Source organism: Micromonospora parastrephiae (assembly GCF_016802865.1).
In the GTDB taxonomy this organism is placed as follows: Bacteria; Actinomycetota; Actinomycetes; order Mycobacteriales; family Micromonosporaceae; genus Micromonospora; species Micromonospora parastrephiae.
In genome coordinates, this window is the sequence record NZ_JAEVHM010000013.1 from 1 (window position 1) to 57,671 (window position 57,671).

At 69.6% G+C, this 57,671-nt stretch carries 47 protein-coding genes and 2 pseudogenes (1 of these 49 running past the window's edge); 17 read left to right on the forward strand and 32 right to left on the reverse strand.

Annotation, left to right across the window (positions count from 1 at the left end):
• The coding region (locus tag JNW91_RS05060) for an ABC transporter substrate-binding protein (protein WP_238424392.1) at window positions 1–1,345 on the reverse strand (1,345 nt) is incomplete at its 3' end.
• A gap of 368 nt (window positions 1,346–1,713) precedes the next feature.
• On the opposite strand from JNW91_RS05060, the gene JNW91_RS05065 reads away from it, so the two are divergent.
• On the forward strand, window positions 1,714–2,739 hold the full coding sequence (locus JNW91_RS05065) for a LacI family DNA-binding transcriptional regulator (protein WP_203173767.1): 1,026 nt from the start codon (window positions 1,714–1,716) through the stop codon (window positions 2,737–2,739).
• 71 nt (window positions 2,740–2,810) lie between these two features.
• Entirely contained in the window at window positions 2,811–3,773 is a 963-nt protein-coding gene (locus JNW91_RS05070) for a family 43 glycosylhydrolase (RefSeq protein WP_203173768.1), read from the forward strand.
• A 55-nt stretch (window positions 3,774–3,828) separates the two neighbouring features.
• Here JNW91_RS05070 and JNW91_RS33830 read toward each other — a convergent pair.
• The 7 genes and pseudogenes from JNW91_RS33830 to JNW91_RS05100 all read right to left on the reverse strand — a co-directional run bounded on the left by JNW91_RS33830 (window position 3,829) and on the right by JNW91_RS05100 (window position 11,932).
• Window positions 3,829–6,002 (reverse strand): annotated as a pseudogene (locus JNW91_RS33830) (RICIN domain-containing protein).
• Window positions 6,003–6,295: 293 nt separating this feature from the next.
• The gene (locus JNW91_RS05080; RefSeq protein ID WP_203173769.1) at window positions 6,296–7,147 is read right to left on the reverse strand and encodes a sugar phosphate isomerase/epimerase family protein; all 852 of its coding nucleotides are present in this window, start codon (window positions 7,145–7,147) and stop codon (window positions 6,296–6,298) included.
• A 6-nt stretch (window positions 7,148–7,153) separates the two neighbouring features.
• Complete coding sequence (locus JNW91_RS05085) at window positions 7,154–8,335, reverse strand: substrate-binding domain-containing protein (RefSeq protein ID WP_309244241.1); 1,182 nt, start codon at window positions 8,333–8,335, stop codon at window positions 7,154–7,156.
• 11 nt (window positions 8,336–8,346) lie between these two features.
• Window positions 8,347–9,024, reverse strand: a complete 678-nt coding sequence (locus JNW91_RS05090) for an ABC transporter permease (RefSeq protein ID WP_309244242.1) — start codon at window positions 9,022–9,024, stop codon at window positions 8,347–8,349.
• Window positions 9,025–9,053: 29 nt separating this feature from the next.
• Window positions 9,054–9,329, reverse strand: coding sequence for a hypothetical protein (locus JNW91_RS31870; RefSeq protein WP_238424387.1), 276 nt, complete (start codon window positions 9,327–9,329; stop codon window positions 9,054–9,056).
• A 2-nt stretch (window positions 9,330–9,331) separates the two neighbouring features.
• On the reverse strand, window positions 9,332–10,306 hold the full coding sequence (locus JNW91_RS05095; protein WP_203173770.1) for an ABC transporter permease: 975 nt from the start codon (window positions 10,304–10,306) through the stop codon (window positions 9,332–9,334).
• A 114-nt stretch (window positions 10,307–10,420) separates the two neighbouring features.
• On the reverse strand, window positions 10,421–11,932 hold the full coding sequence (locus tag JNW91_RS05100; RefSeq protein ID WP_203173771.1) for a sugar ABC transporter ATP-binding protein: 1,512 nt from the start codon (window positions 11,930–11,932) through the stop codon (window positions 10,421–10,423).
• Window positions 11,933–12,456: 524 nt separating this feature from the next.
• On the opposite strand from JNW91_RS05100, the gene JNW91_RS05105 reads away from it, so the two are divergent.
• On the forward strand, window positions 12,457–16,005 hold the full coding sequence (locus JNW91_RS05105) for a ThuA domain-containing protein (RefSeq protein ID WP_203173772.1): 3,549 nt from the start codon (window positions 12,457–12,459) through the stop codon (window positions 16,003–16,005).
• 156 nt (window positions 16,006–16,161) lie between these two features.
• On the opposite strand, the gene kduD is transcribed toward JNW91_RS05105, so the two are convergent.
• The 6 genes from kduD to JNW91_RS05135 form a co-directional block, all read right to left on the reverse strand.
• Entirely contained in the window at window positions 16,162–16,923 is a 762-nt protein-coding gene (gene kduD, locus JNW91_RS05110) for a 2-dehydro-3-deoxy-D-gluconate 5-dehydrogenase KduD (protein WP_203173773.1), read from the reverse strand.
• Complete coding sequence (locus JNW91_RS05115; RefSeq protein WP_203173774.1) at window positions 16,920–17,945, reverse strand: zinc-dependent alcohol dehydrogenase; 1,026 nt, start codon at window positions 17,943–17,945, stop codon at window positions 16,920–16,922. Before JNW91_RS05115 ends, kduD begins: the two co-directional genes overlap by 4 nt.
• 115 nt (window positions 17,946–18,060) lie before the next feature.
• On the reverse strand, window positions 18,061–19,281 hold the full coding sequence (locus tag JNW91_RS05120) for a mandelate racemase/muconate lactonizing enzyme family protein (protein ID WP_203173775.1): 1,221 nt from the start codon (window positions 19,279–19,281) through the stop codon (window positions 18,061–18,063).
• Between the two features lies 1 nt (window position 19,282).
• Entirely contained in the window at window positions 19,283–20,110 is an 828-nt protein-coding gene (locus tag JNW91_RS05125; protein ID WP_203173776.1) for a carbohydrate ABC transporter permease, read from the reverse strand.
• The gene (locus JNW91_RS05130) at window positions 20,110–21,087 is read right to left on the reverse strand and encodes a carbohydrate ABC transporter permease (RefSeq protein ID WP_203173777.1); all 978 of its coding nucleotides are present in this window, start codon (window positions 21,085–21,087) and stop codon (window positions 20,110–20,112) included. The genes JNW91_RS05125 and JNW91_RS05130 overlap by 1 nt, the downstream gene beginning before the upstream one ends.
• 4 nt (window positions 21,088–21,091) lie before the next feature.
• A complete protein-coding gene (locus tag JNW91_RS05135; protein WP_203173778.1) occupies window positions 21,092–22,357 on the reverse strand; it encodes an ABC transporter substrate-binding protein in 1,266 nt (421 codons plus the stop codon).
• A gap of 146 nt (window positions 22,358–22,503) precedes the next feature.
• Between JNW91_RS05135 and JNW91_RS05140 the strand changes: the two genes are divergently transcribed.
• Window positions 22,504–23,274 carry a FadR/GntR family transcriptional regulator gene (locus JNW91_RS05140; RefSeq protein WP_203173779.1) on the forward strand — a complete coding sequence of 257 codons (771 nt, stop codon included), beginning with the start codon at window positions 22,504–22,506 and terminating at the stop codon, window positions 23,272–23,274.
• A 73-nt stretch (window positions 23,275–23,347) separates the two neighbouring features.
• On the opposite strand, the gene JNW91_RS05145 is transcribed toward JNW91_RS05140, so the two are convergent.
• Window positions 23,348–24,733 (reverse strand): RICIN domain-containing protein, encoded by a 1,386-nt coding sequence (locus tag JNW91_RS05145; protein ID WP_203173780.1) that lies wholly within the window; start codon window positions 24,731–24,733, stop codon window positions 23,348–23,350.
• A 337-nt stretch (window positions 24,734–25,070) separates the two neighbouring features.
• Here JNW91_RS05145 and JNW91_RS05150 point away from each other — a divergent pair, with 337 nt between their 5' ends.
• The gene (locus JNW91_RS05150) at window positions 25,071–25,403 is read left to right on the forward strand and encodes an L-rhamnose mutarotase (RefSeq protein WP_203173781.1); all 333 of its coding nucleotides are present in this window, start codon (window positions 25,071–25,073) and stop codon (window positions 25,401–25,403) included.
• A gap of 20 nt (window positions 25,404–25,423) precedes the next feature.
• Here the strand turns inward: JNW91_RS05150 and JNW91_RS05155 are convergent, their stop codons facing one another.
• The 3 genes from JNW91_RS05155 to JNW91_RS05165 all read right to left on the reverse strand — a co-directional run bounded on the left by JNW91_RS05155 (window position 25,424) and on the right by JNW91_RS05165 (window position 27,922).
• On the reverse strand, window positions 25,424–26,053 hold the full coding sequence (locus JNW91_RS05155) for a VOC family protein (RefSeq protein ID WP_238424388.1): 630 nt from the start codon (window positions 26,051–26,053) through the stop codon (window positions 25,424–25,426).
• Between the two features lie 87 nt (window positions 26,054–26,140).
• Window positions 26,141–27,331: an MFS transporter gene (locus JNW91_RS05160; protein WP_203173782.1), complete on the reverse strand. Its 1,191-nt coding sequence runs from the start codon at window positions 27,329–27,331 to the stop codon at window positions 26,141–26,143.
• A gap of 99 nt (window positions 27,332–27,430) precedes the next feature.
• A complete protein-coding gene (locus JNW91_RS05165) occupies window positions 27,431–27,922 on the reverse strand; it encodes a MarR family winged helix-turn-helix transcriptional regulator (protein ID WP_203173783.1) in 492 nt (163 codons plus the stop codon).
• A gap of 108 nt (window positions 27,923–28,030) precedes the next feature.
• On the opposite strand from JNW91_RS05165, the pseudogene JNW91_RS31875 reads away from it, so the two are divergent.
• The 3 genes and pseudogenes from JNW91_RS31875 to JNW91_RS05175 all read left to right on the forward strand — a co-directional run.
• A pseudogene (locus JNW91_RS31875) lies at window positions 28,031–28,873 on the forward strand (LLM class flavin-dependent oxidoreductase); the annotation flags it as partial.
• Between the two features lie 198 nt (window positions 28,874–29,071).
• Entirely contained in the window at window positions 29,072–30,103 is a 1,032-nt protein-coding gene (locus JNW91_RS31880) for an LLM class flavin-dependent oxidoreductase (RefSeq protein WP_238424397.1), read from the forward strand.
• Window positions 30,104–30,143: 40 nt separating this feature from the next.
• Window positions 30,144–30,854, forward strand: coding sequence for an NADPH-dependent F420 reductase (locus tag JNW91_RS05175; protein WP_203173785.1), 711 nt, complete (start codon window positions 30,144–30,146; stop codon window positions 30,852–30,854).
• Window positions 30,855–30,912: 58 nt separating this feature from the next.
• Here the strand turns inward: JNW91_RS05175 and JNW91_RS05180 are convergent, their stop codons facing one another.
• The 3 genes from JNW91_RS05180 to JNW91_RS05190 all read right to left on the reverse strand — a co-directional run bounded on the left by JNW91_RS05180 (window position 30,913) and on the right by JNW91_RS05190 (window position 33,593).
• Window positions 30,913–31,572, reverse strand: a complete 660-nt coding sequence (locus JNW91_RS05180; RefSeq protein WP_203173786.1) for a hypothetical protein — start codon at window positions 31,570–31,572, stop codon at window positions 30,913–30,915.
• Between the two features lie 121 nt (window positions 31,573–31,693).
• Window positions 31,694–32,512 carry an SAM-dependent methyltransferase gene (locus JNW91_RS05185; RefSeq protein ID WP_203173787.1) on the reverse strand — a complete coding sequence of 273 codons (819 nt, stop codon included), beginning with the start codon at window positions 32,510–32,512 and terminating at the stop codon, window positions 31,694–31,696.
• A gap of 82 nt (window positions 32,513–32,594) precedes the next feature.
• Window positions 32,595–33,593 (reverse strand): PaaX family transcriptional regulator, encoded by a 999-nt coding sequence (locus tag JNW91_RS05190; protein WP_203173788.1) that lies wholly within the window; start codon window positions 33,591–33,593, stop codon window positions 32,595–32,597.
• Between the two features lie 282 nt (window positions 33,594–33,875).
• Between JNW91_RS05190 and JNW91_RS05195 the strand changes: the two genes are divergently transcribed.
• On the forward strand, window positions 33,876–35,201 hold the full coding sequence (locus JNW91_RS05195) for an extracellular catalytic domain type 1 short-chain-length polyhydroxyalkanoate depolymerase (RefSeq protein ID WP_203173789.1): 1,326 nt from the start codon (window positions 33,876–33,878) through the stop codon (window positions 35,199–35,201).
• A 91-nt stretch (window positions 35,202–35,292) separates the two neighbouring features.
• Here JNW91_RS05195 and JNW91_RS05200 read toward each other — a convergent pair whose 3' ends face one another.
• Complete coding sequence (locus JNW91_RS05200) at window positions 35,293–35,907, reverse strand: dihydrofolate reductase family protein (RefSeq protein WP_203173790.1); 615 nt, start codon at window positions 35,905–35,907, stop codon at window positions 35,293–35,295.
• Window positions 35,908–36,034: 127 nt separating this feature from the next.
• Here JNW91_RS05200 and JNW91_RS05205 point away from each other — a divergent pair, with 127 nt between their 5' ends.
• Both JNW91_RS05205 and JNW91_RS05210 read left to right on the forward strand, forming a co-directional pair.
• On the forward strand, window positions 36,035–37,402 hold the full coding sequence (locus JNW91_RS05205; protein WP_203173791.1) for a pyridoxal phosphate-dependent decarboxylase family protein: 1,368 nt from the start codon (window positions 36,035–36,037) through the stop codon (window positions 37,400–37,402).
• A 100-nt stretch (window positions 37,403–37,502) separates the two neighbouring features.
• The gene (locus tag JNW91_RS05210) at window positions 37,503–39,083 is read left to right on the forward strand and encodes a gluconokinase (protein ID WP_203173792.1); all 1,581 of its coding nucleotides are present in this window, start codon (window positions 37,503–37,505) and stop codon (window positions 39,081–39,083) included.
• Here JNW91_RS05210 and JNW91_RS05215 read toward each other — a convergent pair.
• Genes JNW91_RS05215 through JNW91_RS05230 form a run of 4 tightly spaced genes read right to left on the reverse strand, consistent with a single transcriptional unit; the run spans window position 39,034 to window position 43,146 of the window.
• On the reverse strand, window positions 39,034–39,921 hold the full coding sequence (locus JNW91_RS05215; protein WP_203173793.1) for an ABC transporter permease: 888 nt from the start codon (window positions 39,919–39,921) through the stop codon (window positions 39,034–39,036). The genes JNW91_RS05210 and JNW91_RS05215 overlap by 50 nt on opposite strands.
• Window positions 39,921–40,808: an ABC transporter permease gene (locus JNW91_RS05220; protein WP_309244243.1), complete on the reverse strand. Its 888-nt coding sequence runs from the start codon at window positions 40,806–40,808 to the stop codon at window positions 39,921–39,923. Before JNW91_RS05220 ends, JNW91_RS05215 begins: the two co-directional genes overlap by 1 nt.
• Window positions 40,805–41,929, reverse strand: coding sequence for an ABC transporter ATP-binding protein (locus JNW91_RS05225; RefSeq protein WP_238424390.1), 1,125 nt, complete (start codon window positions 41,927–41,929; stop codon window positions 40,805–40,807). The genes JNW91_RS05220 and JNW91_RS05225 overlap by 4 nt, the downstream gene beginning before the upstream one ends.
• A complete protein-coding gene (locus tag JNW91_RS05230; RefSeq protein WP_203173794.1) occupies window positions 41,926–43,146 on the reverse strand; it encodes an extracellular solute-binding protein in 1,221 nt (406 codons plus the stop codon). Before JNW91_RS05230 ends, JNW91_RS05225 begins: the two co-directional genes overlap by 4 nt.
• A 252-nt stretch (window positions 43,147–43,398) precedes the next feature.
• Between JNW91_RS05230 and JNW91_RS05235 the strand changes: the two genes are divergently transcribed.
• The 5 genes from JNW91_RS05235 to JNW91_RS05255 all read left to right on the forward strand — a co-directional run bounded on the left by JNW91_RS05235 (window position 43,399) and on the right by JNW91_RS05255 (window position 50,171).
• Complete coding sequence (locus JNW91_RS05235) at window positions 43,399–44,481, forward strand: LacI family DNA-binding transcriptional regulator (protein WP_203173795.1); 1,083 nt, start codon at window positions 43,399–43,401, stop codon at window positions 44,479–44,481.
• Window positions 44,482–44,637: 156 nt separating this feature from the next.
• Window positions 44,638–46,929: an alpha-glucuronidase family glycosyl hydrolase gene (locus JNW91_RS05240; RefSeq protein ID WP_203173796.1), complete on the forward strand. Its 2,292-nt coding sequence runs from the start codon at window positions 44,638–44,640 to the stop codon at window positions 46,927–46,929.
• Window positions 46,926–48,095, forward strand: a complete 1,170-nt coding sequence (locus JNW91_RS33450; protein WP_203173797.1) for a beta-xylosidase family glycoside hydrolase — start codon at window positions 46,926–46,928, stop codon at window positions 48,093–48,095. The genes JNW91_RS05240 and JNW91_RS33450 overlap by 4 nt, the downstream gene beginning before the upstream one ends.
• Window positions 48,096–48,394: 299 nt before the next feature.
• Complete coding sequence (gene sodN, locus JNW91_RS05250) at window positions 48,395–48,799, forward strand: superoxide dismutase, Ni (protein ID WP_203173798.1); 405 nt, start codon at window positions 48,395–48,397, stop codon at window positions 48,797–48,799.
• A 61-nt stretch (window positions 48,800–48,860) separates the two neighbouring features.
• Window positions 48,861–50,171: a radical SAM protein gene (locus JNW91_RS05255; protein WP_203173799.1), complete on the forward strand. Its 1,311-nt coding sequence runs from the start codon at window positions 48,861–48,863 to the stop codon at window positions 50,169–50,171.
• 117 nt (window positions 50,172–50,288) lie between these two features.
• Here the strand turns inward: JNW91_RS05255 and JNW91_RS05260 are convergent, their stop codons facing one another.
• Window positions 50,289–51,182 carry an SGNH/GDSL hydrolase family protein gene (locus JNW91_RS05260; RefSeq protein ID WP_203173800.1) on the reverse strand — a complete coding sequence of 298 codons (894 nt, stop codon included), beginning with the start codon at window positions 51,180–51,182 and terminating at the stop codon, window positions 50,289–50,291.
• Between the two features lie 314 nt (window positions 51,183–51,496).
• Complete coding sequence (locus tag JNW91_RS05265; RefSeq protein WP_309244244.1) at window positions 51,497–51,796, reverse strand: cupin domain-containing protein; 300 nt, start codon at window positions 51,794–51,796, stop codon at window positions 51,497–51,499.
• On the opposite strand from JNW91_RS05265, the gene JNW91_RS05270 reads away from it, so the two are divergent.
• The gene (locus tag JNW91_RS05270; protein WP_203173802.1) at window positions 51,689–51,967 is read left to right on the forward strand and encodes a transcriptional regulator; all 279 of its coding nucleotides are present in this window, start codon (window positions 51,689–51,691) and stop codon (window positions 51,965–51,967) included. The two genes, JNW91_RS05265 and JNW91_RS05270, sit on opposite strands and share 108 nt — an antisense overlap.
• A 136-nt stretch (window positions 51,968–52,103) precedes the next feature.
• Here JNW91_RS05270 and JNW91_RS05275 read toward each other — a convergent pair whose 3' ends face one another.
• From JNW91_RS05275 to JNW91_RS05285, 4 genes are all read right to left on the reverse strand, one after another.
• Window positions 52,104–53,315 (reverse strand): glycoside hydrolase family 30 beta sandwich domain-containing protein, encoded by a 1,212-nt coding sequence (locus JNW91_RS05275; protein ID WP_407664259.1) that lies wholly within the window; start codon window positions 53,313–53,315, stop codon window positions 52,104–52,106.
• The gene (locus JNW91_RS33835) at window positions 53,312–53,809 is read right to left on the reverse strand and encodes a cellulose-binding domain-containing protein (RefSeq protein ID WP_407664260.1); all 498 of its coding nucleotides are present in this window, start codon (window positions 53,807–53,809) and stop codon (window positions 53,312–53,314) included. Before JNW91_RS33835 ends, JNW91_RS05275 begins: the two co-directional genes overlap by 4 nt.
• Window positions 53,810–54,287: 478 nt before the next feature.
• Window positions 54,288–57,290 (reverse strand): glycoside hydrolase family 95 protein, encoded by a 3,003-nt coding sequence (locus tag JNW91_RS05280; RefSeq protein WP_203173803.1) that lies wholly within the window; start codon window positions 57,288–57,290, stop codon window positions 54,288–54,290.
• A gap of 340 nt (window positions 57,291–57,630) precedes the next feature.
• Window positions 57,631–57,671, reverse strand: partial view of a Na+/H+ antiporter gene (locus JNW91_RS05285; RefSeq protein ID WP_238424391.1) — the 3' portion only. The gene runs 1,546 nt beyond the window's last position; 41 of the gene's 1,587 nt are visible here — the last part of the coding sequence; its start codon lies beyond the right edge, outside the window; it ends in the stop codon at window positions 57,631–57,633.

Below are 57,671 nucleotides of genomic sequence, written 5' to 3' on the forward strand. Positions count from 1 at the left end.
CCCGGGCGCCGAAACTGTCGAAGTCGGCGGAGGACATCATCGACGCCTGGCTGTGGGCGCCCGGCAACGAGTGCGCCCAGCTCGCGCACCGGTGGCTCGCCGCGGCGAAGATGCCGCCGGTGGCGTTCGCGGTGAAGTCCACCGCGCCGTTCTCCGCGCCGAGTTGCTGCGACGCCTTCAGCGTCTCGGCCAGCACGCTGTTCGGGGCGGCGGCCGGCACCGGGAGGTCGCTCGGCCCGCCCGGGCTGGACCCGCCGACGGTGACCGCGATCTCGCGCGCCTTGGCGTTGGTGTGGGCCCAGTTCAGAAAGTAGGCGGCGGCGTCCGGGTGCTTGGCCTTCGCGGAGACGCCGAAGGTGTTCGGGGCGGACATGGCGACGTGCTTTCCACCGGCGGTTTCGGCGGGGAACAGGAAGAAGCCCACGTTGCCGGGCATCGACTTGTCGAGGTTGGCCGACTCCCAGTCGCCGTTGAACATGAACAGGCCGTTGCCCTTCTGGAACTCCCCCACCATGCCGGCGTAGTCCAGAGCGTTGGCGTCCTTCGGAAAGTAGCCGGCCTGGGCCCACTTCTGGATGGTCCGGGTGGCCTTCAACGCGGCCGGGGTGTCGAACGTGGCCCCCGGCTTCTGGAAGATCCAGTCGGCGACCTGGGTCGGATCGCCGAACTGGTTCTGCAACGCCTGGTGCGGGAAGTTGATGCCGGCGGTGTTCTTGTTGAACTGCACGATGGGCTGGACTCCGCTGGTCTTCGCCTTCGCCAGGAGCTGCTCGAACTCGGCGACGGTGGCCGGCGGCCGGGTCATGCCGACCTGGCTGGCCAGCTTCTTGTTGTAGAAGACGCCGGTCACGCTGTAGCCGAGCCCCATGCCGTACAGAGCGCCGGTGCCCCGGGTGTTCTCGCCGACCCGCAACTGCATGAGCTGGGAGGCGGGGAACTTGTCCCAGCCGTACGCGGTGAAGTACGGGTCGAGGTTTTTGAGCAGGTCGTCCTTGACCAGGTCGACCATGGTGGGGAGCCGGATGATGTCGGGCGAGTTGTCCGAGGCCATCACCCGCGGCGCGTTCTCCACGATCACCGTGAACTGGTCCTCGCGGATGTTGAACTTGACGTTCGAGTGCTGCTTGGAGAACTCGTCGGCCAGCGCCTTGGCGAGCGGGAAGCCGGTCTCGGCGTACATCTCCAGGGTGATCGGCGCCGTCCCGAGTTCCGTCTTGACGACCGCGTCGGACGTCGCGGTCGACGACCTGTCCGCGCCTGGCGCGCTGCAGGCCGTCGCGGCCATCCCGACGGCGAGCAGCGGGGCGAGGATCGCCATCCGACGTCGCGGGAACCTGGTCAACATTTCTGCCACTTCACGACTCCTTGACTCCTCCACGCGTCGCGCGGCCCCTGGCCGCGCGACGGTTTCACCGGGATCACCGCGGCCGGGCGAGCAGCCACGATGTGAATGTCGCGACCGGTCGCGCTGCCGCAGCACACGTGCCGTCCGCCTTGACCGAACGCGGCGACCGATGGCACCTCTCGGCGCGCCAAAAGTGGTCGCTAAACTGATTTAGCAGAGCATGCGCGTGGCACCGGAAGCTGTCAAGGACAAGTTGGCAACGGTCCGGAAACACCCGGTTCACACCCCGCCGGACGTGTCGCCGGGCGCCGACGCATCATGATGGGCAGGAGCGGCGCCCGTGGCACCGCGCCCGATTCGGAGGACTGATGGGCCGCAACAGAGCAACCCTGGCCGACGTCGCACGGCGAGCGGGGCTGTCCAAGACCGCCGCGTCGATGGTGCTCAACGGCAGGGAGGGCACCCGCCTCTCGGCCGACGCGCACCAGCGTGTGTTCGCCGCGGCGGAGGAGCTCGGCTACCGGCCCAACGTCGCCGCGCGCAGCCTGCGTACCCGCAAGACCGCGACCATCGCGTTCGTCTCCGACATCGTCGCCACCACCCGGTTCGCCGGTGACCTGATCCGGGGCGCACTCGACGCCGCTCGGGAACGGGACCACGTGCTGCTCATCACCGAGACCCAGGGCGATGCGACGTTCGAGCAGTACGCCATCGAGGCGATGCTCGACCGGCAGGTTGACGGCGTGATCTACGCCGCGATGGCGACCCGCCGGCTGACGGTGCCCCCGGCCATCCTGGGCGGTCCGGTGGTGCTGCTCAACGCCACCAGCGCCGACGACCTGCCGTGCGTGCTCCCCGACGACGACCGGGCCGGTCGTTCGGTCGCCGCCGCCCTGCTCGAGCACGGCCACCGCGACGGGATCGCCCTCATCGGTCGCAACCGCCTCAAGGAGGGCGATCCGGAGGTGTCGCTCGCCGCCGAGGCCCGCCTGCGCGGTATCCGGCAGGCGCTGGGCGAAGCCGGCGTCACCCTGCTGGCGGAGAGCTTCTGCACGGAGTGGCTACCCGAACACGGCTACGCCGCGATGCGCGGGCTCCTCAACCGGTCGCCCCGACCCAGCGCGGTCATCTGCATGAACGACCGCCTGGCCTTCGGCGCCTACCAGGCGCTCGGCGAGGCCGGGCTGACCGTCCCGGACGACATCTCGGTGATCTCGTTCGACGACGATCCGATCGCCGCGTGGCTGCGTCCGAGCCTGGCCACCACCGCGCTGCCGCACGAACAGATGGGACGGCGCGCGGTCGAGTTGCTCCTGGACGGCGCCGCGGCTGGCCCCGTGCTGGTGCCGATGCCACTGCGCCGACGCAGGTCCCTCGCGCCTCCGGCCGGATAGAACCCACCCACGGGCGTCGGGGCCTTCCGCCGCTCTCGCTGGCTAAAACGATTTAGTGTTAGGTTCCCGCCATGCTTCGTCTAGCCGACCACTGGGTGTGGGACAGCTGGTACGCGCGGGACGACGACGGCCTCTGGCACGTCTTCTTCCTCCGCGCGTCGCGCGCCCTGCACGATCCGCACCGCCGCCACCGCCGTGCCACGATCGGCCACGCCGTCTCCACCGACCTGCGCTCCTGGCGCCTGGTCGCCGACGCGGTGGTCCCCGCCGACGCTCCCGGCTGGGACGACCTGGCGACCTGGACCGGTTGCACGGTCCGCGGCCCGGACGGACGGTGGTACCTGTTCTACACCGGCGTCGGTCACGCCGAGGGCGGACTCGTCCAGCGCATCGGCGTGGCCGTCTCCGACGACCTGACCACCTGGCACCGCCACGGCACCGAGCCGATCGTGCAGGCCGACCCGACCTGGTACGAGCTCCTCGACACGGACCTGTGGTACGAGCAGGCATGGCGCGACCCGTGGGTCTTCCCCGACCCCGACGGCGAGGGCTGGCACATGCTCATCACCGCCCGCGCCAACACCGGTCCGACGAACACCCGGGGCGTGGTCGGCCATGCCACATCCCCCGACCTGCTGAACTGGACCGTGCGGCCACCGCTGTCGACACCGGCCGGATTCGGTCACCTCGAGGTGCCCCAGGTCGCGGTCGTCGATGGTCAGCCACTGCTGCTGTTCTCCACCGACGCCACCGCCAGCGCTCGGCGCGACGACCACCGGATCTGGGTGGCGACCGGCGAGACCGTGCGCGGCCCGTGGGACGTCGCGTCCGCCCGACCGTTCACCCACCCGCACCTGTACGCGCCCCGGCTGGTCGCCGGTCCCGCCGACGGCTGGTCCCTGCTCGGCTTCCTCGACCATGTCGACGGGGCGTTCGTCGGCGAACTCACCGACCCCATCCCCGTGCGGTACCGGGCCGACACCGGTTTGTCCGTGGCCACGGCGAGCGCCGGCGTGACAGCGCTGGGCGGATAGGCCGCAGGTGGGACGGGACGCCCACCCGGCGCGAGCCGGGCGGGCGTCCCCCGGCTCAGCTACGCAGCTGCCACTGCTGGTTCGTGCCTCCGTTGCACGACCAGAGGATGAGCTTCGTGCCGTTCGCCGTCCCGGCGCCGTTCGCGTCGAGGCAGAGACCCGAATGCACACCCGTGATCGTGCCGTTGGCGTTGATGGCCCACTGCTGGTTGGCCTGGCCGTTGCAGTCCCAGATCACCACCGTGGTGCCGTTGCTGGTGCCCTGCCCGGAGGCGTCCAGGCACTTGGTGCCGTAGACCATGAGCTGCCGGCTGGCGGTCGAGGTCCACCGCTGGTTGGTGCGCCGAGGCAGTCCCACAGCTGGGCCTGGGTGCCGTTGGTGGTACTGGACCCGCCGATCTCGGCACAGCGGCCCGACTGGACCCCCACGATCTGCACGTTCTGCGGGTTGGTGCTGCCGCCGCTCTGGACGCCGGCGGCGTTGATCACCGTCTGCGCGCCCGACGGCCAACTGCCGTTGGCGACCGTGACGTTTCCGTTGACGACGTTGCCGCGGTCGCCGTTGGTCACGTTCGTGCTGCCGTTGGTCGACCAGTTGTTGGTGACGGTGAAGTTGCCCATGTTCTCCGCGAACCAGTAGTTGGCGGTGGCCCAGGTGCCGGTGGAGGAGAACACGTTGTTGCGGGCGGTGTAGTAGCGCGAGCCCTCGTCGAAGTAGAGCCCGAACCAGCCGTTGGTCCGCAGGCAGTAGTTCTCGTTGATGGTTCCGCCCGGGTTCGCCGACAGCGTGTAGATGCATCCGCCGTCGGTCATCTGCTGCATGACGTCGTGCACGTAGTTGCCGATGACCTGGTTGTTGGCCGCGGTCGTGGCCGTCGAGTACCGCGGCTGGTAGTTGTACAGGCCCCGGTCGGCGTAGTGCTGGCTGCCGCCGGCGTCGTTGGCGCCCCAGCCGTAGCCGACCGACAGGCCGGTGTACGGCATGTTGTAGACCTCGTTGTGCGAGACCAGCGAGGTGTTGACGTAGGTCGTCAGGATCGAGACGACGCCCCGGTACTCCAGGCCGAGATCGTGCACCCGGTTGTTGCTGACGGTGATGTTGCGGTTGACCATCCGCTGGTCACCGGGGTGGTGGGCATCGGCGCGCACACCGCCGACCACGATGCCACCCGCGGAGTTGCGGGCGATCTCGGAGCGGGTGACGGTGATGTTGCTGGCTCCCAGGCCGACGCCGCTGGCGTGGGCGTTGGCGTCGTTGCCGATGCCGATGGCCGTCTGCCCGAGGTTGACGAACTGGGAGTCGCTGAAGGTGATGGTGTTGGCGGCGGAGACCTGCACGGCGGCGGGCATCTGGTTCCACTGCGGCCGGGTGGCCTCGAACAGGGGGCAACCCTCCTGGCAGGAGGTCAGCGCGTCGGACGGGCGGGCCCAGGTGCCGGTGATGTGCGCGCCGGTCTGCTGGTCGGCGAAGCCGTTGCTGCTGCTGGGGCCGAGCCAGCTGGTGCCGGTGAAGGTGATCCCGCTGAACGAGATGTGGTGCGCGGGCGCGTCGTAGGTGCCGCCGACGTTGACCAGGGACTGCAACTGCGGCAGCTCCACGCTGACGCTGCTCATGTTCTGCCCGGCGAGCGGGATGTAGTTGAGCTGGCCGCTGCCCGGATTGAGATACCACTCCCCCGGCGAGTCCAGGAACTCGTAGGCGTTGGCCAGGTAGAACGGACCCGCGCGGTGCGGGCGGGACAGCGTGTCGAACCCGAACGTGTTGTTGTTCCAGGCGGGCTGCTGCATCGTGAGGAAATTCCCGCTGATGCTCTGCACGGGCGAGTACCGGTCGGTGAACGAGCCGACGCTCTCCACCTCGACCCGGTTCTGGTTACCCAGGTTGTTGAGGTAGCTGAGCGCGCTGTTGCTGAACCGCATGCCGGTCGTGGTGAAGGTGAAGTCGGACCGGTTCACGGCGGTACGCGCCCGCGTGGCGACGGCGCCGTTGACGTAGAGCTGACGGCTGTCGAGCCCCGCTCCGACGTTGGCCCGCCAGATGTTCTTCCCGGAGTCGACGAGCGACCAACCGGTGACCGCCCGGGCGCCGGTGATCGTCGGACGGGCCGAGGCGGCCGCCCGCCAGATCACCTGGTAGCCGTTGTTGCCGGAGTCGGCCGCGGTCAGTCGCAGCGGCGCGGACAGGCGGTACGCGCCGTCGGCCAACTCCACGACGATGTCACCGGACATCGCCGCGTTTCGGGTCCGTACCGCGGCCTGCGCGGCGGTCAGGGAGCACGGTTGGCTGGCGGTGCAGGTGGAGCCGGTGCCGGAGGGTGACGCGTAGAGGGTGGTGGTGGCCGCGAGTGCCGGGGACGCCGAGGCGGTCACGGCGACCAGAGCGGTCAACGCTGTCGCCGCGGCGCCGGCCAGCAACCGGCGTGGGGACGATGGGGACGGGACGGGCACGGAACTGTTCTCCTGACGTGAGAGGGATGCGGGTGCCGCGCCTCGACGAGGCGGGTTCGGAGCGCGGCGGCGGGTCACGCGAGCACTTCCCGGAGGTAGCGCAGGCCGTCAGTGGCGAGACGGTCCTGCGAGGAGGCCAGTGGCCGCCAGATCGACGCGGCGGTGGCGATGGTCTCGTTCTCCGCCGTGAACGACTCGATGCAGACCGCGCCCTGGTAGCCGGTGTTCCGAAGGAAGGTGAAGAAGCGGGGCCAGTCGAAGTGGTCCGCGCCGGGAGCGCCCCGGTTGGTGCCGCTGACCTGGACGTGCTTGATGTGCTGGCCAGCGACGGAGAGGGCCGCGTAGGGATCGGCCTCCTCGATGTTCATGTGATAGGTGTCGATCATGATGCCGACGTTCGGCGGCAGACCGTCGATCAGCTCGACGGTCTGCTCGACGGTGTTGACGACGCTCGTCTCGTAGCGGTTCAACGCCTCGACACCGATGCTGACGCCCCACTCGCCGGCCTGCTCGGCCACCGGCGCCAAGGCCCGCCGGAAGTCCGCGTAGCAGGCCGCGCGGGCCGTCGGTGACATCCGCCAGGTGCGGCCAACCGCGGCGTACACGGGACCGCCGACACACGGCGCGCCGACGGCCGCCGCGCTCGCCACGCATCCCATGAGGTACGCGACGGTCGACTCCACGACGGCCGGGGCGGCGTCCACCAGGTCCCGACCGGGCGGGGTGACCGCGCACACGCCGGCCGCGACGAGGCCGTGCGCGGCCAGCAGATCCCGGGTACGGATCGGATCCCAGTCGCCGGGCTGCTCGATCGGCAGTTCGACCGCGTCGAAGCCGAACGACGCGATCCGTGGGATCAGCTCGGCGAGGGCCTCGTCGTCGACCGGCGAGGCCCACACCCAGGGGTTGACGCCGATGGCGTACACCGGAACCTACTTCCAGCGCTGGGGGTAACCGGGCAGGTCGGTGCAGCCGCACATCGCGTAGTGCAGCGGCGGCATGTTCGCGTCGAGATACCGGTCCAGGTTGTCCTGGGTGATGGTCGGCTGGGGCAGCTTCCAGGGGTTGGACACCTGCTGACCGTCGAGGATCCGCAGCGCGGCGATGATCGGCGTACGCCACTGGTAGGTCGGATAGGTCGGCGCGATCGCGGTGAGGTTCTTGTCCTTCCAGATCTTCAGGAAGTCGAGCTGGTCCTCGCCGTTGATCGGTGGCACGGGCTTGCCCGCGTCCTGGAACGCCTCGACCGCCGCGACGGCGACCGCTCCGGCGTCCATCCAGACGCCGTCGATGCTGCCGTACCGCTGGATGTAGTCGTCGACGATCTTCTTTGTCTTGGCCGGGTCGCCGTCGGTGAACTCGACCCCGACGACGTCCACCTTCGCCTTGTCGAACGCCATTTTCGCCGCCGACCAGCGGGTCTCCAGAACGTCGACGCCGGGCAGGATCCGCAGGGCGAGGACCTTCCCGCCGGGCTTCATCCGCTGGCTGACGAACTCGGCGCCGACGTGGCCGAAGCCGTAGCCGCCGATGGGGTTGATGAACGTCACCGGGCACTTCGTGTTGACGCCACGGTCGAAGACGACGACCGGCAGCCCCGCCTGGCAGGCCGCCTCGACGGCCGGCGTGAGCGTGGCGGTGGTGTTCGGCGAGACGATGAGTGCGTCGCAGCCCTTGCCGAGCAGGTCGTTGATGTCCGCGATCTGCTTCTGGTCCTTACCTTCGGCGTCGACGTGCACGAACTCCTTGATGCGACTGCGCTGCGCCTCGACCTCGGCCTGCATGGTCTTGAACCCGACCTGCCGCCACGGGTTGTTCAGGGCCGCGTTCGAGAAGCAGATCTTGTGTGGACCGCTCTTCTTGAACTTGGCGGTGTCCACCATCGTCGGGTTGAGCACCTGTTCCCACGGCTTCTCGGCCGGGCCGGTCGCGGCCGCGTCGAGCAGCGCGAGCTCTGCGTCGTAGTCGGCCTGCACGAAGAACTTCGACTGCTCCCCGGTGCCCGACCCGGCGGCCGGGGCACTGTCCGAGGGGCCCGCCGCCGGCTCGTCGGTGGCGCAGGCGGTGAGGGACAGCAGGGTGACGGCGGCCAGCGCCGCCATGGAACGTCGCACTATGTTTTCCCCTATCTCGACGAAGAACGGGTTGCCGAGACCGCCACGGCGAGCAGGATGATCGCGCCCTGGACGGTCGACCTGAGGGCGCCGGAGACGCCATAGAAATTCATGAGGGCGAACAGCAGTTCGAGGGTCAGCGCGCCGAGCATCGCCCCGACGACGGAGCCGCGACCTCCGCCCAACGCGACGCCGCCGAGGACGACCGCGGTGATCGCACCGAACTCCAGGCCCGCGCCGGCCTGGAACGACACCCCGCTGTAGCCGCCCAGGAGGATCGCCGCCACCGCCGCCGCGAGGCCGCTGAGGATGAAGGCGATGGTCCGGGTACGCCAGACCCGTACCCCGCTCAGCTCGGCGGTGCGCGGGTTGTCGCCGACGGCGACCAGCGTCCGGCCGAAGTCGGACCGCATGAGCAGCACGGCGAGCGCCGCGAGGACCAGCAGGACCAACAGGGCGTACGGCAGGCGGCCGAGCACCGGCACGTCCTCGACGGCCCGCCGGCCGAACCGCCGGAACTCCTCGGAGAGGCCACCCTTCGGGGCACCGTCGGACCACAGGTACACCGCGCCGACGAGGATCAGGAACATGCCGAGGGTGGTGATGAACGACGGCACCCGCAGTCGCGTCGTGATCAGACCGTTGACCAGCCCGACCACCGCCCCGAAGGCGAGCAGGAGCAGCACCACCGGCCAGGTGCGCGTCGGATCGCCGTCGATCAGCCGGGCGCGACGACCACCTGCGCGGTGACCAGCGAGCCGACGGAGAGGTCGAACTCGCCGGCGACGATCACGAAGTACTGGCCCGCGGCGAGCAGGATGATCGGCGCCGAACGGCCGAGGAACGACATCAACGACGGCGGGTCGAGGAAGTCGGGCTGCCGGAAGCCGACGAGCACCAGCAGCACCGCGAGGATCGTGAGGATCGGCAGGACCCCGCCGGGACGAACGTGCGTGCGGGGCAGCCACAGCGGACGGCGCTGGACGGTCTGCATGGTCAGGACGCCGCCTTTCGCAGGGCCCGGCGGGCGTAGACGGCGACCGCGGCGATGATGATGGCGCCCCTGATCACCTGCTTGAAGAAGGCGTCGACCTCGAGCTGGTTGAAGATGGCGTCGATGCTGGCGAGCAGCAGCACCCCACCGACGGTGCCGACGACGCCGCCGCGCCCACCGGCGAGGGCGGTACCGCCGATCACCACCGCGGCGATCGACTCCAGGTCGTACAGGCCCTCGGTGCCCACCCGTGGTGCGCCCGAGCCGAGTCGGCTGGCGAGGTAGATCCCGGCGAGGCCGGCACACAGCGAGCACAGCACGTGGGCGGTGACGAGGACCCGGTCGTTGCGGACGCCGGAGAGCCGGGCGACCTCCGGATCACCGCCGACGGCGACCAGGTGGTGGCCGAAGCGGGTCCGCGACAGCGCGAACCAGGCCGCCCCGGTCACGGCGACCAGCAGGACGAACGACAGTGGCACCGGACCGATCCGCTGGTAGCCGAGGGACTGCACGAGGGAGGGCGAGGTGGTGCCGGCCGGGCCGTCGTACCCGCTGTCGAGGTACCCCTTGAGCAGCAACCCGACGCCGAGGGTCGCGATGAACGCGTTGACCCGGAACTTCGTGACGAGCAACCCGTTGACCAGCCCCACGCCGGCGCTGACGGCGAGCGCCAGGCCGATCGCCGGCACCAGCGCGCCGTCGCTGCCGTTCATCGTCTCGGCCGCGACCAGGGTGCTGAGACTGATCACGTACGCGACGGAGAGGTCGAGCGAGCCGCCGAGGATGACCAGGGTCTGACCGACGGCGACGAGCCCGAGGCCCGCGGCCACGTGCAGCAGGCTGACTGTCGTGGACTGGTTGAACAGCTGACCGCCGTCGACCAGGACGACCAGCCAACCGACCGCGAGAGTGAGGGTGAGGGCCACGAACACGCCCGGTACGGGGCGTCGGGCCGGCAGGAGCGACAGGGCGCTCACTGAGCCATCTCCGTTCGCGACTGCGGGGCTCGCAAACCCGACTCACTCCTCGCGCTCACTGAGCCATCTCCGTTCGCGACTGCGGGGCTCGCAAACCCGACTCACTCCTCGCGCTCACGCGGCCACCTCCCGTACGGCGCCGACCGCCAGGGCGACGACACCCTCCTCGGTCGCGCCGGCGGGCAGCTCGCCGGCGATCCGGCCGTCGCGCATGACGACGATCCGGTCGCTCATCCCCAACAGTTCCGGCAGGTCGGACGAGATCATCAGCACGGCCGCGCCGTCGCGGGCCAGGCGGCGGACGAGATCGTGGATGGCCGACTTCGCTCCCACGTCGATGCCCCGGGTCGGTTCGTCGAAGAGCAGGATCCGCGGGCTGAGTGCGAGCCATCGGGCCAGAACGACCTTCTGCTGGTTGCCGCCGGAGAGGAAGCGGATCTCCTGGTCGTCACCGGCGGCGCGGACCTCCACGGCGGCGAGCAGCTCACGGACCCGAGCCGTCCGGTTGGCACGGCCGGACCGGGCCGCGAAGACAGCCCGGCTGGCGAGCAGCGCGTTGTCGAGCACCGACTGCCGGGGCACGATGCCCTCGCCCTTGCGGTCCTCGGTCACGTAGGCGATGCCGGCCCGCATCGCGGTGCGTGGGGAGCGCAGCCGTACCGGTCTGCCGTCGAGCGTGACGTCACCGGTCGTGAACGGGGACACGCCGAAAAGCGCGCGAGCCAGTGCGGACCGCCCGGAACCCTGGAGGCCGCCGATGCCGAGCACCTCGCCGGCGCGCAACTGAAGGTCGACGCCACGTAGTTTCCGGTTGCCCGCGTCGCGGACGGCGAGTCGCACCGGGCCGAGGTCGTCGGGACCGGCCCGGTCGGGGTAGTAGCTGGACAGCTCCCGGCCGACCATGTGCCGCACCAGCTCGTCGGCAGTGGTGTCGGCGGTGTTCACGGTGGTGACCCGGCGGCCGTCCTTGAGGACCGTGATCCGCGTGGACAGGTCGAAGACCTCCGCGAGCCGGTGCGAGACGTACAACAGGCCGATGCCCCGCTCCTGGAGTCGGCGCACCAGCCCGTAGAGCAGCTCGACCTCGTGGTCGGCCAGCGACGCGGTCGGCTCGTCCATGATGAGCAGGCGTGCGTCCAGGGCGAGCGCCTTGGCGATCTCGACGACCTGCTGCTGCGCGACACCGAGTCGGCCCACCCGGGCGTCGGCCGGCAGGGCGGTCTCCCCGATCGAGGCGAGCAGGCGGCTGGTGCGGTCGAGCATTCCCCGACGATCGACCAGCCCGCGGCGGACCGGCTCGTGCCCCAGGTAGACGTTCTCCGCGACAGTGCGCTCCGGGAGCAGGTTGAACTCCTGGTGGATGATGCCGACTCCGGCCCGCTGCGCGTCACGCGGTCCACGGAACACCCGTGGTTCACCGGCGAGTTCGACGCTGCCCTCGTCGGGCGCGTACCCGCCCGACACGATCTTCATGAGGGTGGACTTACCGGCCCCGTTCTCACCGACGACGGCATGGACCTCGCCGGGCGCGACATCGAGGTCGACACCGTCGAGAACGCGTACCCCGAGGAAGGACTTGCCGATGCCCCGAAGGGTGAGAAGCGGCGTCGGCGGTGGGTCTGACATCCCGAAAGCCCTCACAGACAGTAGTTATTGACAAGATTCAATGCCACACTACGGCGACTTCGGGACGCTGGACATCAAACTTTCGTAGGAACAGCGGCGGCTTACGTTCGCGCGTCGAAAACATTCTCTTGACATCGGCGAAACATCACACGTATGAAGATAGATGTTTGAATGCGGGTCCGCAATCCTCGATCGAGGCCGACTGCCAGGCCGGCCCTTGATCAGCAGCGTCACCGCAGCAAGGGAGCCGACCACGGCCGTCGTCCACCGGGCAGGACATCGGACGTTACGTACGTTGATTGACAGACATCTATCTCTAGTTCATCCTGACCTCGTGGGCCCCGAGACGAGAACCACGGCCATCATCACGCTGTGTGACGTCCTGCCGGTCTAACTGCCGTTTCGGCGAACGGCACGAGGACAGCCCAGCGCGCGCTCGTGCCCACTCACGCGTCCAGGCACAACCTGACGCAGCGTGGGGCCCGTGGTCGCAATCCCTACGCTCGCCCAACCTAGGAGACGGCATGCGTCGCAACACATTGCTCATCTCAGTGATCGCCGGCCTGTTGCTGGCGCTCGGACTCGCACCACCCGCGTCGGCGGCCCCCGCCTTCCGCGCCCTGCTGTTCACCAAGACCGCCGGCTACCGGCACGACTCGATCCCCGCCGGGATCGCGATGTTCCAGCAGCAGGCGGCGGCGAACAACTTCGAGCTGGTGCAGACCGAGGACGCGAGCGTCTTCACCCCGGCCAACCTCGCGACCTTCGACGTCCTCATCATGTTCCAGACCTCGGGCATGGTCTGGACCTCGGCGGCCCAACGCCAGGCCGTGGAGGGCTTCCTCGCCAGCGGCAAGGGCATCGTCGGCGTCCACAACGCCACCGACATGGGTATCGAGGCCGAGTACCCGTGGTGGGACCAGACCGTCAACGGCGGCGCCCACATGCCCGAGCACTCCCCCGGCGTGCTGCCCGGCACCGCCATCGTCGCCGACAAGCAGCACCCGTCGACGACTGGCCTGCCGGACCGCTGGAACCGCAGCGAGGAGTGGTACAACTTCGACACCAACCCGCGCGGCAACGTGCACGTCCTGGTGACCGCCGACGAGCGCACGTACAACCCGGGATCCCGGGCGATGGGCCCGGACCACCCGATCTCGTGGTGCCGCAACGCGGGCGGCGGACGAGTGTGGGCCACCGCGATGGGCCACGCGATCGATTCCTACAGCGAGACGAACTTCCGCAACCACGTCCTCGGTGGCGTCCGGTGGGCCGCCGGCAACGCCCCCGGAGACTGCGGCGGCACGGTGTGGGGCAACTTCGAGAAGCGCACCCTCGACGACAACACCGTCGACCCGATGGCGCTGGCCGTGGCACCGGACGGACGGGTCATCTACGTCCAGCGCGGCGGACAGGTGAAGATCTTCAAGCCGTCCACCAACAGCACCGTGACCGCCGGCACGCTGAGCGTCTACACCGGCGGCGAGGACGGTCTCACCGGCATGGCGCTGGACCCGAACTTTGCCAGCAACGGGTACGTGTACCTGTACCACTCGCCGGCGAGCAGCACGACTGACGTCAACCGCGTCTCCCGCTACACGCTCACCGGCGACACGCTGAACATGTCCAGCGGTGTGACGATCATCGACATCCCCGCGTACCGGGACCGCACCTTCCCGGAGCCCGGCCACACCGGCGGGTACATCGAGTTCGGACCGGACGGCAACCTCTACATCGGCACCGGTGACGACACGCCGCCGAACCTCGACCCCAACTGGCAGGGTTACGCCCCGCTGGACTGGCGGTCGGGCAAGTCGAACCTGGACGCCGCCCGGACCGCCGGCAACACCAACGACCTGCGCGGCAAGTTGCTCCGCATCCGCCCCGGAGCCAGCGGCAGCTACACCATCCCGACGGGCAACCTCTACCCCCAGGGTACGGCGCAGACCCGGCCGGAGATCTACGCGATGGGCTTCCGCAACCCGTTCCGCTTCTCGATCGACCCGGCCAACGGCTGGGTCTACCTGGCCGACTACGGGCCGGACCGCAACCCACCGACCACCAACCGCGGCCCCGAGGGCCTGGTCGAGCTGAACGTGATCAAGTCGCCCGGCAACTACGGCTGGCCGTTCTGCCACGGCGACAACCAGCCCTACGCGCCGTTCAACCCGGACACCGGCGTCGTCGGCGCGAAGTTCAACTGCAACGCACCGGTCAACAACTCGCCCAACAACACCGGCCTGGTCAACCTGAAGCCGGTCGTCGCACCCAACATCTGGTACGGCTACGGCACCTCACCGACCTTCCCGGAGCTCGGCTCCGGCGGCTCGGCGCCGATGGGCGGTCCGGTCTACCGGTACGACGCGGCGAACCCGTCCGCGACGAAGTTCCCGCCCTACTACGACGGCGTCCACTTCTTCTACGAGTGGTCGCGCAGCTACGTCAAGGAGGTGCACTTCGACTCCGCAACGGCAGTGACACGTACCAACCCGTTCCTGCCGGCGGGGCGGTTCAACAAGCCGATGGACATGGAGTTCGGCAAGGACGGCTCGCTCTACCTGCTGGAGTGGGGCACCAACTTCGGCGGCGGCAACAGCGACTCCGGGCTCTACCGGATCGACTACATCCAGGGCGGCCGGTCGCCGATCGCCAAGGCCACCGGTACGCCCACCAGTGGCAGTGCTCCGCTCACCGTCCAGTTCAGCAGTGCGGGCACGGCCGACCCGGACCCCGGCAACACGCTCAGCTACCAGTGGACGTTCGGCGACGGCACCACCTCGACAGCGGCCAACCCGTCCCACGTCTACACCGCCAACGGCAACTACACGGCGCAGTTGAAGGTCACCGACAACACCGGCAAGACGGGCTTCGCCAACGTCCAGATCACCGTCGGCAACACCGCCCCGGTCGTCACCATCACCACACCGGGCAACGGTGGCATGCTCACCTTCGGTGACCGGGTGCCGTACCAGATCACCGTCTCCGACCCGGGGGGCGCCGCCATCGACTGCACCAAGGTGTTCCTCAACCCGGCGCTCGGTCACGACGACCACGCGCACGAGACCACCGAGTACCCGGGCTGCTCGGGCACCATCTCCACCGACCTGCTCGGCGGGCACCCCGACGGCGCCAACCTGTTCTACGTGCTGAACGCGCGGTACACCGACAACGGGGGCAGCGGCGGTGCGGCCCCGCTCACCGGTACCGCGCAGGTGATCCTCCAACCGAAGCACAAGCAGGCCGAGTACTTCAGCAGCCAGTCCGGTGTCCGGGTCGTCGAGCAGGCCGGCGCGGAGAGCGGCAAGCGGGTCGGAGACATCTCCAACAACGACTGGATCGCGTTCACGCCGATGAGCCTGTCGGGCATCACGAACGTCAGCTACCGGCTGTCGTCGCCGTCCGGTGGCGGCTCGATCGAGCTGCGCGCCGGCTCGCCGACCGGCACCCTGCTGGCCACCACACCGGTGCCCAGCACCGGTGGTTGGGACAACTACCAGTCCACGCCACCGGTCAGCGTCTCCGCTCTCGCCGGGACACAGACGCTCTACATGGTGTTCAAGGGCAGCACGGCCAACTGGTTCGACCTCGACTCGCACACCTTCGGCGGCGCCGGCGTCGGCGTACCCAGCACCGACGGCGGTTTGGCGGGCCGGACCTGGACGGTCACGGCGCAGCACAGCGGAAAGCTGATGGACGTCAGCGGCGTCTCCACCGCCGACGGCGCTCAGATCAACCAGTGGGCGGCGACCGGTGGCAACAACCAGAAGTGGCAGGCCGTCGACGCTGGTAGCGGTGCGGTCTACCTCAAGGCCGTCCACAGCGGCAAGTGCGTCGAGGTGATCGGCGGCTCGACCGCGGCGGGTGCCTTCCTCCAGCAGGCCACCTGCAACAACAGCAACCAGCAGAAGTTCACCACGACGGCCACGGGGACGTCCGGGGTGTACACGGTGCGCAACGTGCTCAGCGGGCTCTGCGTGGACGTCAACGGCGCCGCCACCACCGACGGCGCGCGCCTGGTGCAGTGGACCTGCCACAGTGCCGCCAACCAGCAGTGGCGGTTCACCCTGGCGTGACGCAACCGCGGCCACCGCGGTAGCCAGCCACGGTCGGGACCGGCGTCCGACGAAACGGAGCCGGTCGACCGGGGCGTCACCGTCTGCGGCAGGGTGACGTCGAGGCCGGTCCCGGTCGAACGTGGTCGGCGGACCGCCCGGGTGTCTGCCCGTTCGTCATCGGCCGAGCCAGCCGCCGTCGACGGGCAGGACGATTCCGTTCACGTAGTCCGAGGCGGCCGACGCCAGGAACACCGTGGCGCCGCCGAGATCGTCCGCGCGACCCCACCGGCCCGCCGGGATCCGGGCGAGGATCGCCGGTTCGCGGTCCGGGTCGTCACGCAGCGCCTGGGTGTTGTCGGTGGCGATGTAGCCGGGGGCGATGGCGTTGACGTTCACCCCGTGGCCCGCCCACTCGTTCGCCAGCGCCCGGGTGAGCCCGGCCACGCCCGACTTCGACGCCGCGTAACCGGGAACGGTGATGCCGCCCTGGAAACTCAGCAGCGACGCGGTGAAGATGATCTTCCCATGGCCGCGCTCGACCATCGTCCGGCCGATTTCCCGGCTCAGCACGAACTGGCTGCTCAGGTTGACCTCGATCACGTGGTCCCACATCTGGTCCGGGTGGTCGACGGCAGGGGTGCGGGCGATCGTGCCGCCGTTGTTCACCAGGATGTCGATGGGCCCGAGTGCGGTGACGTCCCGGGCCAACCGGTGCACGGCCGCCCGGTCGGCGAGATCGGCCCGCAGCGCGGTGAACCGACGGCCGGCGGCACGCACCCGGCGTTCGACCTCACTCCCGTCCGCTTCGAGCTGAGCGGAGACGCCGACGATGTCGGCACCGGCCAGGGCCAGCGCCTCGGCCATCGCGAGGCCGATTCCGCGCCGGGCCCCGGTCACGACGGCGGTCCGCCCGGTCAGGTCGAACAGGGTCGTCATCGGTTGCCCTCCCGCAGATCGAGCAGCACCTTCATCACGCCGCCGCCCTCCAGCGCCGTGAACGCGGCGGCGGCCGCCTCGACGGGCTCGACCCGGGAGATGAGCTGCCGCGCCGGGATGACGCCGGAGGCGACCAGGCCGATCGCCTCCACCATGTCGTCGCGCTGGTAGAGACGGGCACCGAGGAGCTCCAGTTCGCGCCAGAAGAACCGGTGCAGGTTGACCTCGCGGGGCTGAGGGTGGATCGCCACCATCACCAGTCGGCCCCGGGTGGTCAGGACGTCGACCGCCGTGGCGACACCGGCGGCTGAGCCGGAGACCTCGAAGGCGACGTCGGCGCCCGCGCCGTCGGTCCGGTCGTCGACCAGCGCCACGACGTCGGTCGTTCCCGGATCGACGGCCTCGACCCCGATGCTGGCCGCGACGTCGCGGCGGAACGGGTCCGGTTCGACGAGGAGCACGCGCGCGCCACGGTTTTGCGCGACGGTGGCGATGAGGACCCCGACGGGTCCACCGCCGACCACGACCACCTGGTCGTCGGCGGTCACGTTCCCCCGCCGGACGTCGTGCACCGCGACCGCGACCGGCTCGATGAGCGCCGCGTGGTCCAGCGGCAGTTCCGGGGGTAGCGGCAGGACCAGCTCCGTCGGCACGGTCCACGAGGACTGCATGGCGCCTGGTGAGTCGATGCCGAGGAAGTTCATGGCGTGGCAGATGTGGGAGAGCCCGCGCCGGCAGGCGGCGCACCGTCCGCACGGTCGGGTCGGCATCACGGTGACGGCCTGGCCGAGGGCCCAGCCGTTGGCGTCCTCGCCGACGGCCGCGATCCGCCCGGACATCTCGTGTCCGATGATCGCCGAAGCGCCGACCCGCGCGTCCATGTCTCCGTGGAAGATGTGCAGGTCGGTGCCGCAGATCCCGGTGTAGGCCACCTCGATACGCACCTGGCCGGGACCCGGTGCCTCCGGGTCGCGTTCCTCGACCCGGAGGTGCCGCGCTCCCTGGTAGACGACTGCTCTCATCGATCCTCCGTCTCGGCGGTCGGTACGTCGTTCGCCCCGACCGGGCATGGTCGTGGGTGCACCGCCGTGGCGGTGCACCCACGCTCCCCTGTGTTGGTGGTCAGCTCACGCCTTGTCAGTGGCGTGCGGTGGAGGACACCTCGTTGTGCGAGTTGAGCGGCACCACGGGGACCTTCCGGGCGGAGATGCCGTCGACGCCGGCCAGCAGCCGCCGTCCGGCCCGCTCCGGCCGGACGTTGGGGCTGTCGGCCGTCTGCGCCTGCGGCCGGCGGTTGGCCGTCCGGATCCGCTCCTCGTCGACCCGGACACCCAGCCCGGGCGAGTCGCCGAGGACGAACGCGCCATCCTCGACGTGCAGGTCGACGGAGACGCCGACCGGTGGGCGCAGGTCCTGTAGTTCGCTGGTCAGGTGGTTCGGCACCGACGTCGCCGCGTGCAGCAGCCCGACCGGGCTGTTGCCGATCGGGCTGACCGGCAGGTCGTAGGCATGCGCCAGGGCCGATGCCCGCAGGAAGTGGGTGACCCCCCAGACGGCCGCCATCTGGACGATGTCGACCGCGCCGGCGGTGATCAGCGGACGGTACTGTTCGAGACCGGTGAGATTCTCCCCGGTGGCGACCGACGCGCACACTCCTCGGCTGACCGCCGCGAGGCCCTCGGCGTCCCAGCGCCGGACCGGCTCCTCGATCCAGATGAGGTCCAGGGTGCGTTCCAGTTCGCAGACGTGCCGGACGGCCTGCTTGCGGGTCCACGCCTCGTTCACGTCGAGCATCAGACCCGGCCGCCGGCCGTTCCCGGCCTCGGTCAGCACGTCTCTGACCAGACCGAGGCGGTGCCGGTCGCGCTCGATGTCGAGGCCGCCCTTGAGCTTCGCGGCCCGCAGGCCGTGACTGGCGTAGACCTCGTACTCCGCGACGAGTTCGTCGTCGGTCAGCCCGATGTCCAGGCCGGACGCGTAGGCGGGAACCCGTCGGTCACTTCCGCCCAGCAGCCGCCACAGCGGCTCGCCGGCAGCCTGCGCCTTGATGTCCCACAGTGCGGTGTCCAGGGCGCCGATGGTGCCGAACACCGGGCCCGCGTGGCCCGCCTTGAAGGTGTGCCGCAACATGCGGTCGTACAGGGTCGTCACGGCGCGGGGGTCTTCGCCCTCGATCGCTGCGAAGATCCGCTCGATCTCGACGTGCGGCCCGAGGCCGACTCCCGAGATGCCCTCGTCGGTATCGACCACGACGATCGAGACCGGAACCACCCCGTCGGCGAACACCCCGTTGGCATCGCCGACGGGCCGCCCCCATTCCTGGACCGTGGTGAGCGTCCGATATCCCGTGATCCGCATGTCAACCCTTCGTGGAACCGGCGGCGACGCCGTCGGCGATTTGGCGCTGGAGGAACAGGTAGACCAACAAGACAGGTATGGCGGCGATCAGCACCCCGGAGGCGAAGGTGGGGATGTTGTCGGAGTACTGGCCCCGCAACGAGGTCACACCGATCATGAGCGTCCGGTGATCGGCCGAAGGCATCATCACCAGCGCCATGAGGACGTCGTTCCAGCAGAACAGGGTGTTGAGGATGCCCACCGACAGCAGCGCCGGGGTTCCCAGGGGCAACATGATCCGCCGGTACACGCCGTACACCGTGTTGCCGTCGATCCGGGCGGCGTCGACGATCTCCGGCGGGATGCCCCTGTAGTAGCTCGTCATCAGGAAGACGGTGAAGGGCAGGAACTGGGCCACGTAGACCAGGACCAGACCGGGGTACGTGTCGATGAGCGCGGTGTCGGCCATGATCCGGGAAAGCGGCACCATGATCACCTGGAACGGGATGAAGAGTCCCGCGAGGCAGCCCAGGAACAACGCCGACGAGCCGCGGAACCGCAACTGGCTCAGGGCGAAGCCGGCCATCGACCCGAGCAGCAGCAGCAGGACCACCGACGACGTCACCACGAGCAGCGAGTTGACGAAGTAGCGGCCCATGCCGACGCTGTTCCAGGCCGTGTCGATGTTCTCCCAGCGCAGGGCGTCGGTCACAGAGAACCGGTCGAGGATGTAGTCCCGGCGCGTCTTCATCGCGACGTTGGCGGTGAACAGCAGGGGGTAGATCGTCGCCAGAGCGAGCAGCGACATGGGGATGGCGACCAGCCACCGTCCCAGGCGGAGGCGAGACATCAGTCCTCCTTCCCGGATCGTTCGAGCAGCTTGATTTGCAACAACCCGACGACGAGCATGATCACGAAGAGGATCGTCGACGCGGCGGACGCGAGAGCCGGACGGTTCATCTGGCCCTGCTGGATCCAGATGTAGTACTCCGGCAGGTACGTCGACCCCTCCGGTCCACCGCTGGTCATGACGAAGAGCAGCCCGAACATCGAGGTCAGCATCCCGATCATCGTGGTCACGAAGACGAACTGGATGGTGCGCGAGAGACTCGGGACGATCACATGCCGGATGACCTGGGGCAACGACGCCCCGTCCACCCGGGCGGCGTCGAGAAGCGCGGCGTCGAGAGTGGCGAACCCGGCGAGGAACACCACCAGTGCCATGCCGAAGGTGGCCCAGATGTGCACACCGACCACCATGAACTTCGCGATGTCCGAGTCACCGAGCCAGTCCACCGGGCCGACGCCGACCGCCCCGAGGACGGCGTTGAGGGGGCCGTCGAAGGCGAGCAGCAGGTTGAAGATCGCACCGACGATGACCGGGGAGAGCACCGCGGGGAAGAAGTAGACGCTGCGGTAGAAGCGGTGGCCGGGCACCCGCAGGTAGATGAACGTGGCCAGCAGACCGGGAATCGCCACCGCCACCGGCAGCAGCAGCACCAGCAGTCCGACGTTGCTCAGCGCGGTCCGGAACAGCGGGTCGGCGAACAGCTCGCGGTAGTTGTCGAACCCGACCGCCGTCCCGTTCTGCTCACCGTCGCCGGTGAAGGAGAAGTTGACGCCGAGGAGCAACGGGTAGAGCCGCAGCAGCACGATGATCAGAACGGCCGGAGCGACCAGGACGTAGGGGGCGAGGCGTTCGGCCCGCAGACCGCCGCCGGCGCGACGGAGATGACCACCGTCCCGCGCCGACGAGGTGACCGCCACCCCGCCGGTCCGTCCGGCCTGAGCCGGACGGACCGACGGCTGCGTGTTTCCGATCGGCACGTGCTCAGCCCGCCTGGTCGGAGGTGGCCAGCTGCTTCACCACCTCGTCGACGGTGATCGACCCGCTGAGCAGTTGCTGGGAGAGCCGCCCCATCAGGTCCAGCGTCTTCGAGGACAGCGCCACGTGCAGTGCGGGCTTACCGCTCTTGATCTCGGAGACGATCGTGGTCACGGCCGGGCCGCCCTGCGACACGTCGATCGTGGTGTCGGCGGCGATCGCGCCGGCATCGGCGTAGAAGGCCTTCAGCGCGTCGGTCGAGGTCAGGGAACGCACCAGGTCGGCGGCCACCTTCGGGTCCTTCGTCCACTTGGCGACCCCGTAGCCGATGCCACCGTCGAAGGGCAGACTCGGGGTGGTGCCGGCGGTGACGACCGGAGCGTCCATGACGCCGAGCTTCTCGGCGGTCAGGAACTCGGTGAAGTCCTGCCAGTGACCCACGTCCGACATCAGACCCATGACGTGGGCGGCCTTGCCGGACTGGAAGATGGCGAAGGAGTCGTTGAACATCGCGGTCGAGTTGGCCCCGTCGCTGTTCATACCCGCGTCGCCGGCCTCCTTCCAGAGCTGGAAGATCCGCTTGACGTTGGGCGAGTTCCAGTCGCGCTTCCCGGCGACCCAGTCGTCGTACTCCTGCGCGGTGAGGGTGGCCGACGCCATGATCGAGAGCCAGAACTGGATGCCGACGCCCTCCTTGTTGCCGAGGGCGAAGCATTTCGCGCCGGCCTTGGCGATGGCGGCGCAGTCGGTGACGAACTCGTTCCACGTCCTGGCCGGGTTCGCCGGGTCGAGACCGGCCTTCCGGTAGAGCTCCTTGTTGTAGTAGATGGGGTGACCCTGCAACGTCACCGGGCCGGCGTAGACCTTGCCGTCCTTGGTGAACGCGTCCCAACCGGCCAGCCGCTGCCTGTCGTCGGCCACGTAGTCGTCGAGCGGCACGAGCGCGTCCACCCGGTCGCGGATCTGGCCACCGCCGTTGAACAGCATGACGTCCGGGCCCTTGCCGGACTGGATCGCCGCACCGAGCAACGTGTAGTACTGGTCGAAGGGCTGCGCGACGAACTCAACCGCCACGTCGGGGTGCTTCTTCTTGAAGTCGGCCTTCGCCTTCTCCAGGTACGATGCGGCGAAAGCCTCGCCGGACTTCCAGTCCCACACCACCAGCTTGCCGTCCGAGCCGCCCGAGGACGAACCCGAGCCGGTGGCACTTCCACAGCCGGCCAGGGCCAGTCCCACGACGAGGGCGGCCGACCACATTGCTCGCTGTCTCATCAGTTGTCACCTCAGAAAGTGGGGTGGCCCGACGGACACCGCCGCGCCAACATTAATCGGAACGTAACTCGTATGACGTGTGGCGTCAATACTCAGCCGTACACTGAGCCGCACGTCGTGCCACGGCGAGTCATTCGGAGGGGGACATGACGCCAGCGCAGGAGACAGCCCTGAACAATCCGGTGACCCCGGCGTGGGTACGTCGACCGGCCAACCTCGCCACGGCGGTCACCGCCGAACTGGTCGAACGCATCGTCCGAGGCGTGCATCCGTCCGGAACGTCGCTGCCCCCCGAGCCCGTCCTCTGCGAAACCTTCTCGGTGAGTCGGACCGTCGTACGAGAGGCGGTGAAGATCCTTCAGGAGAAGGGGCTGGTGCAGGTCCGCCAGGGCGCCGGCACCATGGTCACCCAACCGTCGAGCTGGGACATGCTCGACGAGCTGGTCCTCGCCGCCACCATCGCCGAGGACGACAGCCTCGCCATCCTCGACGACCTCGTCGTCACCCGCCGGGTGCTGGAGTCGGACATGGCGAACGTCGCCGCCCGCCTGGCCGACGCCGACACCATCGACCGGCTGCGCGCCCTGGTGGACCGGATGGACGAGCTCGTCGACGACCACGTCACCTACCACGAACACGACCGGGCCTTCCACGACACCGTCATGCAGGCGTCCGGTAACCGCATCGCCCGCGGCGTCGTACGGGCGCTGGAGAGCCAGGTCATCAACACCGCCCGCTACATGGGCCGGACCGAACGCTCCCTGTGCGTGGCGTCCAACAAGGGCCACCGGCGCATCTACGAGCGCATCGCCGCCCACGACCAGGACGGCGCCGCCGAAGCGATGTTCACCCACATCACCGAGGCGTGGCTGGTCCGGCGCAGCGGTTCGGGCAAGCCCGTCCGCCTGCAACGCTGACCGTCCCGGACGACAGAGCGGCGCCCACCCCCGACACGCGGGAGCGGGCGCCGCCACCTGACGCCGGGCGACGTCACGAGAACTGCGAGAAGAACTTCCAGATCTCACCCTTGGTCCAGGTCGTGATGCCGCTCTCGGCGTAGGTGCCGTCCACCGGTCCGGGCATGTGGCCGTTGTCGTACGCGGCCCACTGCACGGGGTAGCCGGCCCTGCAGCCGGAGTAGGTGGTCGTGATGTGCGTGCGGCTGCCCGCCGCCGGCTCGGGCGGGTTCTGGGCGGCGCAACCGTTGTTCCGGACGAACGTGTCGCGCAACGACCGCCCCTGGGAGATGTTCAGGACGTTGTCCGAGATGCCGTGCAGCCCGAAGTACGCGATGGGCTGCGTACCGCCGCTGCACCCGCTGATCTGCCCGCCGGAGATGACCGCGACGGCCCGGAAGACGTTGGCCCGCGCGCAGGCGATGGCGTAGCTCATGCCGCCACCCCAGCTGAATCCGAGCGCGAACCGCTGCCGCGGGTTGACGCAGAGGTCGCTCTCGATCCGGCTGATCATGTCATCCACGAAGGTGATGTCCTCACCTCCGGCGTTGCCCCAGCCGTTGCCGAACCCCTGGGGCGCGACCAGGATCGCGGTGTTGTTCGACTGCTCCTGCTGCCCGTAGTAGGACCAGGCGGTCCCGCTGGTGCCGCCGGAGGAGATGTCCTGCATGGTGCCGCCCCGCCAGTGGAAGGCGAAGATCAGCCGGTAGGGGTTGCTGCTGTTGTAGTTGGCGGGCACCCGCAGGATGAAGGACCGGCTCTTGCCGTTGCTCTGGATCGTGTGCGTGCCGCTGGACAGCGTCGGCGCCTTGCCGCATCCACTACCACCCGACGGCGGCGGGTTGCCACCGTCGGTCCGGACGAGCTGCCACTGCTGGTTGGTGCCGTTGAGGTCGGCGTACTGCACGATGTTGCCACCGTCGGCTGTGGAGGCGCCCTGCACCTCCACGACCTTGCCGCTGTGCCGGCTGACCAGCCGGACATGTCCACCGTCGGAGTCGGCCAGCCGGAACTGCTGGTTCGTGCCGTTGAGGTCGGACCACTGCACGATCGCGCCGCCGTCGGCGGTGGAGAAGTTGCTCACGTCGAGGACCTTGCCCGAGTGGCGAGACTTCAGCCGGTAGTAGCCGCCGCCCGAGTCCACGAACTGCCACTGCTGGTTCGCGCCGTTGTTGCGCGTCCACTGGCTGATCCGCGCGCCGTCGTTGGTGGCCGAACCGTACAGGTCCAACGCCTTGCCGCTGTTGCGGTTCACCAGGACGTACCAGGCGTTGGTGTCCACGGTCGCCGCCGCTGCGGGCGCCGCTTCCACGGCGACGAGCAGGCCGGCGGTCATGACCGCGGCCGCCGCCCCGGCCAACGTCGACCGCCAGCGGCGTCTTGGTGAAGAGGCGGGACGAGCCTCACCGATGGCCTTCATGGTGCACTCCTTCAGTCGGGGTCACCCACGGGCGGAACGCACGCGCGTGCCCTGGCGTGTGTGCGGGCGTCCGGTGGTGGCGTCAGCACTTGGGGGTGTGATGCGGGCGGGATGCGCCAGGCCCGTTGAAGCGCTGCGGCGTATCCGGCTCCCGGCGGCCCACGCGACCCGCGAGTCAGAAGTTAGCGCTCACAACGTCATACGTCAAACGAATGTTGTCAATACGCTCGCAGCTGACTCGACGGTCCCCCGACGGGTCGGTATGGTCGCGGCGGCCAGACCGGACGCGTGCTCGCGCGTCCCGGTACCCGACGGTCCACTATCGCGGAGGCGTGAGATGCGACGACACGCAATGGTCATCCGGCTCCGACCGGAGCACCGGGAAACCTACCTCCGGCTGCACGCCGCCGTCTGGCCCGCCGTCGAGGAGACGCTGCGGCAGGCGAACATGCGCAACTTCACCATCTTCCTCCACGACGACCTGCTGTTCGGCTACTACGAGTACGTGGGCGACGACCACGCCGCCGACCAGGCTCGCATCGCCGCCGACCCGCAGACGCAGGAGTGGTGGAAGTTGACCGAGCCGTGCCAGGAGTCGCTGGCCCCGGAGGGAAGCGACGACTGGTGGGTTCCCCTTCCGGAGGTCTGGCACCTCGCCGACAAGGGCTGAGGTCGCCGCTTCGGCACGGGTCACTCGGGCGGCTGCGCCCCCGACTGCTCGCTCACCATGTACGTCGCGTACCAGTCGGGCCAGTTCTCGTCCCTCGTACCGGTGCGCTTCTCGTGCTCGCCGTGGGCGTCGGCCGCGCGGCGCAGCGCGCTCGCCAGGTCGCTGTCGGAGGCGAACGACGTCAGGCCTCCCTCGACGCGGCCGGGAAGCCTGGTGGTGATCTCCTGCAGGAGCCAGGTGTTGCCATCCGGGTCGCGGAAGGTGGCGCGCGAGAAGTAGCTGCGGCGCTCGGGATCCGGCCCGTCGACCGGCCCGTTCGGGCTGACGTGGAAGACACCGCTCACCTCGACGCCGACCGAGACCAGGGCGGCGCGGGCCGCCTCGACGTCGGACACGACCAGGTACGCCGTCGCCGAACCGGCTGGCGCGGACGTGAGCTGCGAGCCGAACTGCACCGAGCACGCGGAGCCGTGCGGCGTGAACTGGACGATGCCGGGCGGTGTCTGGTCGAGTCGCCACCCGAGGCTCTCGTAGAACCTCTTGGCGCGCTCGACGTCCGACACGGGGATGACGACCACCTCGAGTTTCACGTCGAGGCTTCCGAGGCTCGACATCCCACTCGCGTCGCCCTGTGCGGCCTTCGGGCTCATCGCGGCCTCCTGGAGTGAGTGCGGGCGCCGCCGTCGGCGATCACCACGCTACTGGTTGCGTCCGGGTCACGTTGCTGGTTCACGGCATCACCGGGACGCCGCTCTCGTCGCCCGGCGCACCCCGAACAGGGCGACGAGGGCGAGGAGGATGACGGCGACGGAGTACTCGTCGGTGGTGCGGGGCAGGCCGCCGGCGTAGACCACGAGGAAGCCGGCGATCACGGTGGGAAGGCCGAGCCCGACGTAGCAGACGACGTAGAGCAGGGACAGCACGCTGGCGCGTTCGTGCGCCGCGACCAGCGGCATGATCGTCTTGAGGCTGCCCTGGAAACCGCCGCCGAAGCCGACGCCGCCGAGCGCGAGGCCGACGAAGAACCCGGGGACGGACTGGGCCATGACCGACACCAGTGTGACGACCATGCCCAGGATGAGAGCGCCGATGCCGGTCAGGATCACCGTCCGCGCGGCGGTGTTCCGCAGCAACAGAACGGCGATCGAGCCGAAGACGGCGAAGACGAAGAGAACCAGCCCGGCGACCACTATCGACGTGTTCATGAGGCTGCGTACGAGCGCCGGACCGAGCGCCCCGAAGAAGCCGGCCAGCGCCCAGACCGCGAACAGCACCGGAACGACGACCAGGACCGGCTCGCGGACCGAGCGGGGCAGCGTGATCTCCGGACGCAGACTTCGGCGCGCGCCGGCCATCGGCGTGACCGTCTCCGGCATCAGCGCGACCCCGGCGGCCTGGACCAGCAGGATCACCAGAAGGACGACGTACACCAGCCGCGTCGGCGCGGGCAGGAACTGGATGAGCAGCGCCGAGAGCAACGCGCCGCTGCCGGTCCCGAGGCCGGGCGCGATCGAGTTCGCGAGCGTGCCGCGGGCGCGGTCGATGTCGAGCATGGCCGCGCCGACGGCGCCCGTGGCGGCACCGGCCGCCAGTCCCTGCACGAGGCGGGCGGCCAGCAGCGCGGGTACGCCGTTGGCGAAGACGAAGACCACGAGCGAGAGCATCTGCACGGCGATCGCGACGGCCAGGACCGGACGCCGGCCGACATGATCGGACAACTTGCCGAAGGTGAGCAGCGAGGCCAGCACCGCGAGCGCGTAGACGGCGAACACCACGGTGGTCGTGACCGGAGAGAAGTGCCAGCGCTCCTGGTAGATCCCGTAGAGCGGGGTCGGGGCCGCCGACGCGGCCAGGAACGACACGAGGATCGACGCGAGCAGCACCAGGGAGACCTTCGGCGAGAGTCGTGCCCGCCCCGCGAGAGACATGTCGGTGCTCCTCGGTTGCGCTGCAAGCGTCGGCTGTAGGGCCGCAGCGGCGTACCCGGTGCGCCGCGTCGCATGCCGGCGCGACGGCCCCGCGCGACCTCACTCGTCGCGCCGCGTCCCGAGGTGCTCGCGCAGCGCCGCCGCGATCTCGCCGGCCGCGCGGAGTTGGTCCGGCGTGAGAGCGTCGACGAACAACTCCCGGATGGCGCGCAGGTGCGGGAAGGTGGACTGCCGGAACGCGTCCGCCCCGGCCGGGGTGAGGAGCACCTCCGCCCCGCGGGGAACGGTGGGGCACTCCCGGCGGCGGATGAGCCCACGCCGCTCCATCCGACCCAAATGGTGGGAGAGCCGGCTGCGCTCCCACCCGATGTGTGCCGCGAGTACGGAGGAGCGCATCTGCCGGCCCTGCGCCTCACTGAGGGCGAGCAGCACGGCGTAGTCCCCCGGCGAGAGCGAGGAGTCGGCCTGCAGCCGGGAGGCGACCTGGGAGTTGAGGGCTTCCGTCGTCTCGACGAAATCCCGCCAGATCCGTAGCTCCTCCGTGGTCGGCAGCTGGCGTCCTCTCCGCCGCTCGGGTGTGGCGCTGGTCATCTCGGTCTCCAGGGAATTGACGTGTCAATCGGGAGGTTAGCATCATTGACACGTCAACAGGGAGGACCTCTTCCCACGGGTCACCGGCGCCAGCGCCGAGGAGGAGACATGACGGCTCAAGGCTTCGAACTGGGGCTGAACTCGTTCGGGGAGGTGGCCACCGACGGCGACCGGACCCTGACCGACGCCGAGACGGTACGACTGCTCGTCGAGGAGGCCCGGCTCGCGGAGTCGGTCGGGCTCGACGTGTTCAGCCTGGGTGAGCACTACCGGGAGGGCCACAACGACTCGGCGACACCGGTACTGCTCGCGGCGATGGCGACGGCGACCGACCGGATCCGCCTCGGCACCTCGGTCACGGTGCTCAGCACCAACGATCCGGTACGGCTCTACCACGAGTTCGCCACCCTCGACGCGGTGTCCGACGGTCGGGCCCAGCTCGTTCTCGGGCGGGCGTCGGCCACCGAGTCGTTCCCGCTGTTCGGCTACGACCTGGCGGAGTACGAGCGGTTGTTCGAGGAGAAGCTCGACCTGTTCGTCCGGCTCCAGCGGGACGAAAAGGTCACCTGGTCCGGGACGGTACGAAGTCCTCTCGTCGAGCAGCGACTGCATCCGCGAATGCGGCCGGGCGGCATCCCGACGTGGATCGGCGTCGGCGGGAGCCCGAACTCGGTGGTCCGCGCCGCCCGTTACGGGCTTCCGCTCATGCTCGCGATCATCGGCGGGCGTCCGCAGCGGTTCGCCGGCCACGTCGACCTCTACCTCCAGGCGCTCAAGCAGTTCGGCAACCCCGTGCAACCGATCGGGCAGCACTCACTCGGCCTAGTGGCGGACACCGACGAGGAGGCGGTGGAAACATGGTGGCGGTACTGGCAGCCGACCGTGGCGCGGCTCGCCGAGGAGCGCGGCTTCTACAAGCCGGACCGCGCACGCTACGAGGCCGAGATCGACCACGGAGCGCTGTTCGTCGGGTCCCCGGAAACGGTCGCACGGAAGATCGCCACCGTGGCCCGCGATCTGCGGCTGAGTCGATTCGACCTCAAGTACGACATCATGCACCTGCTCGCGAGGCACGCGCGCGAACCATCGAGCTGCTGGGCAGCGAGGTCGCGCCGCGGGTCCGGGAGCTGTTGGCGAAGGAGCCCACCAATGTCTGACCTCGTGTTCGGCCTCGACACCTTCGGCGACGTACCGGAGGACGACTCCGGTAAGCCTGTCTCCTACGCCGCGGCGATCCGACAGGTCGTCGACGAGGCGGTGCTCGCCGACGAACTCGGCGTCGACGTCATCGCCCTCGGCGAGCACCATCGGCCCGAGTACTCGGTGTCCACGCCGGAGACCGTGCTGGCGGGCATCGCCTCCCGCACCTCGCGCATCCGGCTCTCCTCCGGCGTGACGGTGCTCAGTTCCGACGACCCGGTCCGGGTGTTCCAACGCTTCGCCACCGTCGACGCGCTGTCGAACGGGCGGGCCGAGGTGATCCTCGGCCGCGGCTCGTTCACCGAGTCGTTCCCCCTGTTCGGCTACGACCTGGCCGACTACGACGTGCTGTTCGAGGAGCGGATCGAGCTGTTCGCGAAGCTGCTCGACGAGAAGCCGGTCACCTGGACCGGCAGCACGCGTGCACCGCTCAAGGACGCCGACGTGTTCCCGAAGACCGAATCGGGGCATCTCACCACCTGGGTGGGCGTCGGCGGCTCGCCGCAGTCGGTCGTCCGCACCGCCCGGTACGGCCTTCCGCTCATGCTCGCCATCATCGGCGGCGCTCCGGAGCGGTTCGCACCGTACATCGACCTCTACCGCAGGGCGGCCGACCAGCTCGGCACCACCGCGTATCCGGTCGGGATGCACTCGCCAGGCTTCGTCGCCGACACCGACGAGGAGGCGAAGGAGGTGTTCTGGCCGCACTACCGGGTCATGCGGAACCGGATCGGCGCGTTGCGGGGCTGGCCCCCGATCCGTCGCGAGGAGTTCGACTCCGAGGTGGAGCACGGCTCGCTGTACATCGGCTCACCGGAGACGGTGGCGCGCCGGATGGCTCGCGCCATCCGCAGCATCGGCGTCGGCCGGTTCGACCTCATCTACACCGCGGGAGCCCAGCCGGTCAGCGCCCGGATGCGCGCCGTGGAGCTCTACGGCTCCCGGGTGATCCCCATGGTCCGCGACATCCTGGCCAGCTGATCCGCCCACCGACATCGCACCGGCACCTTGGAAGGAAGACATGAACGACAACGGCCCCGACCGGCCCCAGACCCTCGCCGTCCTCGGGGCCGGCAAGGTGGGCACGGTTCTCGCCCGGCTCGCGCTCGCCGCCGGATACCGGGTGCTCGTCGCCGGCTCCGGCGACCCGGCGAAGATCGCCCTCACCATCGAGGTGCTCACGCCGGGGGCGATCGCGACCACCTCGGTCGACGCCGTGGCCGACGCCGACATCGTCATCCTCGCCCTGCCGCTGGGCAAGTACCGTGCCATCCCCGCCGAGGCACTGCGCGGCAAGCTCGTCGTCGACGCGATGAACTACTGGTGGGAGGTCGACGGCATCCGCGACGACCTGACCGACCCGCGCACCTCGTCGAGCGAGATCGTCCAGGCGTTCCTGTCCGGCGCACGGGTCGTGAAGGCGTTCAACCACATGGGGTACCACGATCTCGAGGACGAGGCGCGACCGGCCGGAGCCGCCGGCCGCAAGGCCATCGCGATCGCCGGGGACGACGCCGCCGATCTCGCCGCGGTGGCGTCCCTCGTCGACGCGCTCGGCTTCGACCCGGTCGTCGCCGGCGCGCTCGCCGAGGGCGTACGGCTCGAACCGGGCAGTGAGTTGTTCGGCGCCAACGTGACCGCCGCGGAGGTGCGCGCCATGCTCGACCGGTTTCCCGAGTCGGAGCGCGGACGGATCATCGCTGCCGCGCGGCGTTCCGACCTGCCCGGATGACCCTCCGGTCGCGGTTCTCTGGGCACCGCCAGGGACCGTCACCGGCACGGGTGACGGATCAGCCGCCGGAGCCCTCCTCCGCACCGTCGTGACTGTCACCCTCCAGGTAGACGTGCTGGTGTCCCTGACCGGAGTCGACATTGATCTGGTCGAGCTGGGTGGCGGCGACCGACCAGGCGGCGCTGGCCTGGGCTGCCTGTCGCTTGGCCAGGTCGACGAGCGCGGCCCTCTGCGCGGGTGGCCCCGTGAGGGCGAGGAGGTGGGCGTCGACGGCGAGGGACGCCTGTTCCACGGCGCTGCGCAGCGCCGTGCGGGCCACATTCGTGGCGGTGGTGCCCGACGGAGGGTTGGCGAACGGCGCCGCCGCCTGGACCAGGGTCTGCTGCCACTGACGGGCCTGTTCAGCGCTCGCCGGTCGAGACGCTGACGGGTCCGCCTGGATGGCGGTGAGGATGGGTTGTATCTGCTCCCGCAGGCGACGGGCTGTCGCCGTCAGCTCGACGATCTGCTGGCTGTCGCGTTGCGCGTCGGCCTTGCGGATGTCCGCGATGGTCGACTCGGTGCCGTCCGGTCGGCCGGCCGTGTAGCCGATGGCACCGCCCAGGAGAGCGGCCGCGAGTCCGACCGCCGCGACGACGGCCGCGAGACGCAGGACCCGCTGGCGGCGCGTGTCAGAGGTGGACAGCTGGTAGGAGGGCTTGCCGGTACGGCGCGACACAACATCTCCTCGCGTCGAGCGAAACGTGGTCGCAGCCTAGCTCGACGCGGCGACGATGGTCGATAGCCGGGAGGCGACCGTACCGTCTGGCACGCTGCCGCCCGGTCGTTGCCGGCGTTCGTTACCTGACCCGGGCGACGGCGCCGTTGAACGACACGTCCTGCACGGATGGACGCGGCTGCGGCGCGTCGTCGGCGCGCCACCGCGCCACCGACACGATGCCGGGCTCCACGAGGTCCAACCCGTCGAGGAGGCCCGCGAACTGCTCGGTGGTCCGGGCCTGGAACCGGCCGTCGTGGTTGTTCGCCTCCAGCTTCGCGGTCACCTCGGGCGACAGGTACTCCCAGGTCACGTGCGAGGCGACGACGTAGCTGCCGGACGGAAGCGCGGCGACGAGGCGGTTGAGGATGCTCCTCGGGGCCTCGTCGTCGCGGATGAAGTGCAGGATGGCGACCAGCATCAGCGCGACCGGCTGGGTGAGGTCCAACGTTGTGCGTAGGTCCGGATGGGAGAGGATCCGCTCCGGCTCACGCAGGTCGGCGTCGAGGTAGGCCGTGCGGCCCTCGGGCGTGCTGCTCAGCAGCGCGCGGGCGTGGGCGAGGACGATCGGGTCGTTGTCGACGTAGACGACCCGCGCCGACGGGTCGATCGCCTGGGCCACCTCGTGCGTGTTGTCGGCGGTCGGGATGCCGGTGCCGATGTCCAGAAACTGACGGACGCCGTGCAGCGCCAGGAAACGTACCGCGCGCTGCAGGAACAACCGGTTCTCGACGGCGGCGAGGCGAATGGTGGGCATCGCGGCCGCCAGCGCGTCGCCGGACTGCCGGTCGGCGGCGAAGTTGTCCTTGCCGCCCAGCAGGTAGTTGTACCTGCGGGCCGGGTGCGCGACGCTGGTGTCGATCCGATCTGCCGCTGAAAGCTCCCCGCCGCGGAACGTCAACCGGTCCTCCCATCGCCGCAATTCTCTCCACAAGGTACACACCCGACCGTCGACGCGGTGCCCGGCGGCGGACGGGTGCTCGTCAACGGGTCGGCCCGTCTCGGCACGCTTCCCCCGGGCTCGCGTCACCGCGTGACCCTGCGACGAGGTCGGCGGTGGTATGTGCCTGGATGCCGGGCTCTCCGCTGGCGGTGAATCGCGCGACGACCGCTCGGACGTGCCGCTCGGCCGGCTCGGCGAGGTCGTCGTAGACGGCCGCGAACAGCTGCCGGGCCGGCTGGCGGAGCCATCCCGCCGGAAGGAGTTCCAGCGGCAGCTGCGGGTCGAGGGTGGGAAAGCGCCGGAAGGTGTCCATGACCTCGGTACGCGCCCGCACCGCCGCCGAGCCCTCGACCTGGCCCGATCGCACCAGGGGCAGCATCGGTTCCCACCGCCGCAGGAACTCCTCGTAATGCCGTTTGATGGCATCGATGTCCCAGGCTTCGATGGGCGCACGTTGACTGGTCGTGTCGAGCGCGGTCTGTCGTCCACGGAACACCGTGACGCGGCCGGCCGACAGCTGGGCGAGCAACTCCCGCGCCGGTGGGGTCAGCTCGTACGGTGAGATCCACAGTCCGTCGTACAGCGGCGCGTATCCGAGCCACCGGAGCTGGCCGCGCAGGGTCCGCCGCTGCGCGCCGCGGTCCTGCGGCAGCGAGAAGGCGACGGTCGTCCAGCACCGGTCCCACGGCGTCGTCGCGGCGGTGGAGGTCAGAATCCACTGTGCCCCCGCGGAGAGGTTGGCCGCGGCGGCGCGGCTGAGCCGGTAGGAACTGTGCCGGCCCTGCCGGCTGCCTTCCAGCACACCCCGACGGGCCAGCCGGCTGATCGCGGTCCGGGCGCCGGCCGTGGTCACCCCCGACTCCGCGAGCAACGCGACGATGGCGGCGGACGGGAACGCGGCACGGGTCCGCACGCTGTAATCCGCCAGCAGGGTCACCGCGACACCCTGGGGCGAGTTGCCGGCCTGTCGTCGGGGCAGCCGAAGCGAGTGCTCCCCGTCGTCCGGATATATCTCCTCGATGTCGAACGGGCTCGCCACAGGCCCTCCGGGCTCGGCTCAGGGACGTTGTCCCGACTGTAGACGGAACTCCGGCGGGCTGGGTCGTCGTGGCAGGCGCGGACGACGCGATCGTTGATCGAGCGACATTGATTGACACTTATCGGTCCGCAGGGAACACTATTTGCTACGCGACCCAGACGAGCCGGGCAGGGCATCCACGCGTCATCGGCCGTGCTCGATCACCGCGGGTAGCCGGGCACACCCGCGAACGGGATGCGCGGCCAATCCCAACCTGCACAGGTGATCGAAGGAGTCGTTCCCGTGAGAATCAGAAGGACACTGTTGCTCGGCCTCGCCGCGTCGCTGGTGGCGGCCGGCCTGGTGGTTCCCACCTTGCGCCCCGCGTACGCCGCGTCGCTGGCCGAGGTCGCCAGCTTCGGCGACAACCCGGGCCGGATGCGCATGCATGTCTACGTTCCGGACGTCCGTCCGGCCAGGCCCGCGGTCGTGGTGGCCATGCACGGCTGCGGCGGTTCCGGCCCGGGCTTCTACTCCGGCAGTGAGTTCGCCGCCCAGGCCGACCGGTACGGATTCATCGTGATCTACCCGACCGCGACCCAGCAGGCCGGGTTCGGCAACTGCTTCGACGTGTGGTCGGACGCCGCCAAGCGCCGCGGCGGAGGCAGCGACCCGGTGTCGATCATTTCCATGATCCGGTACGCGCAGCAGCAGTACGGCGCCGACCCCGGCCGGGTCTACGCCACCGGCAGTTCGTCCGGCGGCATGATGACCAATCACATGCTGGCCCTGTACCCCGACGTGTTCAAGGCCGGCGCCGCGTTCATGGGGGTTCCCTACAACTGTTTCGCCAACGCCGCGGACTTCCCGCCCACCAGCAGCCAGTGCACCGGCGGCAACATGAACCGGACGCCGCAGCAGTGGGGTGACGCGGTCCGCCAGGCCCACCCCGGCTATTCCGGCCCCCGCCCGCGGGTGCAGTTGTGGCACGGCACCAACGACACGCTCGTGCCGTACTCGCTGCTGCAGGAGACGATCGAGCAGTGGACCAACGTGTTCGGGCTCAGCCAGACACCCACCTCCACCGACACGCCCCAGGCCAACTGGAACCGGCGCAGGTACGCCGACACCAGCGGCACCGTCCAGGTCGAGGCGTACAGCATCCAGGGCGCCGGGCACAGCCTGCCGTCCGGCGGCATGGCCGCGTCCGCCGTCCAGTTCTTCGGCCTGACCACCCCACCCACGACACCCACGCCGACTGCGACCCCCACACCGACCACGACGCCCACCCCGACCACGCCGCCGGTTGCCGGCGCGTGCCGGGTGAGCATCGCCATCAACGCCTGGAGCAGCGGGCTGACCGAGAACGTCACCATCACCAACACCGGCGCCAGTGCCATAAACGGCTGGTCCCTCGTCTTCACCCTCCCCGGCGGGCAGACCGTCACCTCGGGCTGGAACGCCACCTACTCCCCCACGTCCGGGCAGGTGACGGCCAGGAACGTCGCGTACAACGCCGGCATCCCACCGAACGGATCGGTGAGCATCGGCTTCCAGGCCGCGCACACCGGCAACACCGCCGGGCCGGGTTCGTTCACCCTCAACGGCGCCGCCTGCACGATCGCCTGACATCGACGCCCCCTGCGGGGCGGCCCGCTCGAGCCGGCCCCGTCGCACGCCGCGGCGGGGCCGGCTCGGGTTGTCGACCCCGCCCGAGGCGCTAGCTCCCTGCCGGCACCTGGTCCTTGACCTCGTCGTAGCTGACCGCGCCGGGCGCTGCGGTCGGCGCGTAGATCACGCGGATCACGCCCGTCGGGAACACCTCCGTCGCCGTCACCTTCAGGTGGTACGGCGTCTCCCCGTCGTCGAACAGCCTGCGACCCTTGCGCGCCGCCACCGGATGCACCAGAAGGCGCAGCTCGTCGACCAGCCCTGCGGCGAGCAACTGCTGCACCACCGAGATCGACCCGGGAATCAGGACACCTCTGCTGGCGGCGTCGGCCCGGAGCGAGGCGACCGCGTCGAGGAGATCGCCGGAGAGCAGTTCCGAGTTACGCCAGGAAAAGGTCAGCGGCTGGCGTGAGACGACGACCTTGCGCACGTCCCCGAGTTGCTTGGCGAACGACGCGTCCTCCCCTCCGGCGGCCTCGCGGTCGGGCCAGGCGCCGGCGAAGCTGTCGTACGTCTCGCGGCCGATGAGCAACACGTCGGCGGTGTCGTAGTCCTCGCCGACGGCGCGGCCCATGTTGTCGTCGAAGTACGGGAAGTGCCAATCGGGATCGATCTCGGCCACACCGTCGGCCGAGATGAACAGCGTGGAGATGACCTTTGCCATCGCGGTGCCCCTTCGAATCAGGTGATGTCGTCAGGTGAACCGCCACAGCATCCCAAAATCATCAGCCGTCCACGGGCACCGCGCCGTGATCCTCGTCGGAGCCGCGGCCCGGGGATATGGTGCGCCGATGGAGGAGCTCACCCGCCTGTTCCGCCTGGCCGCTGACCACGCCGCCGACTACCGGAGGTCGTTGCCCGACCGGCCGGTCGGGGCGCCACCCGATCAGGCCGCGTTGACCCGGGCGTTCTCCGGCCCGCTGCCCGCGACGCCCTGCCCGGCGGAGCAGGTGGTCACGGACCTGCTCGCCGCGGCCGAGCCCGGCCTGGTCGCCAGCGCCGGCCCGCGGTACTTCGGGTTCGTGGTGGGTGGCGCGCTGCCGTCGGCCACCGCCGCCGACATGCTCGCCGTCGGCTGGGACCAGCTCGCGTTCAACGCCGTCACCTCGCCGGCCGCCATCGCGGCCGAGGCCGCCGCCGCAGCCTGGCTGAAGGAGCTGCTGGGGATTCCGACGGCGGCATCGGTCGGCTTCGTCACCGGTGGCCAGGCCGCCAACACCGCCGGGCTCGCCGCCGCACGGCACCAGGTGCTGGCCGACGTGGGCTGGGACGTGGAACGACGCGGGTTGCTCGGGGCGCCGCCGGTCCGGGTGATCGCCGGGGACGAGCGACACGGCACCATCGACCGGGCGCTGCGCCTGCTCGGCCTGGGCGTGGACGCGGTGCAGCCGGTGCGAACCGGCCCGAACGGCGCCATCGACCTCGGGTCGCTGCGGGACGTCCTGAAAGCCGGTCCGGCCGGCCCGACCATCGTGTGTCTCCAGGCCGGCAACGTGAACACCGGCGCCTGCGACGAGTTGCGGGAGGCGTGCGAGCTGGCCCACCGGCACGGGGGCTGGGCGCACGTCGACGGCGCCTTCGGCCTGTGGGCCGCGGCGAGCCCGGCGACCCGCCACCTGGTGGACGGGCTGGAGTTGGCCGACTCGTGGGCCTGCGACGGCCACAAGTGGCTCAACCTGCCGTACGACACCGCCTTCGCGTTCTGCGCGCGGCCCGACACGCACGCGGCGGCGATGTCCTACGCCGCCGCGTACCTGGTGGGATCCGGTGGCGTCCCGACGGGCGCGAATCTCACCGCCGAGTCCTCGCGCCGCGCCCGCGGGTTCGCGGTCTGGGCCGGCCTACGCGAGTTGGGGCGCGACGGGCTGGCGGCCCTGGTGGACCGTTGCTGCGCGTTGGCCCGCCGGTTCGCCGAGGGTCTGACCGCGGCCGGGTTCGAGGTGGCGAACGAGGTGGTGCTCAACCAGGTGCTGGTCGGCTTCGGTGACGACGCGCGCACCGACCGGGTGGTGGACGCGGTGCAGGCGGACGGCACCTGCTGGGCAGGCGGTACGACGTGGCGGGGTCGACGGTTCATGCGGATCTCGGTGTCGAACGCCACCACCACCGAGGCGGACGTCGACCGGTCGATCGCGGCGATCACCCGTCTCGCCGTCTGACGTCGACCTGGAACGCCACACCGGCTGCCGTTCGACCGGTGCGACGACAACTGCGCGCAACCGCTTGCCGGCCCGTCGAGCGCCCCTCGACCATGAGCCCATGCGGCCAGGACGTCGTGTCATTCTCGGGGTCGACGTGGGCGCCACGGCCGTGCGGGCGGCCGCGTTCGCGCTGGGCGGGGGCGCGCGGCACGTCGCGACCCGGGAGTACCCGCTGCTCCAGCCGGAGCCCCGCTGGCGGGTACAGGATCCGGACCTGCTCGTGGCGGCCACCCTGGAGGTGACGTCCGCGTGTGTCGCCGACACCGCCGGCGCCGAGGTGGTCGCCCTCGCGCTGAGTTCCGCCACGTACGGCCTGATCGGGCTGGACGCGGCGATGACGCCGGTGACACCGCTGCTGACCCGGGCCGACGCGCGGTCGTCGGAGGCGGCTCGCGACCTGCGGGCCGGCGGGCAGGGCCGGGACCTGCACCGGCTGACCGGCACGCCGGTGCACCCGGCCAGTCCGCTGTGCAAGCTCGTATGGTTCGCCCGCCACGAGCCGTACCTCTGCACGAGGGCGCGGTGGTGGATCGGCCTCAAGGACTACCTGCTCTACCGGCTCACCGGGAGGCTGGTCACCGAGCTGTCCTCGGCGTCCGGCACCGGAATGCTCGACGTGCGGCGTCGAATGTGGAGCCGCGACGCGCTCGACCTCGCCGGCGTGTGCGAGAGCCAGTTGCCTCCCGTCCTGCCGACGACGGCGTTGTTGCGGCTGTCGGCCACCGCCGCTCGTGCGGTCGGCCTGCCCTCCGGCACGCCGGTCGTCGTGGGTGCGGGCGACGGCCCGTCGGGCATCCTGGGCGCGGCGGCGATCGACAGCACCGTCGGTGGGCTGTCACTCGGAGCCACGGCGGTCCTGCGCACGGTTGTCACCTCGCCGCTCGTCGACCCGACCGAGACATTCCTCTGCGACGCCCTGACCGAGGACGCGTGGGTTGTCGGGACGACGGTCAGCAACGGCGGCAACGTGGTGCGGTGGGCGGGGCGCGTCCTCACACCCGACCTGCATCCGGCGTCCGGTGACGACCGTGCCGTACCCGGGCTCCTGGGTCTCGCCGAGCGGGTCCCGGCGGGTAGCGACGGCCTCGTGATGCTGCCGTACCTGATGGCCGACGGGACGTCGACAGGCGACTCCGGCCCGCCCGGTGCGTATCTGGGGCTGCGCGCCGAGCACTCCCGAGGTCACCTGGTCCGGGCCGCCGTCGAGGGGGTATGCCTGCACCTCGGCGTCCTCCTCGATCACCTGGCGGAGCTGACGCCAATCAGCGGCGTACGGCTCACCGGCCAGGCCTTCCGCTCCGCGCTGTGGCGTCGGGTGATGACGGCGGTCCTCGATCGTCCGACCCACACGGCCGTTCGCGCCGAGGACCCGGCCCTCGGCGCGGCGGCGCTCGGCCTCTTCGCGATCGGCCTCGCTCCCGATCTCAAGGAGGCCGTCACCCAACTCGACGCCGAGAATGCCCGCACCGAACCGGTCGCGGCCGACCCCGCCCTCGCCGCCGCCTACCGCGGCCTGCGCGCCACGCTGCCCGCGCTCGTCAGCGCGGCGGGTCGGATGGGCGAGATCCTCGACGAGGCGACGAGTGGCCTCAGTGCTCAGGGTCCTCTTTCACCTGTGCCACGAGCTGGGTCGGGTTGACGTACCGCAGCGCGACGACGAGCAGGACGAGCATCATCGAGGTGTAGATGACCGCCATCGCGTCGACCGACTGCTGCGCCCGGATCCCGGACGCGGACATCGAGTAGTAGAGCGCCACGACGAGGGTCTGCGAGTCGGGTCCCGCCGTCAGGAACGTCAGCTCGAACATGCCCACGGTCCGCACGAGAACGAGGATCGCCGAGGCGAGGATGCCCGGCACCAGCAACGGCGTGAGTACCCGGAGGAACACCGTCCGCAGTCCCGCGCCGCACATGCGAGCGGCGCTCTCGATCCGCGGATCGATCTGCTCGATGAACGGCGTCATGGTCAGAATGACGAAGGGCACCGAGGGGACGAGGTTGGCGAGGACGACCCCGGACATGTTCCCGGCCAGGCCGAACTTGTACAGGACGGTCGCGAGGGGGATGCCGTACGTGATCGGCGGCATCAGGATCGGCAGCAGAAACACGAGGAAGATCAACCGTTTGCCGGGGAACGACCGTCGCGCGAGGACGTAGGCGGCTGGCACGCCGATCAGCAACGAGAGACCCACGACGAGTACGGAGACCTCGAGCGTCACGACGATGACCTGGAGAAGCGCGAACTCCTCCCAGGCCCGGCCGTACCAACTGGTGGTGTAGCCGTCGGGGAGCCAGGTGTCGAACCAGCGCCGGCCGAACGAGCTGACCAGCACGGATGCCACGACACCCAGCAGGTTGAGGAAGAAGAAGATGACGACGCCCCACACGATCCACGCGGCCGGTCGGGCTACGACGCGCCGCCGTCGGTCGGTGGGGACCGGGGGCCGTGCCGGTGGCGCCTGGGTGATCGTTGCCATCAGCCCTTGCCTCCCGTGGAGCCCGTGTAGAAACGACTGCGCGCACCCAGGACCAGCGCGATGATGACCAGCTCGACGAAGCCCATGATCATGGCGATCGCCGACGCGTACGGGTAGTCGTACTGCTCGTACGCGGCCTGGTACGCGGCGAGGGAGATGACCCGTGTCTCACCGGCCGGATTGCCGACCAGGACGGCCGACGGGAACACGCTGAACGCCAGCACGAACGTCAGGCAGAAGGTCGTCGCCAGGCCGGGCATCAGCAGCGGAAGGGTTATCCGCGTGAAGCGGCGACGCCAGTCCGCCCCCAGCGTCGCCGCCGCCCGCTCCAGGGTGGGGTCGATGCCGGAGAGGTACGAGAGCACCAGCAGGAACGCGAACGGAAAACCGGTGATCACCAGCGAGAAGAACACACCCCAGTAGTTGTGGGTCAACCGCACCGGCTCGTCGACGAGGTTCGTGGAGAGCAGGATCCGGTTGAACCAACCCGTCGGGCCGAGGAAGTTCAGCAGGCCCTGGGCGGTGAGCACCGTACCGAGCGTGATCGGCACGACCAGCAGCGTGGTGACCAACCGTTTGCCCCGGAACCGCCCACGCATCCGGTACGCGATCGGCACGGCGGCGAGGACGTTCAGGAGCGCAGCGGGCAAGGCGATCCGCAACGTGATCCAGATGGTGTCCCGCTCGTAGGCGTCGGAGAAGAACCGGGCGTAGTCGCTGAACGGCCCGCCGTCGGTCGGCTGGAACGAGAGGGTCAGCCCGTAGAAGAACGGGTAGAGGAACAGCGCGACGACGAAGATCAGGGCCGGGGCCAGCAACCAGAGCTGACGGTCGACGCCGCGCTCGGCGAGGCGGTGCCGCCAGTGCGTCAGCGGCCTGCCGCTCACCGCGGCGCCCCTGCGCTGTCCGTGAGACGGTCCGACCGATCCTCGGTCGTCCGCTCCGCGTCCGCGGGATAGACGAGGAGCCGCCCCGGATCGATGGCCAGCTTCACCTGGTCGCCTGGCGCGATCCGCTGCTCGGTACGCAGGTGCAGCAACTGCCCCGCGTCGGTGCGGGCCTCGGCCGCCAGCTCGCGGCCCTGGTACTCCACCACCTCGATCGTCGCCGACATCGCGTTACGGGTTTCGCCGGGCCCGTCCACGCGGACGTCCTCCGGGCGTACCGCGACGACCACCTCCGCCCGATCCTGGAGGTCGCCCATGGCCTCGCCGAGCAGGCGATGGCCGGACGACTCCACCGTGGCCCGCGAGCCGTCCAACTGCTCCACCCGCCCCCGCCACAGGTTGCGGTAGCCCATGAAGTCGGCGACGTGCCAGTTCGCCGGCCGGGTGTGCATCTCACGCGGCGACCCGATCTGCTGCACCCGCCCCTTTCGCAGCACCACCAGCCGGTCGGCCAGCGACAGCGCCTCCTCCTGGTCGTGGGTCACGTAGACGGTGGTGAGCCCCAGCGACTGGTGCAACCGACGGATCTCGGTACGCATCTCCAGGCGCAGTTTCGCGTCGAGGTTGCTCAGCGGCTCGTCCATCAGCACGAGGGACGGTTCGAAGACCACGGCGCGGGCGATGGCGACGCGTTGCTGCTGACCGCCGGAGAGCTGGCCGGGCAGCTTGTCGACGTGGTCCTCGAGCCGCACCAGCCGCACCGCCTCCTCCGTACGCCGCCGGGTCTCCTCCTTCGGCAGTCGCCGCATGCGCAGGCCGAAGGCGATGTTCGCCCGGACCGTCAGGTGCGGGAAGAGGGCGTAGCTCTGGAACACCATGCCGAAGCCACGCCGCTCCGGTGGCAGCGTGTCGATCCGGCGCTCGTCCTGCCAGATGCTCCCCGCCGTCAACGGCAGGAGCCCGGCCAGGCAGTTCAGGGCGGTCGACTTGCCGCAGCCGGACGGGCCGAGCAGAGCGATGAACTCCCCCGCCTCGATCGTCAGGTCCAGGTCGGTCAGCGCGTCCTGGCCGCCGAACCGGCGGGACACCCCGTGCAACCGCAGCTGGGAGAAGGCGCTCATCCCTGCTTGACCTTTCCGCCGCCGATCTCGCGGTCCCACCGGTTGAACGCCGCCACGAGGCTCTTGGCGTCCAGCGGGACCTCGGTCGGGTTCCCGGCGATCAACGCGTCGTACTCGGGGCGGCCGAACTCCCGGATCGCGTCCCGGCTCTTCTGCGGCGCCGAGGAGAGCTGCACGTCCCGCACCGCCGGCCCCGGGTAGAAGTAACCCTCGTCGTACGCCTTGGCCTGTTGTTCGGGAGTGAGCATGAACGCCAGCAGGGCCAGCACCGCGGCCTGGGTGTCGGTCGACACGCCCTTGGGCAGGACCGCGTAGTGCGCGTCGGTGACCCAGTGGAAGCCGTCGATCGTGGCGATCCTGGCGTCCTTGGGAACCGTGCCCAGCACGCGGGGGTTGATGTCCCAGCCGGTGGTGCTGACGATCAGGTGGGCGGTGCCGTTGGCGAGGTTCTTCATCGTCTCGGTGGTGCCCGACGGGTAGTAGTCGACGTACTGACCCAGCTCCTTGAGGAAGGCCCACGTCTTGTCCCATCCCGCCGTGGGGTCCTTGGGGTTCGTGTCGCCCAGGATGTACGGCAGGCCCATCAGGAACGTCCGTCCGGGGCCCGAGTTGGCCGGCCGGGCGTACTGGAACTTCCTGGGGTTGGCCCTGGCCCAGGCGAGCAGGGCTTGCGCGCTTGTCGGTGGCGTGGACAGGCGGGACGGCAGATATTCGAGCAGTGGGCCGGACGGGTAGTAGGTGACGGTGACGCCCGCGTTGCCGGCGAGCCGCTGCATGGCGGCGGCCGGTTCCAGGTAGTTCCGCATGCCGCCGAGGCGGTCCTGGAACGTCGGCAACACGTCGATCCAGAGCCCCTGCTCGATGCCGGCGGCGAGACCGTCGACGCCGGTCAGCACGAGACCGATGTCCACCCGGTTGGCGCCCTGCTGGGCTTTGATCTTGCCAGCCAGTTCGGGCGCCGGCGCCTTCGAGTACGTCACCCGGGAGATCACGTCGGAGTTCCTCGAGACGAACTCGTCGATCATCCCCTGCGTCAGTTGCAGGTTGCCGGCGACGTCGAGAACGTTGAGCGTCACGGCCCGGCCGGGCCGCTGTGGCACCTCACCCGTGGTGTCGCCCGAGGACGTGCCGGGTGCCTCCGGCGCCCCACATCCGACCGCGCCCACGAAGAGCGACGATGCCGTGACCATGAGGGCGCCGCGCCGCGTCATACCCATCAGTCGTTCCCTTCATCGACTACCCGGGCCGGCCAGGTAGGTCCACGCTCCGCGCAGGTGGGGTCGCCATCCAGGCCGCCCTACATGTGCCATCCGTGACGATTGAGACAGCCGGCACGGCACGACGGCAACGGGTTGCCATGTATTGCCTCGCGCAAATGCCTTGATCGAAGATGATTGTTGCCTGGGCGTTGCCGAGCACCCACCGGCGTCATAGCATGATCACGGCGCGTAGCCGGGGGGAGCATGACGATGCCCGACCACACCAGCCCGCCGGACAAGAGGGCCACGATCTACGACGTCGCGGCCGAAGCCAACGTCTCACCGTCCACGGTGTCCCGCGCCTTCTCCAAACCCAGCCGGGTCAACTCCGAGACCGCCGAACGGATCCGGCAGGTCGCCGAGCGGCTGGGCTACCGGACCAACCCGCTGGCCCGCGCACTCACCACGTCCCGCACGCACATGATCGCGCTCGTCATCGCCGACATCACCAACCCGGTGTACGCCGAGATCGTCCGCGGGGCGCAGGAGGCGGCGATGAGCGGCGAATACACCACGGTGCTGATCGACGCCCAGGAGTCCGACCGCCTGGAGCGGGCCGCGATCGAACGGGCGATGTCGACCGTCGACGGGATCGTGCTGGCCAGCAGCCGGATGTCCGACTCGGCCATCCGGATGTTCGCCAAGCAACGGCCGGTGGTGGTCCTCAACCGCGCGATCAGCGACGTGCCCTGCGTCGTCACGGACAATCCGCGCGGGGTGCGCCGGGTCGCCGAGCACCTCGGTGAGCTGGGACACGACCACATCACCTACGTGTCGGGGCCGCAGGCGTCCTGGCCGAACGGGACCCGCTGGCGGGCGCTGCTCGAGGCGGGCATGGAGCTCGAGATCAAGGTGCGCCAGATCGGTCCGTTCAGCCCGACGATCGAGGGTGGCGAGCGGGCGGCCGTCGAGTTGTTCGCACGCCCGGCGACGGCCGTCCTCGCCTTCAACGACCAGATGGCGATCGGCCTCATCCGCGGTCTCAACCGGATGGGCGTCGACGTGCCCGGCGACGTCAGCATCGTGGGCTTCGACAACATCCCCGCCGCCGACATCGTCACGCCCGGACTGACCACGGTCGCGGCGCCGCTCTACGCCGAGGGTTCGGCCGCCACCCGGCACCTGCTCACGATGATCCGGGGAGCCCACGGGCACACCGGCCGACCGATGGTCCTGCCGGTACGCCTCGTGATCCGCCGCTCGACGGCCACCCGCAACCCGAGCCCAGGTCGGGCTCGATCGCCCTGGGTACGCCAGCGGCCCAGGCCCAATCCGGCGGCGCGCCTGTCGTGACGCCCTGACGTCCCCCACGCACACGGCGCGACAAGAAACGACAACTCGTTGCCACCACGGCGAGTCCCGGGCCAGCATCGGCCGAGCCATTCACTGTCGTCGCAGCAGGCGAGACGGGCCGGTGCCGCGCCGCGGCGGACGAGGGAGGAGAAGGCGATGATCCGAGGTTCGGTGCCCCGGCTACGACGCACTCTCGTCGTGCTGGGCACGGCGCTCGCCACGGTCGCGGCCACCCTCGCGGTCGCCACGACGCCGGTCGCCGCGGCCGGGTCACCGGACGACTACAGCGGCTCCGACCTGTGGCTGCGGTACGTGCCGGTCAGCGACGCGAAGCTGCTCCGCGACTACCGACGTACGGTCACGGCGATCGTGGTCGAGAACGCCGACGCGGACAGGGTCCACCGGCACACGGCGGACCTCACGATGGCGCCCGGGTCCACAGAGAAGCTCGTGGAGACCACACTCGGCGCCGCTCGGGACGAGCTGGTACGCGGCCTGGGCGGGATGCTCGGCCAACCGACCCCCGTGACGACGGCCGGCGCGGGCACCGTCCGAGACGGTTCGGTGGTGGTGGGGACGCCCGCGAGTTCACCGCTGGTACGCCGCGCCGTATCGGCCCGCGACCTGGCCGCCGTCGGCGACGAGGGCTACCTCGTCCGCTCGGTGTCCAGGGGAAGGGCACGGTTCACCGTCATCGCCGGCAACTCCGACCTCGGCGCTCTGTACGGGACCTTCGCCTTCCTGCGGCTCATGCAGACGCAGAAGCCCGTCGACCACCTCCGCATCGCCGACTCACCGAAGATCAAGCACCGGTTGCTGAACAACTGGGAGACCGAGCGCCTGTACGCCGGCAACAACGCCTCCGGGCTCGGCGGGTTGAACGGGGAGAGCGGGGCGATCTTCAACTTCGCCGCGACCGGGGCCAGCGCCGGCCGGAATCTGCCCGTCATCCTCGACCGCTACATCGTGATGGCACGGGCGCTGGCCTCCCTCGGCATCAACGGCATCACCATCAACAACGTCAATGCCGACAACGCCTACCTGACGAGCGCTCGGATCGCGCAGGAGGCGGCCCTCGCCGACGCCCTGCGCCCGTACGGCATCCGACTGGGCCTGTCCATCCGCTACACCGCCCCCACGGACAGCCGGTTCGCGCCGGACACGCTGACCAACAGCCAGCTCGACCCCTACGGCACCGAGTTCCGGGGCTGGTGGACCCGCCGGGCCCAGCAGGTCCAGAGCGCCATCCCGGACTTCATGGGCTTCACCGTGAAGGCCAACTCCGAGGGCCAACCGGGACCGCAGGACTTCGGGTACGACCACGGCGACGGCGCCAACGGCATCGCGGCCGCGGTGGCCCCGCTCGGGATGACCGTGCACTGGCGGACGTTCGTCTACAACGCCGAGGTCGACAACGACCGGCTCAAGCGGGCCTATCTGGAGTTCGGGCCGATCGACGACGAGGTCCAACCGGACGGCACCAGGGGACGCTTCGCCGACAACGTGTTCCTCCAGACGAAGAACGGGCCGCTCGACTTCCAGGCCCGGGAGCCCATCCACCCGATGTTCGGCCGGATGGAGAACACCAACCAGGCCCTGGAGCTTCAGGTCACCCAGGAGTACACCGGCCAGAACTGGATGCTGACGTACCTCGGTCCGATGTACGAGGAGGTCCTCAAGACCGACACGTACGCGACCGACGAGAACGGAAAGCTGCTGCGCGAGCGCCTGGTCGGCAACATCGTCGACGGCAGCGCGCAGCACCATCCGGACACCGCCATCGTCGGTGTCGCCAATCTCGGCAACGCCGACAACCTGACCGGACACCACTTCTCCCAGGCGAACCTCTTCGCCTTCGGCCGCCAGGCGTGGAACTGGACGCTCGACTCGACGGACATCGCCACCGACTGGGTGCGGATGACCTGGAGCAACGACCGGCGCGTCGTCGACACCATCCGCACGATGATGATGGGCTCGTGGGAGGCGCTGGTCAGCTACCAGACACCGCTGGGCATCGGTCACCAGTTCGCCGAGGGCGCCCACTACCGCCCCGACCCCGCCGACTGGGCCGGCCGCGACGACTGGAGCCCGGTCTACTACAACAAGGCCGACAGCGCCGGCCTCGGCTTCGACCGCTCCCCCACCGGCAGCAACCTGGCCGCCCAGTACTTCCCCAGACTCCAACGGCGCTACGGGGACATCGACTCCGTCCCGGAGAACCTGCTGATGTGGTTCCACCATGTGCCGTGGGGTCATCGGATGGACAGCGGCCGGCCGTTCTGGGACGAACTGGTCTACCGCTACCAGATGGGCGTCCAGTACGTGACCTGGATGCGGGAGACCTGGGAGACGCTCCGGACCGACATCGACGCGCGCCGGTTCGGGGAGGTACGCGCCAAACTGGCCGTCCACGAGGCGGACGCGCCGACTGGCGGGACACCTCGGTGAACTACTGGAAGGAGTTCAGCGGGCGGGACGTCCCGGTGGACGACGCGCCACTCTCCGCGAAGATCGTCGTGGGTGGCAAGGAGTTCGGCGGCTTCAACCTGTCGGACGACTCGTACACCATCCCGGTGCCGGCGGGGGCGTCGCCGACGATCACCCGGGTGCGGACGGCCGACCGGAACGCCCGCTACGAGATCGTCTCCCAGGCGGCCGGCGTCCCCGGGCGGGCGGTCGTCAAGGTCACCACGGAGGGCTTCTTCGGCCCTCTCGTGAAGAACTACGTCTTCGACCTGGTCAGCGACACGACGCTCAGGAGTCTGGCGGTCAACGGCAAGCGCCTGGCCTCCTTCTCGCCGAAGGTCCTGCGCTACAACGCCCTCCTACCGGCCGGCACGGTGACCGTGCCGACGGTCACTGCCGTCGCCGCCGATCCGGCGGCCACCGTCACGGTCGAGCAGGCGGGCAGCGCCACCGGGCAGGCGCGGGTCAGCGTCACGATCGGCGCCGCGTCGTCCGTCTACCTCGTGGACCTGAACACCACGATCACGGGCAGCGACGACTTCGACTCGACCGCGCTCGGGCCGCAGTGGCAGTGGGTACGTCCGGACGAGAGCAGGTGGCGTCTGGCCGACGGGTCCCTGGTCATCACCGCGCAGCAGGGCGACCTGCAGGGCAGTGCGAACACCGCGAAGAACCTCGCGCTCCAGGACGTCGACGGTGACTGGACGGCCGAGTCCAGGGTCGTCTTCGCACGCCCGCTCGCCAACGACAACGAGCAGGGTGGCGTCCTCGCCTACGCCGACGACGACAACTACGTGAAGCTCGCCTGGGAGATGGGCAGCGCGACCGCGGCCATCAACAAGCTACGGGTCGTGTTCCTGCGGGAGCAGAACGGCGTCGCCTCGACGCTGGAGATCACCGGCGCCGACGCCCAGCGGATCGTCGGGGCCGACGGTGCCGTCTGGCTCCGACTCACCAAGACCGGAGACCACTACCGCGCCTACTACTCGAACGACGGAAGCGTCTACCGCTACATCGGCGCCACGACGTTGAGCGCCGAGCCGACGAAGGCCGGACTTCTGGCCTTCAACCGGGCGGGGACCTCCACCGATCTCGATGTCACGTTCGACTACTTCCACGTCGAGAGCCGAGGCGAGCCGATCCGGTAGCGGCACACGGCGGAGGCGTCAGATCAACGGCGCGTACCACTGGGCGCCGGTCACCCGGGTCCGCCGCGCTGTGTGCGGTTCGACTCGACCCGCATGCCGTGCTCGCGCGGCATGCGGGTCGTCACGGCGACGATTCTCACACGGGCCCGCGGCAGCCTTGACCGGCGCAGGAGCGGCACAATCGGCGTGCGGCATGCCGACGACGAGGTTGACATGAAGCGCGGTTGAGGTTTTAACCTCCGCCGTGGATCACGTTGCTGAGGGATCCACAGAGGTTGTCCGCTGCTGGAAGGAATCTGATGCACCTGCCACGCCTTCTGCGCCCACGCACCGTCGTGAGCGCCCACTGCGATCTGCCCTGCGGCGTCTATGACCCGGCGCAGGCCCGCATCGAGGCCGAGTCGATCAAGGCGATCTGCGAGAAGTACCAGGCCAACGACGATCCGGAGTTCCGCACTCGGTCGTTGATCATCAAGGAGCAGCGGGCCGAGCTGGTCAAACACCACCTCTGGGTCCTGTGGACCGACTACTTCAAGGCACCGCACTTCGAGAAGTATCCGCAGCTGCACGGCCTCTTCAACGAGGCCACCAAGCTGGCCGGCGCCGGCGGCGCGAAGGGGGTCGCGGACCCGGCCGTCGCGGAGCAGTTGCTCGCGAAGATCGAGGAGATCTCGAAGATCTTCTGGGAGACCAAGCAGGGCTGAGCCGTCGAGACCGGGTGGCGTTCTGCCACCCGGTTCAGCACACCCCGATCGGGAGGACCGCATGACGTCGCGCACCGACCTCGTCGAAGACCTGATGAGTCGATTTCCGCAGGTGCCACGCGAGGCGGTCATCAAGGAGGACCTGCTGCGCGGCGGGCTCGCCTTCGACGACGCGGCGTTGACCGACAACGAGAACGGCACCGTCAAGCCGAAGTCGTACTTCATCTTCTCGTTCGATCACCGGACGCTCCCGGAGCTGGGGACGGCCGCGCTGCGCCGGCCGCCGGAGGAGGTCGTCCTCACCGGAGGGCCGTACGAGCTGCGCCGCACCGTCGTCTCGGTCCGCACCAACCCCGGATCGCCGTACCGCGTCCGCACCGACAGCGACGGACGGCTGCGCCTGTTCCTCGACGGACGGGCGATCGCGGACGTCGGACTACCTCCGATGCCGAGCTACTACCGGCACACACTCGCCAACGGGAAATCGGTGATGGAGGTCGCCCCGACCATCCAGTGGGGCTACCTCATCTACCTGACCGCGTTCCGGGTCTGCCAGTACTTCGGGGCGAAAGAGGAATGCCAGTACTGCGACATCAACCACAACTGGCGACAGCACAAGCAGGCTGGTCGTCCCTACACCGGCGTCAAACCCGTCGACGAGGTGCTGGAGGCTCTGGAGATCATCGACCGGCACGACACCGAGCGGGCCTCGCAGGCGTACACCCTCACCGGTGGCAGCATCACCTCGCACGTCGGCGGGCTGGCCGAGGCGGACTTCTACGGCCAGTACGCGCAGGCGATCGAGGAACGGTTCCCGGGGCGGTGGATCGGAAAGGTCGTCGCCCAGGCACTCCCCCGAGCCGACGTGCAACGATTCCACGACTACGGGATCCGCATCTACCACCCCAACTACGAGGTGTGGGACAAGCGGCTGTTCGAGTTGTACTGCCCGGGCAAGGAGCGCTACGTCGGCCGGGAGGAGTGGCATCGCCGCATCCTCGACTCCGCCGAGGTGTTCGGCCCGCGCAACGTGATCCCGAATTTCGTGGCGGGCGTCGAGATGGCCGCCCCGCACGGCTTCACGAACGTGGGCGAGGCGATCGACTCCACCGCGGAAGGGCTCGAATACTTCATGTCGCGTGGCATCACCCCGCGGTTCACCACCTGGTGCCCGGAGCCGACCACGCCGCTCGGCCGCGCCAACCCCGAAGGCGCCCCGCTCGAATACCACGTCCGCCTGCTGGAGGTCTACCGAGCGACCATGGACGCCCACGGCCTCTTCAGCCCGCCGGGATACGGCCCCGCCGGGCCAGGTCGAGCCGTGTTCTCGGTCAGCTCCTTCATGGACACCCTGCCGTCTGCGATCTCCTGACCGGGGCCGTGTTCCGCCAGGCCGGCCGACGTGACGGCTTCCCGGCGGACGAGCCGCCGGCCCAGGCTGAGCCGACCCGCCGCGCGACGGGGCCGGCCCAGCCGATCTCGGGTCTGGTCAGCTGTTGAGCCTGGCGATCAGGGCGGTGGCCATACCCTGCTCACCGCGGGCGTTCGGGTGGAACGGGGCGGCCGAGTTCTGGGGTACCAGCCCTTCCACCCACCGGGTGCCGCTGCTCTTGCACGCGTCGCGGCCGATCGACGGGGTGTAGACGTCGGCGTAGGTGGCGCCGTTGGCGGCCGCGGTGCTGGCCAGCATCGCGTTGAGCGACTTCTCGACGCCGCGCAGATACGGCACGTCCTGGTAGGCGATCGGGACGACGGGCCAGCAGCCGTATCCGGTGTCCGGCACGATCGCCGGGTACCCGAGCACCACGACCCGCGCGCCCGGCGCGGCCCTGCGGACCCCCTGCAGCACGCTGGTCACCTTCGGCACGGTGGCGGCGATCCGGGCCTGCAACTGGTCGACGCCCCCGGCGGTGTACCGGTCCTTGCACGGCGACCCGAGCGGGCTGCTGAGGCTGGCCTCCGCACAGTCGCTGATGATGCCGGAGAACCCGATGTCGTTGCCGCCGATCTGCACCGTCACCAGTGCGGTGTTCGACGTGACCGCGTTGAGCTGCGGCGGCACCGTGATGCCCAACTGGCCGCTGCCGCCGTAGAGGATGTCGTCCGTGGTGGCGCCGGAGCAGCTCACGTCGGCGAACGACGACGAGCCGGCGGACGCGGCCACCAGGGATGGGTAGTTGCGGTTGGACCGCAGACAGTTCAGGTCGACCTGCGTGGGGATCAGCGGACCAGCGGTGTACGAGTCACCCAGAGCGACGTAGCGGCCGGTGGGCACGGCGGCGCTGGCGGGTGTGGCGACGGTGAGCAGCACGCCGACGGTGGCCGCGGTGAGTGCGGCCAACCGGGTGACTGCCCGCAGGAGCGGCAGGCGGGGACGGGTCATGACGCCTCCCAGACGGGATCACGGTGGTGGTGCCGAGATCCTGTCGCCGCCGACGTCCGGCGTCAATATCGATGACCCTCACTAAATGCTGGTCCGGGATGTGGGAGGGAGAGGTACCACGGCATCGCCGGATGAGCGGCGAGCGGGCCGCGCCTGGCGCCCGCCGTCGCACAGCTGACGCCAGGGGCCACCCTCGTCGCCCGGGAGCCTGGTGGTGGCGAAGCGCTGGTCGATCTCGGCGAGCTGTTCCGCAGTGGGGTTCGGGCCGAGGCTGCCGAGCTCCTCGAAGAGCTGCTCGTTGCCGGCCGGCGCGCTCACGAACAGCCGCTTGCCACCCGTCGGGGTGACGACGTGTGATAGGCGCCCCGGGGGACGACGACCATCGTGCCCGGTCCACCGGAGAACTCGGCGTCGCCCACGCGGAAGTCGTACCGCCCCTGGAGGACGTAGGCGATCTTCATGAAGTCGTGGTGCGCCTGAGGAGGGTTCTCCGCGATGACGCCGTGATGGAACAGGAAGGCGCCCAGCGCCCCGCCCACCTCCGCGCCCCGGACGACGATCTCCGGCCGGTGCGGGCCGCCGAGTTCGCTCAGCTCGCCCGCACCGGGCCGCACGGCCCATCCGTCCCGACCCCAGTCCCCGCGCGTTACGTCGAGGTACGCAAGGGCTACGTGGGTAAGCGCCCCCGGACCTGGATCAACCTCTCCGCGGCCGGCCGGTCCGCCCTGAGCGCCCACATCGCGGCCCTGCAGGACATCGCCACCCGCGTGACCCGACCCGACTGAGGCGTGGGCGGCGGTCCCGGCCAGGACGGTCCGGATGCTGCCCGCCGGTCGGGAACGACGCCGCGCCAGCCGGTCGGGCGCGTGGGTGCGAACGACGAATCACACCCACACACCCGACCGGTATCGGCGAGGTCTCTCAGAGGGTGAACACGACCGTGGAGATGCTGCGTGCGCCGACGTTGATGGTGGCCTGTCCGCCGTTCACGCTGGTCGGCTGGCTGGCCGCGTTGGCGTTCTGCGAGGTGAGGTAGTGCTCCGCCCGGCTGACGTTCTGCGGCGCCTGGATCACGGCGTTGTTGACCGCGCTGTTCGACCGGTTGAGGATGACCAGGGTGATCTTCCCGTCACCCTGATAGGCGGTCACCTCCAGCGGCGAGGCCTTGGAACTCTTCGTCAGGGCGACCCGCTGGTAGCCGGGGCGGACGTACTTGGAGTACTGCGAGAAGGCGTACCCCCGCTTCAGCGGAGCGCCCGCGACCGTGCCGTACGCCGACTCGCCGTCGCCGATGAAGGAGTAGTAGCGCTTGCCGTACCACCAGATGTAGGCGCTCCAGTTGGACTCCATCGACTTGTGCACCGTACGCATGATGTCGTCGAGCGTCTCGTTCCAGACCGCCAGGTTGCTGGGGTTGCCCCAGATGTTGGAGCCGCTGCCGTCGGCCTCGTGGTAGTTCCACTCGGTCATCCACACCGGCTTGTTGTACTGGTCGGCCAGGGAGTACGGCCTCAGCCGGCCCGCGTCCTCGGTGCCGTACAGGTGGCCTCCGATGTAACCGATGTTGTTGCGGGCGGTCGCGTCGTTCAGGGTCGGATCGGTGAAGTTGTAGTTCATGTTCACCGCTTCGGCGACCATCAACCTGGTGTTCTGCACCTTCGTTCCCTGGTCACGAACGAAGTTTCGGAGTTCGGTGCCACTCCAGTCCATCGAGTCGTAGTCCGGGTGCCAGTCCGGCTCGTTCTGCACGGAGGTGACGTCGACGGTCACGCCCTGGTTACGCATGTACTGGACGTAACTGTTCAGATGGTTCGCGTAGTCGTCGTAGTAGTCCGTCTTCAGTTTGCCGCCGTTGACCCGGCTGTTGTTCGTCTTCCACGCGGCCGGCGCCGTCCAGGGCGAGGCGAGGATCTTCACGCCCGATCCGGATGACTTGGCCGTCTTCAACGAGTTCACATGGGTCGACCATTCACTGGACACCGGCGAGAGGCCGGTGCGCACGATCGACAGACCCAACTGGTTGGCACCCATCCCGACCAGCGTCTGCGTCTCGGCCGTCGACCAGGCGCTACCCCAGATGGACTGCGCGGCCCCGAACCCGTCGACGGTCTGGTACCGGGTGTTGCCGTTCACCGTGATGTCCGCCGGCCCGGTTCGGGGGCGGGGTGGTCGGGCGGCGGGGTGGTGGGCGGCGGGGTGGTCGGCGTCGTGCCTCCGGTGCAGGCCACGCCGTTCAGCGCGAAGCTGGTCGGAGCGGGGTTACTGCCGGTCCATGACGCGTTGAAGCCGAACGAGGCCGTGGCGTTGGTCGCGATGGCGCCGTTGTAACCGACGTTCTTGGCGGTGACCGCGGCACCGCTCTGGGTCAGCGTCGCGTTCCAGGCCTGCGTGACGGTCTGCCCGGCGCTGTAGGACCAGGTCAACGTCCAGCCGTTGACCGCGTCACCAAGGTTGGTGATGGTCACGTTCGCGCCGAAGCCGCCCTGCCACTGCGACGAGACGCTGTAGTCCACCGCACAGCCGGCGGCTGCGGCCTGGGCCGGCACCGACGCGGCCACCGCGGTCGATGCCAGCAGGACGGCTCCGGCCGACAGCAGGGCGGTGTTGGAAACTCCGGGTCTCCTCATAGAGCCTTCTCCTGAGGTTGGGGGGTGACGCACGATGCGTTGCCAGGCGCCACGCATGAGAACGACAATGGCGTCCGTCCACGACTGCGCCAGGGGTGGGACCGACCGCCGCGGGCCGTGCCGGCACCTCGATCAGGTCGAGGGCGAAGGCACTGCTGTTAGCGCTAACAGGGCGCAGCCCTCTCGCACCCGTGCCGGCGTCCACAGTTACCCGGCTGGCGCACCGGGCTCCCGGCGGCGCACCAACCTCTGTGCCATGGACTTTTGTGGATGGGAAGCCGCTCGTCAAGGTGCTCTCGTCGTTCGGGACAGCACCGCGCCACGACGCTCGTGATGACGATGTCGGACGGGTCTCACCGAGATCGGGCACCCGGCACCGCCTGGCGACCGGCAGGGGTTGGGCGACCGGCGAGCCCCGCTCGGGTCCGGGTCGGGACACGAGCGGGGCTGGCTGACCTCCCGATGCCGACGGACGCCGTCAGGCACCGATCGCGATCGCGAAGACGTGCATGGTCGGCACACCGGACGCCGGCCGCGCGCTGATGTTCGGCAACTCGACCCGGACCACCGCCTTGTTCTGCAACGTCACCCCGACGTAGTAGATGCAGGCGGCCGTTGCCTGGCGCTGGTTGCCGGGCCGGTTCTGGTACGCGGTCACGATCGCGGCGGTACCACCGGCATGTGGTCCCCCGTACCAGTCGGGGGTGCTCAGCGTGAACGTCTGGCGGGTGCCGTCGGCGTAGACCACCGCGGCGGTGCCCGACACGGCACCGTAGGTGCCGGTCGCGAGGAACCCGAGCGTTCGTCCGGTGCCGGTGACGCTGATCGACTGCCCCGAGGCGATGGCATTGTCGGCCACGCCCGGGCTGACGTTGGGCCAGCGGAAGTTGACCCCGTTGCTGCTCACCGTGCTGCCGGCGGTGACACCGGCCTGGGCGAGAGCCTGCGCGGAGAGCGTGGCCCCGTTGCCGTCGAGGTTGCCGACGCCGGTGTTGGTGTCGTTGGTGATGCCCGCGTTGCTGAAGCTCTGCTCGAGCGTCGGCACGCTGGCGCCCGAGCTGGTGGCCCGGTACGTACGCCCGGCCTGAACGGTGACCTCGATGAGATCGGTCTCGATCCGGGTGGTCCGGGCCGGCGTACCGTCGGCCGTGTCGACGACGGAGTAGGTGCCGGTGAACAGCCGGCCACGCAGGCGGACGGTGCTCGCGCGGTCCGGCCGGAGAAGCACCTCGGTCGCCTGCCCACCGCTCCAGGTGATGCTGACGGTGTGCCCGCCCCGTCCCCGTAGCCCGGTCACCCGTCCGCTCGGCCAGGCCGCCGCCGGCAGCGCGGGCAGGATGTGCAGTTCGCCGGTGTGGCTCTGGAGCAGCATCTCCGCGATCCCGGCGGTGGCGCCGAAGTTGCCGTCGATCTGGAACGGCGGATGCAGGTCGAACATGTTGGGCGCGAGCCGCGCGGGTGTCGCGAGATAGCGGATCAGGTCGTGGGCCCGCTTGCCTTCCTCCATCCGCGCCCAGAAGTTGATTTTCCAGGCCAGCGACCAGCCCGTCCCGTCGTCGCCGCGCAGCTCCAGCGTCCGACGCGCGGCCTCGAACAGCTGCGGGGTTCCGCGCTTGGTGATCTGGTTGCTGGGGGCCAGCCCGTACAGGTGCGAGATGTGCCGGTGGGTCCGCTCGGTCTCCACCCAGTCGTAGAGCCATTCCATGATGTTGCCCCGAGATCCGATCTTCATCGGGGCGAGCCGGTCCCGGGTTGCCCTGACCTGAGCACGGAAGGTCTCGTCGACGCCGAGGATCTCGCTGGCCCGGGCGCAGCCGTCGAACAGGTCGCGCAGGATCTGGTTGTCCATGGTCGGGCCGGCACACACGCTGGCATCGGTGTGGTGACTGAGCTCCGGCGAGTTCGACGGATTCGTCACCAGGTAGCCGAGGGTCGGCTCGGTCACCAGGGTGTTGAGGAAGAACTGCGCGGCGCCCTTCATGGCGGGGTAGTTGGCCCGCAGGAACTCCACATCCCCGGTGAAGAGGTAGTGGTCCCAGATCAGGGTGCTCAGCCAGGCGCCGCCGGTCTGCCACATGCCCCAGAACGCGCCGTCGACGACCGACGTGGCCCGCCACGCGTCGGTGTTGTGGTGGGTGACCCAGCCACCTGCCGCGCCGTACTGCACCTGAGCCGTCCGGGTGCCGGCCACCGCGAGGTCCCTGACCATGTCGAACACCGGCTGGTGACACTCCGACAGGTTCGTCGAGTTGGCCAGCCAGTAGTTCATCGGCAGGTTGGCGTTGATCGTGTACTTCGAGTCCCACGACGGGGTCAACGAGTCGTTCCAGATGCCCTGGAGGTTGGCCGGCTGGGTCCCGGGCCGCGACGACGAGATCAGCAGGTACCGGCCGAACTGGAACAACAGCGCGGAGAACTGTGGATCGTTGACGCTGTTGTGCTGCGCGATCCGGACGTCGGTGGGTTGGTCGGCGGCGGAGGTGCGGCCCAGATCCAGGCTGACCCGGCCGAACAGCGCCTGATAGTCGGCCACATGCCGGCTGCGCAACTGGTCATAGCTACTGGCCCGGGCGGCGGTGAGGTGCCGGCGCGCGATGCCCTGGTAGTCGCCGCCGACGTTGCGGTAGTTGACATAGCTGGAGCCGATCGAGATCAACAGGGTCACGCTGGTGGCGTTGGTGACCCGCAGGGTGCCGCCGGAACTGGAGACGGTGCCGCCGCTGACGGTGGCGTTGGCCAGCGCGAGGAAGCGGACCGAACCGTTGATCCCCTCCTGGTTACCGGAGACACCATCGAGTGCGATGGTGGTGCCGTCCGGACTGGCGACCGAGGTCCGTTGCGGACTGTCGAAGGTGGCGGTGAACGTGATCGAGCCGGTCCGGTCGGCGGTCAGCCGCATCGCGATGACCTGATCCGGCGCGCTCGCGAACACCTCACGCTGATAGCGGACACCGTTCATCACGTACGTCACCGACGTGGTCGCGGTGGTGAGGTCCAGCTGCCGGTCGTACTGTGACGCGGCACCCGAGGTGGGGAAGGTCAGCCGGAGGTTGCCCACTGTCTGGTAGGCCAGCTGCCCCACGGGGTTGCCGAGCATGTTCTGGTTGATGAGGTTCTGAGCCTGGGTCCACTGGTTCGCGAAGACCAACCGCCGGATCTCCGCCAGCGCTCCCGCACCTCTGGTGTTGCTGGGATCGTGCGGTCCGCCGGCCCAGACCGTGTCCTCGTTGAGCTGTAGTCGCTCCGAGTCGACGTTGCCGAACACCATGGCGCCGAGCCGGCCGTTTCCGATCGGTAGCGCCCGGAGCCAGTCGGTGCCGGCTGCCTCGTCGTACCAGAGAGCCAAGTCGCCGGCGGCCAACACCGCCGGTGGTGCCGCAGAGTCACCTCGGGCCACCGCGGTCCACGGCAGCGGCAGCAGGGCGCCGCCCGCGCCGGCTGCGCCCATCTTCAGGGCTTGCCGTCGGGTCAGGTCTGACATCGATCCTCCAAACGGTGACCGATCCGGCCACCCCAGGCGCGACAAGGATGAGAGTCCACAGTGGGATCCGCTCGGTGGTGCCAACCACTACGTCGCCACAGGGGCCATGAGCAGCCCACAGGCGGTCAGACATCTGATGTGTTTCGCGAAGGTTACCCCGGAGGCACAAGATAGGCAATGGTCGATTGCTTAACCCCAAGTTATCGACCGCAGCATTGACCAGCACAAGCCAGGAAAGGGCCTGCTACGTACTGGTTCAATTGACCGGGCTGGTGCCAGAATCGACTCACGCCGGGGCCGCAGCCCCTGCACATACATCAGATGTCACGACCGGCCCGGCCTAGTTGGCGCGGGTGTCGTTGTCGCGCCGCTGGGCCATGT

What these genes read in the sequence shown, in the direction of transcription:
- JNW91_RS05065 (WP_203173767.1), top strand. Translation starts at nt 1,714, where the DNA reads ATGGGCCGCAACAGAGCAACCCTGGCCGACGTCGCACGGCGAGCGGGG.
- JNW91_RS05070 (WP_203173768.1), top strand. Translation starts at nt 2,811, where the DNA reads ATGCTTCGTCTAGCCGACCACTGGGTGTGGGACAGCTGGTACGCGCGG.
- JNW91_RS31870 (WP_238424387.1), bottom strand. Translation starts at nt 9,329, where the DNA reads ATGCAGACCGTCCAGCGCCGTCCGCTGTGGCTGCCCCGCACGCACGTT.
- JNW91_RS05100 (WP_203173771.1), bottom strand. Translation starts at nt 11,932, where the DNA reads ATGTCAGACCCACCGCCGACGCCGCTTCTCACCCTTCGGGGCATCGGC.
- JNW91_RS05105 (WP_203173772.1), top strand. Translation starts at nt 12,457, where the DNA reads ATGCGTCGCAACACATTGCTCATCTCAGTGATCGCCGGCCTGTTGCTG.
- kduD (WP_203173773.1), bottom strand. Translation starts at nt 16,923, where the DNA reads ATGACGACCCTGTTCGACCTGACCGGGCGGACCGCCGTCGTGACCGGG.
- JNW91_RS05115 (WP_203173774.1), bottom strand. Translation starts at nt 17,945, where the DNA reads ATGAGAGCAGTCGTCTACCAGGGAGCGCGGCACCTCCGGGTCGAGGAA.
- JNW91_RS05120 (WP_203173775.1), bottom strand. Translation starts at nt 19,281, where the DNA reads ATGCGGATCACGGGATATCGGACGCTCACCACGGTCCAGGAATGGGGG.
- JNW91_RS05125 (WP_203173776.1), bottom strand. Translation starts at nt 20,110, where the DNA reads ATGTCTCGCCTCCGCCTGGGACGGTGGCTGGTCGCCATCCCCATGTCG.
- JNW91_RS05135 (WP_203173778.1), bottom strand. Translation starts at nt 22,357, where the DNA reads ATGAGACAGCGAGCAATGTGGTCGGCCGCCCTCGTCGTGGGACTGGCC.
- JNW91_RS05140 (WP_203173779.1), top strand. Translation starts at nt 22,504, where the DNA reads ATGACGCCAGCGCAGGAGACAGCCCTGAACAATCCGGTGACCCCGGCG.
- JNW91_RS05145 (WP_203173780.1), bottom strand. Translation starts at nt 24,733, where the DNA reads ATGAAGGCCATCGGTGAGGCTCGTCCCGCCTCTTCACCAAGACGCCGC.
- JNW91_RS05150 (WP_203173781.1), top strand. Translation starts at nt 25,071, where the DNA reads ATGCGACGACACGCAATGGTCATCCGGCTCCGACCGGAGCACCGGGAA.
- JNW91_RS05155 (WP_238424388.1), bottom strand. Translation starts at nt 26,053, where the DNA reads ATGAGCCCGAAGGCCGCACAGGGCGACGCGAGTGGGATGTCGAGCCTC.
- JNW91_RS05160 (WP_203173782.1), bottom strand. Translation starts at nt 27,331, where the DNA reads ATGTCTCTCGCGGGGCGGGCACGACTCTCGCCGAAGGTCTCCCTGGTG.
- JNW91_RS05165 (WP_203173783.1), bottom strand. Translation starts at nt 27,922, where the DNA reads ATGACCAGCGCCACACCCGAGCGGCGGAGAGGACGCCAGCTGCCGACC.
- JNW91_RS31880 (WP_238424397.1), top strand. Translation starts at nt 29,072, where the DNA reads ATGTCTGACCTCGTGTTCGGCCTCGACACCTTCGGCGACGTACCGGAG.
- JNW91_RS05175 (WP_203173785.1), top strand. Translation starts at nt 30,144, where the DNA reads ATGAACGACAACGGCCCCGACCGGCCCCAGACCCTCGCCGTCCTCGGG.
- JNW91_RS05200 (WP_203173790.1), bottom strand. Translation starts at nt 35,907, where the DNA reads ATGGCAAAGGTCATCTCCACGCTGTTCATCTCGGCCGACGGTGTGGCC.
- JNW91_RS05205 (WP_203173791.1), top strand. Translation starts at nt 36,035, where the DNA reads ATGGAGGAGCTCACCCGCCTGTTCCGCCTGGCCGCTGACCACGCCGCC.
- JNW91_RS05210 (WP_203173792.1), top strand. Translation starts at nt 37,503, where the DNA reads ATGCGGCCAGGACGTCGTGTCATTCTCGGGGTCGACGTGGGCGCCACG.
- JNW91_RS05215 (WP_203173793.1), bottom strand. Translation starts at nt 39,921, where the DNA reads ATGGCAACGATCACCCAGGCGCCACCGGCACGGCCCCCGGTCCCCACC.
- JNW91_RS05225 (WP_238424390.1), bottom strand. Translation starts at nt 41,929, where the DNA reads ATGAGCGCCTTCTCCCAGCTGCGGTTGCACGGGGTGTCCCGCCGGTTC.
- JNW91_RS05230 (WP_203173794.1), bottom strand. Translation starts at nt 43,146, where the DNA reads ATGGGTATGACGCGGCGCGGCGCCCTCATGGTCACGGCATCGTCGCTC.
- JNW91_RS05235 (WP_203173795.1), top strand. Translation starts at nt 43,399, where the DNA reads ATGCCCGACCACACCAGCCCGCCGGACAAGAGGGCCACGATCTACGAC.
- JNW91_RS05240 (WP_203173796.1), top strand. Translation starts at nt 44,638, where the DNA reads ATGATCCGAGGTTCGGTGCCCCGGCTACGACGCACTCTCGTCGTGCTG.
- sodN (WP_203173798.1), top strand. Translation starts at nt 48,395, where the DNA reads ATGCACCTGCCACGCCTTCTGCGCCCACGCACCGTCGTGAGCGCCCAC.
- JNW91_RS05255 (WP_203173799.1), top strand. Translation starts at nt 48,861, where the DNA reads ATGACGTCGCGCACCGACCTCGTCGAAGACCTGATGAGTCGATTTCCG.
- JNW91_RS05260 (WP_203173800.1), bottom strand. Translation starts at nt 51,182, where the DNA reads ATGACCCGTCCCCGCCTGCCGCTCCTGCGGGCAGTCACCCGGTTGGCC.
- JNW91_RS05270 (WP_203173802.1), top strand. Translation starts at nt 51,689, where the DNA reads ATGGAACAGGAAGGCGCCCAGCGCCCCGCCCACCTCCGCGCCCCGGAC.
- JNW91_RS33835 (WP_407664260.1), bottom strand. Translation starts at nt 53,809, where the DNA reads ATGAGGAGACCCGGAGTTTCCAACACCGCCCTGCTGTCGGCCGGAGCC.
- JNW91_RS05280 (WP_203173803.1), bottom strand. Translation starts at nt 57,290, where the DNA reads ATGTCAGACCTGACCCGACGGCAAGCCCTGAAGATGGGCGCAGCCGGC.